This window comes from Bacillus sp. AK25, assembly GCF_048270685.1.
In the GTDB taxonomy this organism is placed as follows: Bacteria; Bacillota; Bacilli; order Bacillales; family Bacillaceae; genus Bacillus; species Bacillus altitudinis.
The window spans coordinates 1,713,737-1,771,407 of the sequence record NZ_JBLUWC010000001.1; the positions used below are offsets into that span (position 1 = coordinate 1,713,737).

Below are 57,671 nucleotides of genomic sequence, written 5' to 3' on the forward strand. Positions count from 1 at the left end.
AGCATGATGAATGACAAGTCATATCAATCCAATCCAGATGATCGTTCTGATAATGTTGAGAAGCTGCAGGATATGATCGAAAACACACTTGAAAATATTGATGAATCTGAAGCAGCAATGGGTCTTTCAACAGAGGAAGAAAAGCAGATGATCAAGCAAAAAAATGAAAACCGTAGAACAAGTATTGACGCAATGCGTTCTGAAATAAAGGACGAGGAAGCAGCAAGAAAGAGCGGTTACACTGAATAAACCAGGGATTCCTGGTTTATTTTATTGCCTCTTTTTAGAAGAACCATTTGGAATGTGGTAAAATGTCAGAGACGTTAGGTTTTGATAGGAGAGCGATGAAAACGTGTATGTATCTAAAAAAGAAATAGAAGTCCGTTATGCAGAAACAGATCAAATGGGTATTGTGTATCATGCCAACTATTTAATCTGGATGGAAGTCGGCAGAACAGCGTTAATTAAAGAATTAGGCTTTTCCTATGCCCAGTTAGAGGCAGACGGTGTCCTTGCACCTGTTGTCGATCTTCAGGTTCAATATAAGAAACCACTACTGTACGGTGAAACGGCTACAGTTCACACATGGATAGAAGAATATAACGGCGTGAAAACAGTGTATGGCTATGAAATACAAAAACCTGATGGACAAACGGCTATTACAGGGACCACCTCACATATTTGTGTGGACAAAGAAACCTTTAGACCGATTCAATTTAGAAAAGCTTTCCCTGCATGGCACAGCGTATACGAACAGTCCAAGAAGCAGGTTTGATTCATGGCATTTGGAATTAAAAGAAGAGATTTGAATGCTTGGAAATCAGCTGTTCGGCAAGGGAATGTGGCCTTTTTGACACACTATTGGCTTGATGACCGTTTTCCGCATGCAAATACTGTCACAAAGGCAGCCTGTCAGGATATGGAGCAATTAATCGCTTGGGGACAAAAGCATGGATTAAAGAAAGAATGGATCCATGTTCGCGAAGGTTTTCCTCATTTTGATCTCATCGGTGATTCGCAAAAACGGATTTTGCAAAAAGAGCGGTCGTTAGGAAACATTCAGGAGTATGGACTTTATATTGAGTGACAAACAAAAAAGATACCCGAGGGATGAGGTATCTTTTTTGTTTATTCATAATGAAATTCTGGTTCTTTCACGGACTCGTTATAATCAATATGCAGATCATGGTTGTCAAAATACCAAATATCACTTTCTTCCACAAAGAAAGTAATGCCTTCTACTTCAGCGGTTGCGCCGGCATTTTGAGGTTCATCTTTTGCGACGCCGAGAGAAAAGCCTTTTTGTACATTACTGCACCCGCCATATCTGACAAAAAAGCGAACATGATCACCTTTTTCTAAATCCAGTTCATTCTTGTACCAATTGAGTGCATCATCTTTTATCGTTAATTTCAATGTGATCGCCCCTTTTTGAAGTCATGCTGTTTTTAAATGCAGGATGCAAAAACAGCTTTTCTTTACTTTTACCACATATTTAAATTGATGAAACGGCTAAAGCCATTTGATTTTCGGTTCAGTTTTGTTGAGAATTCGTTTGAGGTTGGCGATGTGTCTGAAGATCACAAAGCCAGCAAGAACAGCAACAACAATAATTAAAAATAGATCTTGGGTGAATATGCTGTAAATGAATGTGTAGATCCCAGTCAGCATAGATGATAATGAAACATATTTACTAATGTATAAAAATAAGAAAAAAGCAGCGATCATCGTGATAAATAAGAACGGGGCATAAAATAACAGCACGCCGCCTGATGTAGCGACCGCTTTTCCCCCTTTAAATTTTGCAAAGACAGGAAAGCTGTGACCGATAACAGCAGCCACTCCTGCTAATAAGGGATGAATGTCCAGTTGCATGAAAAACGGTAAAGCCGAAGCAAGAGTCCCCTTTAAAATATCAGCGGTGATAACGATGGATCCTGCTTTCACACCTAGTGTACGGAATGCATTCGTCGCACCTAGGTTCCCGCTGCCATGTTCACGGATATCGATTCCCTTTGCAGCTTTCCCGACAATGAGACCTGATGGAATACTGCCGAGAAGATAAGCCAAAATAAACATCAAAGCAATTAACATCTGCATAACTCCTTTATATTCTCCCTCTTGTCTTACATTTTAACATGATCTTATGAAAAACATGGCGATCTTTTTTTGAAAAAAACGATGGCCGATGAATTCAGCTTTGTTTTTAACAAGAAATTCGCTAAAATAGAAGAAAAGGAGTGTCTGGATGAATCATCCTTCAAAACAAGAAATTGGGCGTATATTAAAAAGCAGTAAGCGAATTGCAGTTGTAGGTTTGTCAGATCAGCCGCACCGAACGTCCTATATGGTTTCAAAAGCCATGCAAGATGCCGGTTATGACATCATTCCTGTCAATCCAACGATTGATGAAGCACTTGGGGTAAAAGCGGTCGCCTCTTTAAAAGACATAGAAGGGCCTGTTGATATCGTCAATGTCTTTAGACGTTCCGAGTTTTTGCCTGAGGTGGCGAAAGAATTTCTTGAAATAGACGCACCTGTTTTTTGGGCGCAGCAAGGCATATATCACGAAGAAGCGAAAAGGCTGATTGAGGAAAATGGCAAGGTCGCCATCATGGACTTATGTATCAAAGTGGCTCATGCGATGACAAAAACTCATTAAATCGTCAAAAATCCTTGGTTTTTCAAGGATTTTTGCTTTTTTGTTGCAGAAATATATTTGCGATTCTAGAAGAAAGCGATAAAATAAGGCGACAGGGACCTATCGGTGACCTTGCATATCGAGAAAAAGAGCGATAAGATAAATATAGAACATTTGTTCTGTTTTGCTAAAACCATCATATGATTGCATTTGGCTTATGAAACAGTCTTGTTTATAATGGACTTCTAGTTCTGATTGCAGAATGTAGAACATTCTCATAACCGTGCAAAAGAGCATGTATCACTGAATCACACATGCATGGTGATGATGCAGCTTATTAAAGTGGACAGTAATGAGCAGCATGATCATCATTAAAATCTAGAGAGATCATTGATGATTAGCCGGTTATGTTTGTTAGTGAAAGGGGATTAAGCATTTGGTTAAAAAGCAGCAAGTAGATTATAACGATGATTCTATTCAGGTGCTAGAGGGGCTTGAAGCGGTCCGTAAACGTCCAGGGATGTATATTGGATCGACGGATTCACGCGGTCTTCATCACCTTGTCTATGAGATTGTAGACAACTCTGTCGATGAAGTGCTCGCTGGCCATGGAGATCATATCATTGTCAAAATACATAAAGATAACAGCATTTCCGTCCAAGATAAAGGACGCGGAATGCCTACTGGTATGCATAAGCTTGGAAAACCGACACCAGAGATCATTTTAACGGTCCTGCACGCAGGCGGAAAATTTGGTCAAGGTGGTTATAAAACAAGTGGTGGACTTCACGGGGTTGGGGCGTCCGTTGTGAACGCACTTTCAGAGTGGCTCACCGTGACGATAGAACGCGATGGATTTATTTATCACCAGCGCTTTGAACATGGCGGAAAGCCAGTCACATCACTTGAAAAAATCGGAAAAACGAAAAAGACCGGTACGCTGATTCATTTTAAGCCAGATCCAACGATGTTCAGTGTCACCACCTATAATTTTGATACATTATCAGAGCGTTTAAGAGAATCAGCCTTTTTATTAAAAGGGCTAAAAATAGAGCTGATTGATGAGCGCCATGATGTGCAGGAAACTTTTTATTATGAGACAGGTATTGAAGCGTTCGTTGCTTATTTAAACGAGGAAAAGGATGTACTTAGTGAAGTCGTTTCGTTTGAAGGGGAACATCAGTCCATTGAAGTCGATTTTGCCTTTCAATTTAACGACGGATATTCAGAAAATATTTTGTCGTTCGTCAATAACGTAAGAACCAAAGATGGCGGTACGCATGAGTCTGGTGCAAAAACGGCCATGACGAGAGCCTTTAATGAATATGCACGCAAAGTGACCCTTTTAAAAGAAAAAGACAAAAATTTAGAAGGTACGGATATTCGTGAAGGCCTGTCAGCTGTTATTTCTGTCAGAATTCCTGAAGAACTTCTTCAATTTGAAGGACAAACAAAAGGAAAGCTTGGAACGAGTGAGGCAAGGTCAGCTGTTGATGCCGTAATTTCTGAAAAATTGGCTTATTTCCTTGAAGAAAACCGCGAAACGGCAACACTGCTTGTGAAAAAAGCGATTAAAGCGCAGCAGGCAAGAGAAGCGGCTAGAAAAGCAAGAGAAGAAGCAAGGAGCGGCAAGAAACGGAAAAAATCTGAAGCAACACTCAGCGGAAAATTAACACCTGCTCAATCTAGAAACCCGGCAAGAAATGAACTGTATCTAGTAGAGGGCGACTCAGCTGGTGGATCAGCCAAGCAAGGACGTGATCGAAAATTCCAAGCGGTGCTACCGCTTCGAGGAAAGGTCATTAATACAGAGAAAGCAAAGCTTGCGGATATTTTCAAAAACGAAGAAATCAACACCATTATCCATGCCATTGGCGGCGGGGTTGGTGTCGATTTTAATGTAGAAGACATCAATTATGACAAAATTGTCATCATGACAGATGCTGATACAGATGGGGCGCATATTCAGGTTCTATTGCTTACATTCTTCTACCGCTATATGAAGCCGCTGATTGAGCATGGCAAAGTATTCATTGCCCTTCCTCCTTTATATAAAGTCAGCAAAGGCTCAGGGAAGAAAGAAGTCATTGAATATGCTTGGTCTGATGAAGAAATGGATGACGTACTAAAGAAAGTTGGAAAAGGATATACGATTCAGCGCTATAAAGGTTTAGGTGAAATGAATGCCGACCAGCTATGGGAAACGACAATGAATCCAGAGTCGAGAACGCTTGTCAGGGTGAAGATTGATGATGCTGCACGGGTGGAGCGCCGCGTCACGACACTGATGGGTGACAAAGTAGAACCACGCCGTAAATGGATTGAAAAGAATGTCGCCTTTGGACTTGATGAGGAAAGCAACATTCTTGAAAATGAAAACTTGTCGCTAGCTGAGGAGGTTTAAACATGGCACAACAAGAACGATTTCATGATTTACCGTTAGAAGAAGTGATTGGGGACCGTTTTGGTCGCTATAGTAAATATATTATCCAAGATCGTGCACTTCCAGATGCACGTGATGGATTAAAGCCTGTACAACGAAGAATTTTATATGCGATGTATGCAGAAGGAAATACACAAGATAAAAACTTCCGTAAAGCTGCCAAAACAGTCGGTAACGTCATTGGTAACTATCATCCGCATGGTGATTCATCTGTTTATGAAGCAATGGTGAGAATGAGCCAGGATTGGAAAGTGCGAAACGTGCTGATTGAGATGCATGGAAATAACGGGAGTATCGACGGAGATCCTCCTGCTGCCATGCGTTATACGGAAGCAAGGCTTTCTGCCATTGCATCAGAGCTTTTAAAGGACCTCGACAAGGAGACAGTCGAATTTGTCGCGAACTTTGATGATACAAGCAAAGAGCCTGTTGTCTTACCAGCGATGTTTCCCAACCTTCTTGTGAACGGATCAACAGGGATTTCAGCCGGTTATGCGACTGATATTCCGCCGCACCATCTAGGAGAAGTGATTGATGGCGTGATTAAGCGAATCGAACAGCCGCATTGTACGGTTGAGGATTTAATGACAGTCATCAAAGGGCCAGATTTCCCAACAGGCGGGATTATTCAAGGTGTGGATGGTATTAAGAAGGCATATGAAACAGGAAAAGGAAAGATTATGATTCGCGGAAAAGCGGAGATTGAAACCATCCGCGGTGGACGCCAGCAAATCGTGATCACAGAAATTCCTTATGAAGTGAATAAAGCCAATCTTGTCAAAAAGATGGACGAGTTCCGCATTGAAAGAAAAGTAGAAGGAATTTCTGAGGTTCGGGATGAGACGGATCGTACCGGCCTTCGGATTGTTGTAGAGCTGAAAAAAGAAGCGGATGCGAATGGTGTCTTGAATTTCTTATATAAAAATTCTGATCTGCAAATCCCATATAACTTTAATATGGTCGCGATACATAACAGAAGACCGACTTTAATGACGCTTACAACTGTACTAGACGCTTACATTGCTCATCAAAAAGAAGTGGTGACGAACCGCTCAGCATACGAGCTTCGAAAAGCAAAAGAACGTCATCATATTGTAGATGGATTAATTAAAGCTCTTTCCATTTTAGATGAAGTCATTGCGACGATTCGTTCGTCTAATGATAAGCGTGATGCGAAAAACAATTTGATGGAGAAATATGATTTTACAGAAGCTCAATCAGAAGCGATTGTTTCTCTCCAGTTATATCGTTTAACAAATACAGATATCACTCAACTAAGAGACGAAGCAAGAGAGCTTGACGTGCGAATTGCAGAGCTTGAAGACATTTTAGCAAATGAGAAGAAGCTGTTTAAAGTCATTACGAACAACTTGAAGAAGTTGAAAAAGACGTATGCTGATGAAAGACGATCTGTCATTGAGGAAAAAATTGAAGAAATTAAGATTAACCTTGAAGTGATGATCGCATCAGAGGACGTGTACGTCACAGTTACAAAAGATGGATACATCAAACGGACAAGCCAGCGTTCCTATGCTGCATCAAACGGTAAGGACTTCGGTATGAAGGATACAGACCGACTGATTCACCAGTTTGAAATGAATACAACAGATGTTCTTCTGCTATTTACGAATAAAGGGAGCTACATTTACTGTCCAGTTCATCAGTTGCCAGATATACGCTGGAAAGACATGGGGCAGCACATTACGAATATTATTTCGATTGATCGGGATGAATCCATTCAAAAAGCGATCCCAATTAAAGAATTCGATGAATCATCGTATCTCCTGTTCTTCACAAAAGGCGGTATGGTGAAGAAAACAGAGCTTCTCCAATATAAAGCGCAGCGTTATTCAAAACCGCTTGTCGCCTTGAATTTAAAAGGTGATGATGAACTTGTAGATGTTCATGTTACAACAGGTCAGCAAGAATTGTTTATTGCAACGAAAAATGGCTATGGATTATGGTTTGATGAAGAAGAAGTGAGTGTGGTCGGTCCGAGAGCGGCTGGTGTGAAAGGCATCAATTTGAAGGACGGAGACGAGGTGGTTTCTGGACAAATCATTGATCCGAAGAACAATGTGCTTGTTCTCACGACACAAAGAGGTGCTGTGAAGCGGATGAACCTCTCTGAATTTGATAAGACATCAAGAGCAAAACGTGGAGTGATCATGCTAAGAGAATTAAAGAAAAACCCTCACAGAATTGTTGCTGTGATTGCTGCTTCACTGCACGATACACTTGAGATTGATACGGAAAAGGGTGCCACGATCCCGCTCGATATTTCCACACTAAGGGCAAATGATCGTTATAGCAATGGATCGTTTATTTTAGATGAGGAAGAGCAGGGAGAAGTAACTCAAGTTCTTTTATCACCTGCTGCATCTGACCAAGATGACAATAAATAAGCAAAATGAAAACCCCCTGCGTAAGGCAGGGGGTTTTTTATGATGAGGTCAATTTAACTCTCGTGATTGCCAAACATGCTTGTGATGGCATGCACTACTTCAATTCCTTGGTAAACGAAAAGAGAAAGTGAAGTGACAGAGAATAGACCTAGAATGAATACTCTTAAGAAAAATAACATCGTGTAAAACCTCCCAATTTTTGTTTGATTTAAATGGTTGGGTTAACACGAGCTACTCGGAAATTCGAAGACTGGTAGAACACTGCAAGTAAATGCTTCTTTTTCCGGTCAAATCGATCAGTATAAGTGATGCGTGCAAATCCAGCTGCCATACTGCCAATGACTAGCAGTGCTGTAAATGCCGCAAATACTGCGTTCACATGTTTTTGTTTCTTTTCATCGCCTACTGTCTGAACGATTTTCATTTCATGTGATTCTTGATCAGCAACCACCTTTGCATGATGGTATACCTGAACGGAATGAGGCATTGAGAACAAATGAAAACTTGCAAGTGCTATGAATAAGACTGCTAATTTTAACAGCATATTTTTTTTCATTTTTCTCACCCCTTCCTGTTTATTTTCATGATCTTACCACGTTTTCAGTTATTTGAAAAGTCTTATTTTTTTACTTTCCCTCTTTAAAAAGCGCTAAACATCAAGACATCTATAGGACTGTTTCACTTCATGAAATGTTTCAATTTTATTTATTAAATTTAAAAAAAGTACCGAGATCAAAGATCTGGCACTTTTTAAAAAGAATGTATTGATGTCGGTTTTGCAACAGCTTTTGTGAAGATTCCCGCAATACAAATGGCAAACAGAACAAAAATAAACGCATGAAGCAGTCCGACTTGATTGGCGAGCAGTCCTAAAACAGGGGGCCCTGATAGAGAGGCTGTATACCCAGATAAAGTGACGATACTGACACGTTTGACACGTTTGACAGCATAGCGGCTATCATCACCAGCTGCTGAAATGGTCAGCGGGAAGCCTAAGGACGCGCCAAGTCCCCATAAAAAGATAGATATCATACACACGACGAGTGAAATCTTTAAAATCACCAAGAATAGTCCGGCGGCAGCAGATAAGATCGCGATTCTTAGCAATAGCACCCTGCCAAAGCGATCAATGAAACGTCCGCTCAATAGTCTGCCACTAATCATCCCGCACAAAAATAATGCATAGATGACCGTACTCATTGAATGAGAAACCTGATAGCCATCAACCATTGCTAGTGGAATCCAATCATTTGCAGAACCTTCTACAAATGCGAGACATAAGGCAATCATCGCTAATGAGATCGTTCGTTTGTTCAGCCATGATGTTTGAGAAGCCTCAACTGATTCTGTCTGCGTCTCATCCTGATCTTTTCCTGTCCCGTGCGGAATAAACCGTGTACAAATCAGGATACTGAGAAAGAAAAGGAGTGCAATGGTGAGAAGGTGAATGAGGACAGACACACCTAAATAAATAAAGAGTATTCCGGCACCTGCACCAATTAACGTTCCAATACTGAAAGAAGCATGCAAAATCGGCAGGATCGTTCTCTTGATCTGATACTCAATCTCCGTTCCTTCTAAGTTCATGGCTACATTGCACATGCCTGAGCCTGAACCAAAAAGAAAAAGACCAGCAGTGACAATTAGCGTAGAAGAGAGGGCGGCGCCGATTGCAAGGGTTGAGAATCCAATAAACATCAAAAAAGCGCTGACCACAATCGCCACACGGCCGCCTTTTTTTCGAACGAATACATTGGAAAGAATCAGCCCGACAATGGAACCTACAGATAAGCCGAGTAAAATGAGTCCCATTGTGCCAGTATCTGCTTGCAATAAATCTCTCACTTCTGGTGTTCTTGAAAACCAAGTGGAGATGGAGATCCCAGACATCGTAAAAATAACAATGATCGCTTTATACCACTTTAATTTCATCTAATCCCTCATATCTATGTAGTCTTACAGAACAAATCTACTCGATTATAAAGGAGACTTCTTGATTCGTAAATAACATGAGGGAGGATCATCATGAAGAAAATATTCCAACTTCATCATTCTTTGATAGAATAAAGACAAAAGGGGCGATACATATGTCATATCGAATAGGTATTTTAAAGGGAGATGGGATTGGACCGGAAATTATTGATTCTAGTATGCGTATTTTAAAGACAGCGTTGTCACAGTTCAATGAACCATTTTTGGAATTTGTAGAGTGTCCTATCGGTGCTGAAGCCATTCATTCTCATCAAGATCCAGTGCCAGCATCTACAATAGCCGTCTTGAAAAAATGCCATGGCTGGATATTAGGACCTCATGATTCAGCTTCATATCCTGATCTATTGAAAGAAAGAAGAAATCCAAGTGGAGAACTGCGTCATACATTTGATTTATTTGCAAATATTCGTCCATCGCAATCGCTACCAGGTGTGAAAAGCGTTGCCAGTGGCGTCGACCTTGTCATTTTTCGAGAAAATACAGAAGGCTTTTATCCAGACCGGAATATGTATCAGGGGACAGGAGAGTGGATGATTACACCAGATGTCGCCATATCTACAGGTGTGTTTACAAAAAAAGCAATTACCCGTATTGCCCACGCAGCCTTTCAACGTGCAGTGGAGAGGAGGGGGAAAGTCACCATTGTTCATAAAGCGAACGTGATCAAATTAGGATCTGGCTTGTTTTTACGAACATGTCAAGAGGTAGCGAAAGCATATCCACAAGTGGAGGTTGAGGATATTCATATTGATGCGATGGCTGCTCATTTAGTGAGACGTGCAGGTGATTTTGATGTGATTGTGACAGAAAATATGTTTGGCGACATATTATCTGATCTTGCAGGGGAACTAGTCGGCAGTTTAGGAATGGCACCCTCATTAAATTGTAACGAAAATCAAGCGATGGCACAGGCGGCACATGGTTCAGCACCGGATATTGCTGGTCAAAATATCGCCAATCCAATGGGCATGATTCTTTCTACAGTGATGCTTTGTAACTGGCTACATGTGAAATATCAAGATGAAAGATTAAAACAGACAGCCAGTCTGATCGAACATACTCTTGGTGAGACCTTAAAAAAGAACTTGAAAACGAAGGATTTAGGAGGAAATGAGACGACGACACAATTCACCGAGGCATTCATTCAAACGATGAATGAAGTTTCAATAAAAGGGAGATGAACATGAAAACAGAAAAAGAAAAGATGATCAAGGGAGAATACTATCACCCAAATGACCACACATTGATGGCAGATCGAGCAAAAGCGCGACAATTGACATTTGCCTATCAGCAAACAAATGAGCCATCACAGAGAATGGCCATTTTAAAGGAGCTTTTAGGCGCTTGCGGAGAAGATGTGGTGTTTGAAGGCAGAATACAATGTGATGATGGATACAATATCGAGGTTGGTGAGCATTTTTTTGCGAATTTTGATGCTGTGTTATTAGATGTTTGCAAGATTACAATTGGAGATCATTGTTTGTTAGGTCCGAATGTACATATATATACAGCTGGACATCCGTTAAATCCGGAAGAACGTCAAACAGGTATTGAATTCGGCAAACCAGTTACAATTGGACATCATGTATGGATTGGCGGCGGTGCCATTATCAATCCAGGTGTGACAATCGGAGATTATGCTGTCATTGCATCAGGATCCGTTGTGACAAAAGATGTTCCGTCAAATGTGATTGTTGGCGGGAATCCTGCAAAAATCTTAAAACATTTAGAGGAATGAAAATCTGACGAATCAACCGTTGGATTTTCATTTTTTATTTTATCTCAATAAGATAAGTATACTTAATAATGAGACAAAGAAAATTCAATTGTTGCTTAACTTCCTAGAATATATATTATGTAAACTAAAAAGAAAATATAAAGGTGAATTTAGATCAATTATTTTATACCCATCTTTCTATACATGTTTCCAATGATAATTACGTCTTTTACTTGCTTGAACAGCTCCCTTGTCTCTATGACAAAAATTCAATCATGTTCTTTCCTCCCATCAGTGGTCTTCATTATCAAAGTTTATTTACATGAAAATCTGTATCAATTTACCATGATAAAAAAACGTTCTAACCATAAAATAAGAACTCTCCTTACCATTATCCAAAAAGTTAAGAAAGGTTGTTGAGTGATTGAAGATGAAAAACAAATTGATCATTCCAAATATCGCCTCATCTACTAGAGAATTGGGGCTTAGATACAATGGTGATAATAAATAATGGAAACATTAATGGAAATCTTAAAGGTGTATGGAAGGATCATTACTATCATCCCCTGTCTTTTAATTATGACATTGTTTATGGGAAAACGGGCCATCGGAGAAGTGCCTGTATTTGATTTCTTGATCATTATTGTACTTGGTGCTGTGGCAGGGGCAGATATCGCTGATCCGGATATTCCTCATGTGTATACATTTTTAACAATAATAGCTATAGGGGTCTTACAAATTATTGTATCAAAATTGAAATTAAAACACCGAGCTTTTGAACGAATGATAACATTTGAACCAACTATTGTTATCCGAAATGGTGTTTTTATTGTAGGAAATTTAAAAAAAATCCGATATTCCTTAGATAATGTCTTACAAATGTTAAGAGAAAAAGATATTTTTGATGTAAATGATGTAGAGATAGCCTTAATCGAACCAAATGGGAAACTAACAGCTTTTAAAAAACCACATAAATTGACTATTACTGCAGAGGATTTAGGAATTAAAAAAGCATCTGATAATATTGCTTATCCTGTTATTATTGAAGGTAACATAGAAAATCAGATTCTCACTCAATTACATTTAAATGAACAGTGGCTTATTCAGGAGTTACAAAAGAAAGATCTGAAAATGGGTGATATTTTTTATGCATCTGTTAATGCGAACCATGAATTGCACGTATCATTAAATAGTCACCACAAATCCTTTAAGCCGGAGATAAATCATTAGTCTCACTTTTTTGTATATCCAGTACTGCTTGTAGAAATTCTCCAATAGCAATTAATCATCACTCCCCTTCACCCTGTAAACGTTTAAAAGAGCGATGTGCAATGTCGTATGCTACGACATCATAAGTCCTCCAAATAGGCTTTAGGCGAACTCCATCGCCCCGTTCACAGATGTATTGGACTTAGGGTGATCATTAACCTTGTAATTCATTTCTTTCAAAACGAGCGATATCTTTCATTGCTCCAATTACAATTAAGATATCGTTTTTCTGAATTTGTTCATGAGCAAGCGGGGAAATAATCACTTCTTTCCCTCGTTTGATAGCTACAATATTGATTTGATATCTTGCTCTAATATCAAGGTCAAGTAATGACTGATTTTCTAAATGGCCGTTTGCTTCAACCTCAATTAGTCCATATTCATCAGATAACTCCAAGTATTCGATGACATTATTTGTAATGATTTTATGCGCGATTCTTTTCCCCATATCTCTTTCTGGATGAACAACTCGATCGGCCCCAATTTTATTTAGTAACTTTTCATGGTAGTCGTTTTGTGCTTTTACCGTTACCAGCTTAACACCAAGTTCCTTTAATATAATGGTTGTTAAAATACTAGCCTGGATGTTTTCACCTATAGCCACTATGACATGATCAAAGTTTCGCATTCCTAAGTTTTTCAATACGGCTTCATCTGTTGAATCGCCAATGACTGCATGCGAAGCGATTTGCGCATATTCGTTTACACGATCTTCATTTAGATCTATAGCTAGCACTTCAAGTCCCTCTTCACTTAATGCTTTACATATACTTCCCCCGAAACGACCTAACCCGATAACAGCAAATTCTTTTTTTGGCATTTTAATGACTCCTTTTGTTGTCTATCAAATCTTTTCTCTATTTAAATAAAAACATCAGAGATAAACATTCCTATCCCTATTCGTTATATAATAACATTAAAATTTCAAGTGAGTGAAAGTAGGATAGGAAATGTTTAAATACGATCATTTTTTTAAAAAACCAGTAAAATTAACGCCTCCTCAAATTTTATTGTTTGGATTTTTGACGGTCATAGTGATAGGGGCATTTATTTTAACTCTACCAATCTCCACTGTTGAATCCATCTCAATCATTGATGCTTTCTTCACAGCTGTTTCCGCTACAACGGTTACAGGTTTAGCTGTGGTTGATACTGGAACAACCTTTACTTTATTCGGACAAATTATCATTATGCTGATGATACAAATTGGTGGGCTTGGTTTTCTAACTTTAGCTGTCATGGTCATTTTGTTATTTGGTAAAAAGGTAGGTTTACGAGAGAGATTATTGGTTCAAGAGGCTTTTAATCTGACAAATATAGGTGGTATTGTACGTCTTATAAAGGTTTTGTTTATCTTTTCAATAACATTCGAGTTAATGGCTACGTGTATATTATCATTTCGGTGGATACCGGAATATGGTTTTTTTAAAGGGATGTACATCAGTTTATTTCATGCCATTTCTGCTTTTAATAACGCTGGTTTTTCTCTTTTTTCAAATAGTTTGATGGACTATGTACATGATCCACTGATTAATTTGACCATCACCTTCCTGTTTATCATTGGTGGTCTTGGATTTACAGTGATATTTGACATTTGGAATAAGCGGAGATTTAAATTGTTATCAATCCATTCGAAACTGATGATCATAGGAACCCTCATAACAAATGGTGTTGCGCTTTTACTCATCTTTTTAATGGAATTTGGAAACCCCCATACTCTAGGTTCTATGAATCTTCTTGATAAATTTTGGGCCTCTTATTTTCAAGCTGTAACACCAAGAACTGCAGGTTTTAATTCGATTGATATAGCACATATGCATGAAAGCTCTTTAACTCTTATGATGCTTCTTATGTTTATTGGTGCGGGAAGTGCGTCCACAGGAAGCGGAATTAAGTTAACAACGATGATGATCATTTTGATCTCTGTCCTGCATTTTCTGAAAGGGAATAAAGAACCGGTTATCTATAGACGTACAATAAAACATGATGTAGTTATTAAGGCATTATCTATTAGTTTTATCAGTTTATGTTTTGTGTTTATCACTATTTTTTTATTGACTATGACTGAAAAAGCTCCTTTTATTGATATTGTCTTTGAAACTTTCTCAGCATTTGGTACGGTAGGTCTTTCAATGGGGTTGACTCCGGATTTAACGTTTTTAGGTAAGGTTATTCTGGCGATCCTTATGTTTATTGGTAGAGTAGGTTCTCTCACCATCGTATTTATCTTTATGAAACGAACGAGAAGCCCAATACGTTATCCTGAGGGAGAAGTATTTGTCGGTTAAAGTTAAAATAAACTTTAATGGATTCACCATGCTGAAGGTGAATCCATTTTTCATTACAAGAAGTTACTTTCCAGTCTCAGCAAACTGTTTCAATCGATCTCCAATTTCATCTCTTACCCTTTGGAAAAATGACCACTTCTCTTCTTCTGTTCCTTCTGCTTTTGCTGGATCATCAAAGCCCCAATGGACACGTTCGACATGAGGAGGAGTCATCGGGCATTTATCAGCTGCGTCACCGCATAATGTTACGACTAAGTCAGCGTGATGCAATATCTTCTGATCAATCAGGTCAGACGTTTGATGAGAAATATCAATCGCTATTTCTTTCATTGCTTTTACAGCATTCGGATTTAATCCATGAGCTTCGATACCAGCACTATAGATCTTCCACTCATCTCCAAGATATTTTTTAGCCCAACCTTCAGCCATTTGACTGCGGCAAGAATTACCGGTACATAAAAAGTATATTGTTTTCTTTGACATGTTGATCGTCTCCTTTAATGTATAATCATTAGCCAGAAATACAATGCTAAAAGTGTGATGAATAGCGTTGGTACAGTTAAAATGACCCCTATTTTGAAATATGTCCCCCAGGAAATCTTCACACCTTTTTGAGAAAGGACGTGGAGCCATAGTAGTGTTGCTAAGGAGCCAATGGGCGTAATTTTTGGTCCTAAATCAGAACCAATGACATTTGCGTATATTAACGCTTCTCTCATCATTCCTTGTGTATCGGTGCCGGAAATGGCTAATGCATCGATCATGACCGTCGGCATATTATTCATGACAGATGAAAGAATCGCTGCGATAAATCCCATACCAAGAGTACCTGCCAATAAACCTTGATTTGCTACAGCTTGAATCACGCTTGAAAGAGCATCAGTAAGCCCTGCATTTCGCATGCCATAGACAACAACGTACATACCTATGGAAAAGAAAACGATCGCCCAGGGAGCTTCTTTTAGAACGCTTTTTGTTTGAACAGCAGGGCTTTTTTGTGCAATGACCAAGAATAAAATAGCAATCACTCCAGCTATGACCGATACAGGTATAGATAAAAATTCGCTTGCAAAATAACCAATCAACAAAAAAGCTAATATATACCAAGATAATCTAAACATCTTTGAATCTTTTATTGCTTCCCTAGGTTGCTTTAACTCAGTCATATCATAGCGTTTTGGTATACTCTTTCTAAAGAAAAGGTACAGCACAGTGATACTCGCTAGCAATGAAAAAAGGTTTGGAACAACCATTCTGGATGCATATTCAATAAATGTAATGTTGAAATAGTCGGCTGTTACAATGTTCACCAAATTACTTACGACAAGTGGAAGCGACGTTGTATCTGCAATAAACCCACTCGCGATAATAAAAGGGAATACAATTTTTTCATTGAAGTGTAATGCTCTGACCATGGCTAAAACAATGGGTGTCAAAATAAGTGCTGCACCATCGTTTGCAAATAGAGCAGCGACGATTGCACCAAGGATGGTCACATACACAAACATACGTAGCCCACTGCCTTTTGCAGCCTTTGCCATATGCAATGCTGCCCATTCAAAAAAGCCGATTCGATCAAGGATGAGTGAAATGACGATAATGGCGACAAAAGCTAAAGTCGCATTCCAAACAATGCCTGTCACGGTGATCACATCGTCTACATTCACAACACCTACGATTAATGCTAAAATAGCTCCTCCACAAGCGGACCACCCTATGGATAAATTTTTTGGCTGCCAAATAACCAGTAGCAAAGTTAACAAAAATATGATTAATGATAAAACAGCAAAACTCAAACCCATCCCTCCTTACGAACAAGAAATGTTTGTTGCTTTATGTTGTATACTTTTTAAAAGGTCATCTTCTTTATCAATTTGATTTAAGATGATCCGAATCGTCTCAAATTCTGGAGACAGTGTATTGATTGAATAATAACGCCACTGCCCTTTTCTGTTCTCATGAACAAATCCAGCTTTTTTTAATTTTCGTAAATGCTGACTAATCGCTGGTTGACTCATTTCGAACATATCTACCAGTTCACACACACAATATTCTTTCTCCAAAAACAATTTCATCATGATCAGTCTTGTTTGATCACTGAGTGTTTTTAAACAATTCGACATATGTGTCACACCAATTGAAACATCTGTAGTCACAAAGATTCCTCCCTTTTCAAAAGTGACGGTCCTTGTTATCAACTCCTTCAACATTATATAACCGAAAACTTATATAATCAATTGATTATATGAATTTAAACAAAAATTTATTCTCATAAAAATTATCGATTGATTTTCTTTTTAATTTATTTTATGATTTATTCATCAAAAAAAATTGATTAATGAAAAAGGAGAATTCTATGTCCCTTTCCTTTCCCTTAGAAAATAAACAGCTAGTGGATACATTTGAGCATTACGAACTGAAGTTCAAAGCATTATCTGATAAAAAAAGGCTGCATTTATTAAACGTTCTTTGCGAAAACGGCCCTACTTGTGTTTGTGATCTAATTGAGCAATTTCAGATGACACAATCTAAATTGTCATATCATTTAAAAATCTTATTAGATGCAGATTTAATCATAAAAGAAACAAGAGGTACATGGAGCTATTATTCCTTAAATGAAAAAGAAGTGAATCATTTACTTTCACCAGAGCTATGTTGCTTATTTCGCCCTTCTTGCTAGGAAGGGATTATTTTTAACTAATTAATCAAAAAAAATTGATTTATAAGGAGTTACATAAAATGAAAAAAAACTTACCAGTAGTTATTATTGGCGGCGGCCCAGTTGGTATTGCCGCAGCTGCACATCTTATTAAAAGAAATGAATCATTCCTCTTATTTGAATCAGGCAAACAAATTGGGAATCATTTTTTAGATTATGGACATGTACGCCTGTTTTCACCATGGGAGTTTAATATTGATCAAGCTGCAAGGGAATTGTTAGAAAAACACCAGATCCCCCTTCCTTGTAAAGATGAACTCCCATTAGGAAAAGAAATTGTTACCCAATATCTAAAACCATTAACTGAACTACCAGAAATGAAACCACATATTTATTTGAATAGCCCAGTTCTCCATATTAGCAAAAAAGGTGTTGATAAAGTCAAAACAAAAGACAGAGATCTAGTGCCTTTTATCATTCGAGTGAAATTAAATAATCAAGAAGAAAAAACTTACGAGGCAAAGGCGGTTATTGATGCCACTGGTACGTGGCAAAACCCTAATCCAATAAATGCTGAAGGGATTATGACTGAAAATGAAAAAAGAGTTGCTGATCGGATTTATTATGGCATTCCTGATGTTTTAAATCGTGATCTGATTCGGTATCAGAATAAAACAGTTGCAGTGGTTGGTAGTGGTCATTCTGCTGTAAACACTTTGCTTGAGCTGGCAGAGCTAAAAATGACATCAAAAAACACAGAAATTATATGGATTTTAAGAAAGCATGATATTAGTGAGGTATTCGGAGGAGAAAGCAATGATCAATTGCCTGCAAGAGGTCAATTAGGCATTAGATTGAGACAAATTTTAGATAAAGGGTTAGTAAGAGTCTTCCCTTCAATGTTGATTCAAAATATTGAACAAACTTTTAATAGTAAGTTAATAATCATTGGCCTCCAGAAAAAAGAAGAAATAACAATTGATAATATAGACGAAGTGATTGCGAATACTGGGGCAAGACCTGACTTTAAGTTCCTAAGAGAAATTCGCCATACATTTGATTCAGCATTAGAGTGCGTGCCGGATCTAGCTGACCTTATTGATCCTAACATACACAGTTGTGGCACTGTACGACCACATGGTGAAAAAGAACTGAGACAACCAGAAACAAACTTTTATATCATTGGTTCCAAAAGTTATGGAAGAGCACCTACTTTTTTATTAGCCACCGGTTATGAGCAGGCTCGATCTGTTGTTGCTTATATGACTGGTGATAAAGAGTCTGCTGAACGTATAGAACTTAAGTTACCTGAAACGGGAGTTTGTAAAGTTGCTTTAAAACCTAAAGTTGAGAAAACGTCTTGTTGTATTGATGAATAAATAAAAAGCAGGCCTCTTTTGGGATCTGCTTAATTAGTTAGTATTTTTTCCATAGCCATTACATCAACATAATCATTATCGGATTTCCCGTGTTCTTTGAATATGCCTACTTCCCTATACCCCATTGATTTATATAAACCTTGTCCTAATTCATTAAAAGGGAAGGTGAATAAGACAATTTTATGTATTTGAGATTTAACTGCTTCTTTTTCTATATTAGATAAGAGTGCTTTACCAATACCTTTCCCTCTTTGATTACGACGGATATATATAGATAAATCAGCAACACCTTGATAAGCACGTCGATGAGAGTATGGGTTAAGTGCCACCCACCCTACTACCTGTGAATTTAATTCAGCAACAAGAATTTTATATTTTTCAGATCGATCAGTGAACCATTTTGTCATGTAAATGATATCTTTTTTTTCAACTTCTAAAGTGGCTATTTTATCAATAATCCCTTGGTTATAAATATCTAATATTTCAATCAGATCTGAATCGTTGGCTGCTCTAATTTTAAGCATACTTCCCATCTCCATCTTTGTAGTGTGAATTTAAAAATCTCGTATTCTTTTAATGATTGAAGTCTCAATAATAAATAAAGTAACCAACTAAATAGATTAAAGTCAATTTATTTTTACAAAGCTTTACTTAGAATGTATGAAAAAGACCAAAAGAGTTTAATCTTTTGGTCTTTTTCAACGCGTTCCCAACAAAAGCGAGAATTGCAGTTATAACAGTGAATCCTGAGCCGATAGGAGATACAATGGATAAAGTCCCCTTTACAAAGGCTCGATATAACAATAAAGTACCTATAAAATTGATGACACTTATACCTGCTATTCCAAACCATGCCATAATGGAGCTATTATCAATGTGTGGTGATTGTGTAAGTATAAATATTTCTAGCAAAAGTGAGGCAATAAACGGAATCCCTAACAAAGCAGGAATTCTGGCACGAAACAGTCGAGATATCATGACTGCTAGTTATGCTCCCCTTTCATTTCACCTTAAGGAAATTCTATTTTTGGATCATAATTGCTATCATTTTTGTGCCAGCATGCTGTTGGATTTATGCTATCATGAGTCATTAGGGGGTTTTAATTACCAGTACCAACATTTTTTTGCAAACCAATTTTCTGCTTATGCTTTGGTTATTGTGTAATGTCGAGCTGTTTGAATATGTTATAATATCGCTTTCGTACTTTATTGCAAGCAAAAAACCATGTCAATTAAGACATGGTTTTACGAACTTTATCCTTGACCTCTATTTTATTGAGGGAAAGAATCAATTGATCCCGTAAAAATTCCCTTTACATTATATAAATACTAATGGCTCATTTTGTTGATGTGCCAATTCCATTCCCACTGCCAGATAGAGATCGTTCATTTTATCCATATCATCACCTGGCCAATTTTGGATCAGTTGACGCAATCTAACTGCAACAGTTTGACAAACCTCTGGCATTAAGTAACTATCAGAATCCGGAAAGATCCAGCAAAGGAATGATGTCATCTGTAAAGTTTTCAAAGGGTATGTCCCCGCCAACTCCCTCCATTTCATCTAAATTCATACCGATACATGCTGCTAATTTGCATCTAAAATCATGGAAGTCGGTGCAAGACCAATGTGCTTCGCAATAAGTAAAATCCATTTCCACGAATCATTCTTCCGTTTTCAAATTGTGATGGTCAATGTATTCAACATTCGCAAATATTACTCCTGATTGATCCTATAATAGGACAACGAGGCACGCAACGGAGTCCTAAGGTTATTTTGATTTAATCCCTGCACCACAAAGAGGAATGATGATGGTTTCTTCTGATTCCTTTTGATATTTCATGTAGCCAGCAAAATTGATGGCAGATGTCACCTCTACATAAAATCCTTTCTCACTCAGTTTAGAGCGTGCATGTAGAATTTCTTCTTCTTCAATATCAATGAACGTACCAGTCGTCTTGTATACAGCTTCTAAAATTTGTTTGGAGCGAGCCGGGGCAGCAATAGCGATTCCTTCTGCTACAGTCCCTTTATTTGTCACAGGCGTTGCTGATTCCTCCGCATGTTGAAAAGCTTTCACAAGTGGTGCACAGTTCTTTGCTTGTACAGCAACAATTTTCGGTATTTTATGAATGAGACCATTTTCGAATAACTCTCTAAAGCCATAATACGCACCGAGCAGCAGAGTGCCGTTTCCAACCGGAATGATTAAAGCATCCGGTGCTCCTTTTAGTTGCTCATAGATTTCATAGGCGTATGTTTTTGTACCTTCGAAAAAATAAGGGTTATAGACATGGCTTGCATAAAAAACGTTTTCCTCGTCTACTGCCTTTTGGGCCGCAGCTGCAATGTCCTCTCGTGTACCATGAATTTCTTTAATCGTTGCTCCGTGGGCTTTTATTTGAGCAACTTTTTTAGGTGACGTTTGATCACTTAGATAGATGTCACAGGCAATACCACAACGCGCCGCATACGCAGCAATTGCCGTTCCTGCATTCCCGCTGCTATCAGCAATGACTTTTGTTACCCCTAATTCCTTAGCTTTTGTCATTAACACAGCTGCTCCACGGTCTTTAAATGATAGTGTAGGCATCATATAATCAACTTTTACATAAGTGTTTGGCTCATTAGGATCTAGAACGATTAAAGGAGATTGGCCCTCGCCCATTGTCACAGTTTCCCACGTCTTAGAACCTTTTGAAAATGGCATGGTTTCAACATAACGCCATAATGAATTTGGATAGTGCTCCCAAGCTGTGACGTCTATTTTCGGGGTATCTTTCACTAGATTGAATACTCCACCACAATCACATTTCCATAGAGTTGGTGTCATCTCATATTTTTTCCCGCAATCGTTACAACTTAATTGATTCATTCTTCATCTGCCCCTTTGAATATTTTTTTATACAAAATATAATTTTTTATATAGGGTGGTCAAAAAAATATTCTAAACATATGCAATGGCATCCATTTCAATTTTGAAACCAAAATGTAATTCATTCGTTGGTACAATCGTACGTGCTGGTTTATGTTCACCGAAAAATTCGGTATAAACCGCATCTACTTTGTCCCATAATTCAATATCTGAAATGTATAATGTCATGCGCAAAATCTTTTCTTTTTTACTTCCAGCAGTCTCTACAATCATCTCTACATTCTTAAGCGCTTGTAATGTCTCTTTTTCAATGGGGCCGAACTCTTTTTCTGTCGTTTCAGGATTGATGGCAAATTGTCCCGACACATAGACCGTGTTTTGATGAATGGTTGCGAATGCATAGTGTCCGTTTGATTTTAGATTTCCTACCTCGAGTACGCTTTCCATTTTGACACTCCTTACCTCGATTTATTTTTGATTTCATCCAAATAGCTATAGACGGTTACTTTGGAAATGCCTAACATAGATGCGACCTTCTCAACAGATCCTTTCATTAAAAAAATGCCCTTTTCATCCATGAATTTGATTAGTTCAATTTTTTCATGGCGTTTCATGACTGGATGAACACTGTTTTGAATGATTTGTTGAATCAATTGATCGACGATTTCTTCCACATTTTCAAGATCATCATTTGATGTTGTTTCTTTCTCTTGAGCTTCCACTTGTGTAGTAAGAAAAGTATCCATAAATTGCTGCATTTGATTCAGTGCTTCAACATCAAAATTGATACAGAAAGCTCCGATCACTTTTTGCTTTGAATCACGTATTAATGAAGTCGAAGAACGAATCGTACGCTTATCTTCTGTTACAAATGTATAACCAGCCAAATAATCTTCTTTAAAATCTTCTGATTGTAATACAGTCTTGACTAGATGATCAAATGATTGGCCGATTTCTCTTCCTGTCACATGGTTATTTACTGTAAACATGACAGATGCTTGAGGATTCGTTAAATCATGAATCACCACTTCACAATTTGGTCCAAACATTTTTGCAGTAGATTTTGCTAAAGGAATATAACTCTCTAATAACTTTTTAATATGTTCCATGCCTAAGCACCTCATTTTTTTATTCCACTAGATTATATAATTTTTTATATATAAAAACAATATATAGATTTATTTATATATTGTAATGCTCACAAGATCACAAATATGAAAATCACCACATAAAAAAAGCAGCCATTGACTGCTTTTTGCTTGTGCTCCTTTCTAATTGTCTTCCTGCTGGATGCCATACAAAATGACGTCAATTCCCCATCGGAACCGTTCCATTGATACGGTATCACCTGCAAACATTTCTTCTTTTACACGATGAATGAAAGGAAACTGCGTTTTGTCTGCTTGAAGAAATGCTTTTTTTGTGTCTGAAATCTGTGAAGAGCCTTGTTTCTTCCAAGAGACCTTTTCGTATGCTACAGAAGATACGTATAACAGCAATAGGTCTACTCCCCATGCTGCAGATGTAGATTTGATCCCGCCTTCATGCAATGCAGCGAGAATACGTTCGGTCAACTGAAGAAAGTTCGTTCCTTGTGGAATGGTGGAAAGAGAAATTTCAGCGAGACCAGGTTTTTCGAATAGCAGGAGGAAATAAGTATGCAATATGTCGAATAACTGTTCTTTCCATGTGCTATCCTTTGAATCTGGATAGACCATTTGTCCGAGACCATAATCCAATACGTAAGCACTGAGTTCTTGAACATTGTTCACGTAGACATACAAGGATGCAGGTCCCGTATCGAGTGCTTTAGCCACCTTACGCATACTCATGCCCTCTATCCCATGCTCCTTAAGAAGCTCATAGGCCGTTTTCACAATAAGCTCACGGCTTAAGGGTTCTTTAGCCGGCCGAGACCGGCGACTGATCATACGACGATTTGAATTGTTCATACTCTCTTTATAACATGTCAAAGTAAAATAGTAAATTGAGCATCAATCATCATCCTTTTGAAAAGAATTCATCATATCTGCAAGCTTGACCGCAGCGTCATTTGAAAAACACAGTTTTAAACTATTCTCCGATTCATTAGCTTTTTTCGATGAATATTCGTACATCATGTCTTCGTATTCTTCAATCGCCTTTTCAAAATGATGAGAATGTCGGACAATAGCAAGTGCTAGCTCCCTTGCATCAAACATCGCCATGTTCACACCCTCGCCTGCGAATGGCGACATGACGTGAGCTGCATCACCGATAAGCGTTACTCCTTTATGACGATTCCATTTAAAACTGGTAGGAAGCGTATAAATCCGTCTTGGAATGATGGCATCTTCTGCATAACGAATATAGTTTTTCAGCTGATCATCCCAATCACTAAATAACGCTAATAATTGTTCTTTTGCTTCTTTCGCTTGATGAAACGGTATACCACAAGTCTCGATCCAGTTGCGTTCTACCATAAGGCTTGCATACACTTTGATTCGGCCATCTCCGTTTAACTGCCCAATCAGTCCTTTGTGGTCTGCCAAAGCAAACATCTTACCTCGTTTATTAAATTCAGCTAAATCAGGATGGTTCTCCTCTACGCTTAAGACATTCAGTTCTAGCATCGTGAGCCCAGAGTATTCAATCTCAATATCTGTTAACAGAGGACGCACACGAGAAAAAGCACCATCTGCCCCAATTAAAAGATCAACTGTCTCGACAACCCCGTTTTCAAAATGAAGCTCTGTCATACCACTTTCTAATGAAACGCATCTTTCTAGTTTATATCCATATTTGATGGTTTCAGCATCAATTTGTTCTAACAGTAGTTCACATAACACACCACGATCAATTTCCGGGCGAGTACCTGTTTGATCTGATTCCGTTTCTTCATCTAAATAAATTCTTCCTGATTTATCAAGTAATCGGAAATCTTCCCCTTCATAGCGGGCGTTCTTTTGAAATTTCTCATAAACTCCTGCTTCTTTTAAGGCTTTTTGACCTGTTTCTTCGTGAATATCCAGTGAGCCGCCTCGTTCAAGGCTCTTGTCATGCATCTCTCGTTCATAAATGGTTGTTTGTATACCGTAATTTTGCAAAATTAAGGCAAGTGTTAGTCCCCCAGGTCCTCCTCCGATGATAGCGATTTGCTTTTGATTCTTAGATAATGACGTCATCTTCTGCATCTCCTCATCCCTTTGTGGAAATCGTTTTAAATTCCATTTCATTTATATTATAACGAACATCGTTCGTAAAGAACAGTGTTCGTTCAAAATCGTTTGTTGTACGATTGTGTTTTCATGAAAAGAAACCAATCGCCCAACATCATATGATACACTCCATTTAGGACGATTAAAGGTTGTCGAATCATAACAATGATACTTAGATCAGTAGGGCTCCATTGTTCTCACTCTAAGTGTAAGAGGTGTTTCTATGAATAAATTGTTTGCCATGTTGATATTAGGATTAGGCTTTAGTGGTGCCGCACTTATTCTTTCTATCCCTTTGTTATTCAAAGTCAAACCAGAGCAAACTGAGCTGGTGTTTGCTGCTGGATCAGCGGGTGCTTTCGCAGTATTTACTGTCTCATGCCTAGTTCTTCGTAAACGATTCAATCGCTAAAAAACCTAAACAAAATCCACCATTATAACAATGGAGATGTGTTTAGGTTTTTGTGATTTACCAGGGAATCTATTTATCCAAAACAAAGAGACTGCTGAAATATATCACGATATGCACTCTAAACGAATCACTAGCTTTGGCATAATAGACATCAATGCGAAAATCTTTGATTCCTCATATCACAAAAGGTCCATTAAACGCATATTGTTTTGTGATATAAACTTGAGTCAAAGACAAGAGCTGATGGAAAATGAACTTGCTGAATGAACATCATGATGGTGAAAAATTTCTGAAGAAATGATAGGGTGATAGCGATGAGAAGACTTGAGTCTGGTATATCAGTAGACAACGAAGCATTTTCTGATGTGACCAGGTATGAAAACGAAACAATCAGCAGAACGACAATCATCAACTCAAATGTTCGTTCTCCTATTTTTTGGAGCTGTCACTTGGATCATCTTGTATTTGATACGTGTGATCTGACGAATGCGAGATTTTTTGCCGGTAGTACGATTGATCATTGTACTTTTAGTCATTCAGACTTGCGCTCTGTGGGCATTGGCAAAAACGAAGCTGTCTTCACCAATTGCGAATTTTCTTCCTGCGATATGAGGGGAATGACATTGGAGAATGCTACGTTTATCGATTGTACTTTCTCTAATTGTAGATTCAATGACCGTGTTTTACAGGCAGCGAACATCGTCAATTGTACCTTTGCTGGTAAGCTAATAGATATAACGTTTGAGGGAAATGGCAAACAAAAGCTGATCGCCAATTTTGAAAACTGCACCCTTGATGGTGTTCGTTTTTTAGGCTGTGACCTAGCGGTATGTATTCCGCCAGCATCCAAAAACCATTTATATGTTGAACATGTATCTGCACGTGTGAAAAAGGCCTTAGAGAAGATAGATGATGATCCTACTCTGTCTGATCATGATCGGAAAATACTAGTGCGGAGTCTGTGGAAGCTTGAACAAATGGAACAGTATATTTTTAACACGAAATATATGGAGAACATACATGGGGCCGCTTTTGTTGAACGCTTTTTCAGTCATCTTGGATGTAGCAAGGATCACATGTAACGTTTGCTATATCCCTTTTCCTACTTTATCTTTATGTCGTACATCAGCTTCTAGTATATTTGAGCGGAATGAGTTCTTCGATTTTCACCTTGACCAGCTCCCCATCCATATCAAGGATGACAAAACATGTTGGTCCAAAGTCTGAAATGAGCTCTCGGCAGATGCCACAAGGGCTGACTACTCTAATTCTTCTATCTTTTTCATCTGAATAAGGGTGTCTCACTGCAACAATTGTATCAAAATCTTTGTATCCATTCGATAAAGCGCTGCCAATCGCAATGGCTTCTGCACAAACAGTTACCCGTCCGATATAGGCTTCTATATGGACAGCTGATATGATTTCTCCTGTTTTCATCCGGATAGCTGCTCCTACATGATGCTTGTCATCTTCATAAAGACTGATTATCTTCTTTTTTGCTTCGTCTATTAATTCGATATCTTCTTGTGATAGATCAAACGTTTTCATCGCGTTTCCCCTTTCGCCTCACTGCTCGTATGTATTATATCAAACATGAGGTGATGAACTGAACTTCACTCTCCTTTACTAACCAGCCAAAAGACCGTTTAATCTGTAGTGAATGGCCATTTTGAATTTATTTCATATTCAATTGAAAAAGGCTGCTTTTAAGTAAGCAGCCTTTTCGCCTATTTACATCAGAACATGTACCCTTTCTAGGTGTGAACTAAATCCCTAACGATTGATCACTTGAATGATTTTCTTCAGAGCATCTGCCGCTTCTGGAATTGGCATGACAACAAACACATGCAGCATTTCAGGATAAACAAAGGTTTTGATGTCTATTCCTTGTGCTGTTAATTTTTCATCAAGCTTGATGGCATCTGGATATAACATATCATGTGTTCCAATGAAATGAGTGATCTTTGCTAGTCCTTTGAAGTCGCCGTATATGGGACTGATCAATGGATCTGTGAGACTTTGATCAGCTGCCCACAATTTTGTGATGACTTCCATTCCTTCATGACCTAGAATCGGGTCCTTTTTTGCATATTCAAAAATGAGAGGGTTGCTCATGCTCATATCCACACACGCAGATAGTAACACGATATCCTTTGGCTGCGGCAGATCCTCTTTCTTTAAAAAGTGCGCAAGACCAAGTGAGATGTTTCCGCCAGCTGAATCTCCCATGATCGTCAATTGATTGGCACTTCCGGAAGTTTTCAGAAGGTCTTTATATAGGTTAAGCATTTTCGGATACGTATCCTGGTTGCTATAATGAGGTACTTTTGGGTAAATAGGAGCGACTACTTTCGCACCTAGTGATTGCGCCATTTTATCCATGAACCACCAATGGACATTCAAAGGCTGATTTGTCCACGCGCCACCATGTAGATAGAGAATGACTTTTTGATTTTGTGATGCTTGTTCATTCAATGTGAAAACTTGCATGCCTTCGAAAGTCTGCTCTTGTACCTCACTGATTAAATTCACATCATCCCCAATGGCATAAGGCTGCGTATTTTCAATTCCTTTTTGCTCAAGAAATTTTTTTGTCTGTTCGATACTAGAAAAACTCTCTTTATTACTTTGCGAAGCGAATAATGTTTCAAATTGAATACTTTCTTTAGAACGTTCACCATGATACATTTCTACACTCATTTTTTTCTCTCCTTCACCATAGGTTTATTGATCATCCTGCTTTGGAACACGAAATGATTCCAAGTAGACTTGTACTTTTTTTTCAGGGGTTTTTAATAAGTTAGATAAAAGGTCTTGAATGAGACGAAGGCTTTTAATTTTCTTTTCAATTTCTTCATGTTTAAGATGGACAATTTGTCTTAGGGTATCAAGGTCTATGTCTTGACTTAGCATGTCCATAATTTCAGCTATTTCTTTTAATGAATAACCGAGCGTTTTCGCATCTTTGATCAATTGAATTTTCACAACATAGTCGTCTGTATAGAGTCTGTAACCGTTTGAACGTCGTCTTGGAGCAGGTAATATGTTGTGCTCTTCATAGTAACGAATTGCGGCAGGACTTACTCCTGTTTTTTTGGCAAGTTCTCCTCTAGTCATCAACTCCATCGTTACTCCTTTTTTATTATTTTGTTTTACTATATGTACATTATAAAGGTTGAACTATACTTCAAGGTCAAGGTGAAACATTTTTTGGCCAACTTTTGTTATCAAATGATTGTAGCAAAGAGATCTCTAGCGCTTGCCATGACATAATTGAGGTTACTTTTCGGTAAACAAAAAAACACCATCGTACCCGACCAATTAAGGCGGATGCAATGGTGTCATCATCATTCCATCTGGATTATGATAAATCTTCCCCATTTGTTGCAATCACTTTTTTGTACCAGTAGAAGGAATCTTTTTTGTAACGATTTAATGTCCCATTCCCTCTGTCGTCTTGATCTACATAGATCAAGCCATAGCGTTTACTCATTTGAGATGTTCCGCAGCTAATTAAGTCAATACAACCCCATGGTGTATACCCCATTAAGTCGACACCTTCTTTGACTGCTTCTTTCATCTGTTCAATATGTTGTTTTAAATAATCAATTCGATAATCATCGTGAATTTCTCCGTCTGGTGTCAATGTATCTCTTGCGCCAAGTCCGTTTTCACAAACAAATAGAGGTTTTTGGTATCTGTCATACAGTTTAATTAATGAAATGCGCAGACCCATTGGATCAATTGGCCAATCCCATTGTGATAACTCCAAATGCTCATTTTTGATCGGACTATCAAATGTACCCGCTAGCTCGGCTGCATCTTCTCGTGCTTCTGCTACGTGGGACATATAGTAGCTGATCGCCACAAAATCAACGATGCCCTCTTTCAAAATTTGCTCATCCTGCTCTTCGATATCAAGTTTGATGTCGTTGTCAGCAAAATATTTCACCATGTATGTTGGATATTCACCTCTAGCTTGAACATCCGGATAGAACATATTCAATTGGTTCGATTTTACCGCTTGCAGTTGGTCCTCTGGTTTCGTTGTTTTTGCATAGGCTTCAATTTGGTTAATCATACAGCCAATTTGGACATTTGGAATGATTTCTTTTGCAGCCTTCACTGTGAGAGCGCTGGCGATAAATTGGTGATGTGATGCTTGATACGCAGCCTGTAATTTATGGTCTACTAGGTCCTCTAAAATTCCAGCACCGGTGTAAAGGCTGTTGAGGTTCATATTCATTTCATTGAATGTAATCCAATACTTCACTTTATTTTTATATCTTTCTAAAATGGCACGGGCATATTTTTCAAACAACGGGACAAGCTCTCTACTCATCCAGCCATTATATTTCTCTGTTAAAGTAATCGGCATTTCGTAATGAGACATCGTGACTAGCGGTTCAATTCCATATTTCGCACACTCATCAAATACGTTATCGTAAAAAGCCAATCCTTCTTCGTTCGGCTTGTCTTCTAAACCAGTTGGAAAGATTCTTGCCCATGAAATAGACAAGCGAAACACTTTAAAGCCCATCTCTGCAAATAGTGCAATATCCTCTTCATATCGATGGTAAAAATCGATTCCACGTCTTTTCGGGAAATCAAATTCATCGGGTTGTTCCTTGTATCTTGTTAATTCAGCTGAACTCACATCGAAAGTAAAGTTGTTCACTTTTCCTTTTTCATAAGGATCTTTATATGCAGCAAAGTCTGACGTCGACAGGCCCTTGCCACCTTCTAAGTATGCGCCTTCTATTTGATTGGCAGCAGTTGCGCCACCCCATAAAAAATCATCTGAAAATCCTTTTTTTAATTCTTTCATTTCAATCATCCCTTCTCTTTATATTAGTGAATAAGCATTAAGAGCTTATTTTGACCTGCGGTGACATGAGCGTCACCTGTATGAATCACATCAAGGTATTGCGTTGAATTTGTGACGATAATAGGTGTCACTACATCTAAATGGTTTGATTGAATGCCTTCTATATCAAACGATAATAAATGATCCCCCGTCTTTATCTTATCGCCCTCTTTTACCAGTACATCAAAGAATTGGCCATTTAGGCTGACCGTATCAATCCCCACGTGGATCAATAATTCAATCCCATCATCTGAAACGAGTCCGATGGCATGTTTAGTAGGTGTAACAGTCACTACTTTTCCTGAGAACGGTGCTTGTACCACCCCCTTATCAGGCAAAATTGCGACTCCCTTCCCCATCATTTCACTTGAGAACACGGAATCATTCACTTCAGATAAAGGAATGACCTTTCCACTCATAGGTGCTTGAACTTCATAAGGGTTTGTTTGCTTAGACATTTGTTGATTCTCTGTACTCTCAGTGTGATTTGGCTTTTCTGCTGCTTGCTCGTTAAAAGCCGTTACAGACTCCTGAAATCCAAGGAGAATGGTGATGAGAAGTGACACGATGAAGCTAAGGGCGATTCCAATCAGAGCCAGCTGAAAATTATTTGTCCCTTTCATAATGTAAGTTGGCAGTGAAGTAATGCCTGGGATCGAAAAGGCTGTCGTTTTAACTGAAAATAAACCGTAAAAACATCCACCGACTGCGCCGCCAATTAATGAAGCATAAAAAGGTTTTTTTAGTCTAAGTGTGACTCCATAAATGGCTGGTTCTGTGATCCCGAAGAAACTAGGAAGCAATGTTGAAAGTGCTAAAGACCTTGTTTCTACCCGCTTGGTGCGGATGATGACACCTAACACAGCGCCTGCTTGTGCCATATTCGCAATGAAATTCATCGGAAGCAGCATGATATCGTAACCCACTTTTTCAAAGCTGGCTAACGTGCTTGGGAAGAATGCGTAATGCATTCCAGTTAACACAATGAGTGGCATAAGGCCCCCCATTAATAAACCGGCAATCGGACCAGCGAAATTGAACAATGAAGTGAAAAAGATTTCTAAATATTGCCCAGAAACGTTCCCAATAGGAGCGATAAAAGCCAGTGTAAGAGGAGCCGTGATCATCAGGCTCAGTACCGGTGTAAATACGATACTTAAGGATTTTGGGATCGCTTTTGTTATCCACTTATCGACAAAACTTAGTAATAGCACACCTAAAATAATTGGTAATACAGAAGATGTGTAATTATTTAGTGGAATACTTAACCCTAATAAATTTAACGGATCTGCTCCTTTTGCTGCACCTTCGATCATCGTTGGATATAGTAAAATCCCTGCTAATGCGAGCGCAAGAGATTCTCGCGTTTTAAATTTCTTCGCTGCCGAATAAGCAATGAGGAAAGGTAAAAAGTAAAAGACAGCATTTGAAAAAATTTGAAGTACTTGATAGGTAGAACTTGTCTCCGTCAGCCAGCCTAAGCTAACGAACAGTGCCATGATTCCTTTGATCAATCCACTACCAACAATCGCTGGCAAAATAGGTGTGAAAATCCCGCTGATCACATCGAATACGACTTCAATTGGGTTCATCTTTGACGTGTTTTTAACAGGAGCAGAATCATTGCTACTATGACCGGCCAGATGATCGATTTCCTCATAAACCTCTGCTACCTTTGCTCCAATAATGACTTGGAACTGTCCACTTTGGAATTGAGCACCTAAAACACCATCTAATGTTTTCAGCTCATCTACTTTTACCTGACTTTCATCGTTGAGATTAAATCTTAGCCGTGTGATACAATGCCAACTTTGAGATATATTTTCGGTTCCACCAATTAATTTCACAATTTTTCCAGCCAATTCTTTGTTTTCCATGCTTTCACCCCTTCATTTTCACAAAAAAAACCTAAACAAAATCCACCATAGAAAAGATCATTCTTTCTCATGGAGATTTGTTTAGGTTAATGCTTTTTCATAACACGCCTAAAAGAAATCATTTATTTTTTTGGTGTTCCTTTGTGATTCGCTCAATATGGATGACTAAAAAAACAAGTTCGTCTTCTGTCACATTCCAATTGAATTCTCGTTTTAACATTTCTTTGATGATCAATCCGCAGGCATAACTCTTCATATAACGATCCTGTATTAATTCTTTTAACGAGTCATCCATCTGCTGCGGTGGTTGATTGGTTTCCTGCCTGACAATAAAATATCTCAAGTGGGTAATAAACCTCGAATAATTAATGGATGATTTATCCAATATCATCTCGAAAATATTTTGAATGATTTTGACGATTTCTTTCGTCAGGTGAGTCATCTTAATGGTGTCTCCCATAGACTGACCATCTATTTGAGCGTTTACAAAATGCAGGGCAATGAGTGAAGCTTCAGTATCTTCAAAAGAAATGCCCATCATCTTTTGAATAATTGTCAGTGCTTTTTTCCCGACTTGATATTCTTGAAAATAGAGATGTGGAATTTCCCACACAATGGGGTTTTCATACGCCATTTTTTCTTCGTGCCTTTGAATAGCGAAGGTGAGATGATCGGATAGCGAAAAGAGCGCGCTGGAACCTAACTTCTTATTCAACATCTCTTCGCCTACGCGAATGATTTTTTCAGTTAATAAAAGGATATCAGTTGGGATAGCGGCAAGTTGAGATTCTAATGGAGACGTCTGATCAGAATAAAATGTCTTACTGACAGCGCTCTCATCAAGTGTATCACCTTTCTTCTTTTTAAAACCTATTCCTGTTCCAAACACAACGACTTCATTTTGAGCCTCTGTTAGAGCTAATACGATATTATTATTTAAAACTTTAACGACGGTGAACATCCTCATCCCACCTTACCTAAAATGCTAAAAAAGCATAAAAAAACACCAAAATCTCAGCAAACAACGTACAAATGTACAATCTGTTTACCTGACTTGGTGGTGCCTGATCATATCAGTAACACTCCTGCATCGGTTACGACTTTATTTTAAATAGAGGGATGACCAAAGTCAACTATTTTTTTTCTGAAAAAATAGATTGAAATACCCAGAATCATTTTATCTTTCCTTGTCATTTTACAGTTTAACATATTTAAGGTTGCTGTAAGGTTCGGATTAATACGAGTTAAGGTTGAGGTTGTACAATGGGTTTGTAAGGAATTGAGGGATGAGTTAAATGGTCCTCTGTTCTAAATCAATCATAGAGGTGAAAAGCTTTGAGAGAAAATAAAATTTTGTCTTCATTATGTTACTTCAGCATCTTTTTTGCACCATTTCTATTTCCGATTATCGTTTATTTCTTAGGAAAAGACGAAGTGAAATACCATGCGAAAAAATCACTTTGGACACATATTATTCCTTATTTGATTTTCGGTCTTGGTATTGCCGGTTCAGGTTTACTTGGCATGAACGATATCAGTCATGCTGGTCCGTTCTTAATTGCAACGTATGCTGTGACATTCCTTGTGGCGATCTACTTCTTCATTTGGAACATTGTGAAAGGCATTAAAGTGTTTTCAGAATAAGAGTTAGAAAAAACGGTTCTGTGATTGAGCAGAACCGTTTTTTGTATGTCCGTTTAAGCGGGTAATTGGATATCAATCGTTGTTCCTTCTCCTATTATACTTTGTATTGTCATATCTCCCCCGTGTTTTTGGATGATATCTTTTGCAATCGCCATTCCAAGACCTGAGCCTACATGTGTCCCTCCTGTATTCGTCCCTCTATAGTAGCGGTCAAACACTTTTTCTAGCTCTGCCTCTTCAATTCCTTTGCCGTTGTCTTGAATGGTGATGTGGGTATGTTCTTTTTGTTCAAGCTGTACAATGATTTTCACATCAGCATCATTGTGAACAAGGGCATTTAAAATGAGATTGGTGACCGCTCTTCGTATGAGGATCGTATCAATATTCAGCATAAGCTTGTCTACATTCGTTTGCAGCTCAATGGTCTGATCTGCATATCTCGAATCGTTGAGGATATCAATTAACGTTTCACGCAGCAATGGCACAATGTTCACCAGCTCTTTATGCAGCATCACGTCGTTATTTTTCAGCCTTGTTGTTAAATTGAGATCCTCCATCACATCTTTGATGTACAGTGATTTATTCTCAATGATGTCAGCGTAATGTCTGATATCTTGTTCTGAAAGAGGATAATTTGGATCTTTCATGATTTCTGCATAGCCTTGAATAGAGGATAATGGTGTTTTAATATCATGAGAAATATGACTGATCCACTCTTCTCGCATTTGCTCTAATTTGTCTTTTTCTTTTTGACTTGAAGCGAGCTGCTCGGATAAGTGATTGACATTATAGAACACATCTTTATATATCCCCTTCGTTGGCAGCTTCGTCGTATAATCTCCGTTTGCGAGCCGCTGAATGCCGTAAATGGCACGGCCGAGCGGTTTGATGAGTTGCCGGCTGAATAAGTATCCAATGAATAAGGCAATGATGGCATCAATCGATAATAAAATCATCGTCCCGATATTGAATTGCGCTATTAATTCTTTCGTATCAAAAGAAAATAAATATTTTCCGATGGAAGGGTCCTTAAATCCGATGAAGTAGCTGTATTCCTTACCCTTTCCATTTTTCCCCCCAGCATAGATCGTCGACATCAATTGCTTATCTTTATATTTATGTAAGTTTACAATTTCTATAGGTGTGTATTTGCTCTTTAAGCCTTTAGGTGCTAATGCATGATAGACGTCTTGTCCATTTTCGTCTAATATTTGAATCCACGCATTTTGTTGTTTTAAGGCTTGCTGTCCTTCTTTACTCACAGTGATATTTTGATCAGACAAGGTGATGTATTGTTCAAATGTTCTTGTGAAGGTTTCCGGCGTATTTTCTTCGTTTTGCTGACTGCTTGCTTGTAGTACAAGCCATATCATGAATCCAAATAAGTTAATAAAGACCGTGATAATGGTCACGATAATGACAGAGACCATGTATCTGCCTGTTAATCGCCATTTCATCTTTACGCATCCTTTACAACAAATTTATAGCCAAGCCCTTTGACCGTCACGAGAAATTCTGGTGTAGATGGGGAATGTTCTATTTTTTCCCGCAGTCTTCGTATATGAACCATTACCGTATTATCAGAACCGAAGAAATCTTCTCCCCAAACCGTTTGATAAAGCGTTTCTTTACTGATGACGCGATTCGGATGCTGCAAGAAATAAGTCATCAACATAAGTTCTTTCGGAGTGAGTTCAATTGCCGCTCCGTTTTTCGTCAGTTCGGCTTGCTGCTCGTTTAACTCAAATGGGCCTTTTTTGATCACGGGCTCCGCTTGAGAAGGCTGTACGTATGATGACCGTCTTAGCTGGGCTTTTACCCGGTAGGCGACTTCTTTTGGACTGAACGGTTTTGTAATGTAATCATCGCCGCCAATGGCAAGGCCTACAATTTTGTCTGATTCCTCTCCCTTTGCTGATAAAAAGATAATCGGAACATGCGAGACATCTCTGATTTGTTTGCAAATATCGTAGCCTTCTCCGTCTGGCAACATAATATCCAGTATGATGAGATCTGGTTGTTCTTGATGAAATTGCGTGAGCCCATCAAGGGCAGTTGAAGCTGTTAACACCTGGTCAATGCCTTCTCTTGTTAATACGGTATGGATTAATTCTAAAATTTCTTTTTCGTCATCTATAATCAATACTTTGCTTTGAACCTTTGGCATGATAATCACTCTCCTGAAGTCATTGTTATTATTATACCCAAAGTGTTGACGTCGTGAAAAATCAACTTACTATTTACACAGAAAAAAGCCAATTTTCTTTTTTAATGAGAAAATTGGCTTTTCGTGTTTCTCTAGCGTTTGACCACAAATGTTGTCACACTTTGAGCAGGGAGATGAGCCCAAAATTGATTTCCTGATATGTTTAAGTCAGTTCCAGGTTGAAGGTTGCTGCTGCCGCTCGTCACCCATCTAGACGCCTGAGAAACAGAGCCATTTTGCACGACGAAGTGTTGATTGACCCCTGCATTGTTTTTATTAATCGCCACAATGACGACCTGATTGTTTCCTTTATAGGCTGAGACGAAAACATTCGGTTCAGGGCTTTTCGTTGCATCAATTCTGACGAAACCTGGTCGCACAAACTTGGAGAAATGCGCCATGTTGTATCCACGCTTGCTAATCATTCCATCTTCCTTCATAGGACCGTATGATCTCCTAATGTACCACCACACATACGCCTGAAAGTCCCCTTCCACCATTGAATGGTGAATATGCTCTGATACCCCTAATGCCTCAGGCCAGCGGTCCGCTGAATTGTTATCACTATTCGGGTAGTAGACCTCTGTCATCCATAGCTCTTTCCCTGCCCCTTTTTGTTTGAAAAGAGGGTACGGAAGCTGGCTAATTTGGGTTCCGTATAGATGAGCGCCGAGAATGTCCATATTCCTTAGCGCCTGCGGATCGTTTAAGATAGGATCTGAGATATTCTTAAGGTATTGAAACGATTCTGGTGCAATCACACGTGCATTAATGGAGCCGGCATTTTCTCTCATGAATCGCAGGATTTCCTGAGGTGTCCACCATGTCCATTCATGCGCATAATCAGGCTCGTTTTGTACAGAAATCGCATAAAGATTGACTCCGTTGTTTTTCATGTAAGTGACAAAATCATTCAGATGCTGAGCATATGCTGCGTATTGATTGTATTTAAGCCGCTTGGCAGGTGATCCATTCCGGTTAAATGTTTCAACCATACTGCTTGGAGGATTCCAAGGGGAAGCGATGACTAAAGCGCCATGCTCGATCGCTCGTTTGGCCGTCGCGACTTCTCTGCTCCAATTGTTTCTGTTTTCGTCTACATAAATTCTAAGAATGGAAAACCCTAACTGATTTTGTCCATTGCCAAAGGCAGTCTCCCTTTGTGGCGCTGTCAAATCACCAATCCAAGCTGGATGGTTCATTCCGCCAAAACCACGAATCACTTGTCTTTCTGCATTAAGGTTAATGTTTGCGTCAGCTGCTGATACTTCAGCTACTCCGGGGCCTATGAACATGACAGATAGCATGGTGAAACACACCAATAAAGCAAGCATTGGTTTTTTTATACATGACATCAAATTTCCCACTCCTCTATCAAACATTTAAGCACCTTTATTCGCTACCTTTGAGTAAACTGCCAAGAATCAAATTGGAATAGATTTCCCCCGCCTGTTCCGGTAAAGACAAAAAATACGTTGTGCACTCCGGATGCGCCGTTAATCGCTGTTTCTATTTCCCGCCAGTTTTGTGTTCCACCGGTGGAAGGGACATTCAGTGTACCGACCAGTCTGCCGTTTGCGCTGCCAAGGCGTACTTCTATTTTCCCGCCTACTGTCGATGCGACATTGGCTTTAAATGTTCTAGCGCCATTTGAACCAAAGTCTACATTCCCTAAAGCCACCCAATCGCCATTTTGAATATTGGTGACATGCTGGTTATTCACTGGTCCTCCTGGTGCTGACGAGGCTTCTGTCAAAATGCGTCCATTCCAAGCGAATGTTTCAGCTTCAACACGTTGATATGGATTCAGATTAGATAGCTGTTTCACCCCTTCATAATTGGCTGCTACTTCTCGAAGGGAGCCATCTGCATTATGCACAAGCTTGTTAATATGTGGAGAGCGATAGCCTTTGCCACTTCCGTATAAGGCAGAGCTAACGGTTTGCGTATGATACACCACATACCACTCATTTTTAAAATTGAACACCGCATGATGGTTGTTACCGCCGCCACCAAAAAAAGCACCCGGATTTTTCAGAAAGTGTCCTTTATACGTGAAGGGTCCCATCGGACTTGAGCTCGTCATATAGCCGATTTCACCAGGTGGTTTATCAGCAGGATGTGAGCCGCCAAAATTGATGCAATAGGAATAGTAATAGGTACCGTTATACTTATGCATCCCTGAATCTTCAAACATAAAAGGAGCATCAATGGTGGATGCGCTACTGGCCACACTTGTCATATCAGCGCCTAGCTTCAGGACTCTTGCTGTTTTAGGATTTGCCCATTGTCCCTGCGTTGGATTGGAACCGCCTGGAACGCCTCCGCCGGCATATAGATAACCAGTACCGTCATCATCTACAAATACGGCCGGATCAAAAAGCCATACAACTCCGGACATGCCAGGTGTACTTGGCGTAACGAGCGCTTTTCCAATTGGATCAGTCCATGGGCCAATCGGGCTGTCTGCTGTAAGGACTCCAATCCCTCCGCCGCTGTTAGCGAAATAAAGGAAAAATTTATCCTTTCCGTTGATCTTCTTTACCGCTGCTGATGGGGCCCATGATGCGCCTGCCCATTTGGCAATGCCTCTGCCGCCATTTGCCCCATTTGCTCCCGCTACTGGAATCGCTCCGTGATCGGTCCAGTTGACCATATCCGCCGAAGAGATGACGAATACTCTATTCAGATTTGCAAATGAATTGTCCTTAATCGTTCCGTTGCTTTGATATTCATAGTCATCACTCGACATATAAAGGTACACTCTTCCGTTATAGGTAAGCGCAAACGGGTCTGCTCCTAAGTGATGATCAATGAGCGGGTTTGCATTTCCTACTTGCTTGGCAATTGGTGTGCTTGCCGCATGCGCTTCATATACTGGCAAACAACTCAGTACCAAAGTGAAAATCAATAAACAAACGCTGCACTTCATCCTCGTCCTCATCGTGTCATTTCCTCCTGTTTTCTTCTTCCTGATATTGGGGTTTAGGCCCAATTTCAAATTATGTTGATGTTTCGTGATGAAGAATGAATACAAAGAATGATTTCTCCTTGCGAATCCCTGTAAAGAGTACAATGAAAACCCTTACTTTTTAACTAGAAGACAACAAAAAATGCAGTCTCCATGATGGAGCTGCATTCTTCCTCAATGTTCAATAAATGTAGGCTACATATAACGAGCGGTCACCATTTTCTTTCTCGTGTAAAACTCTACTCCGTCTGTTCCATTGGCGTGCAAGTCTCCGTAGAAGGAATCTTTCCAGCCGGAAAATGGGAAGAAAGCCATTGGAGCAGGAACACCAATGTTAATGCCTAACATGCCGGCTTCGATGTTTTCACGAAATTCTCTTATGCTTGAAGCGCTGTCTGTGTATAGGCAGGCACCGTTTGCGAATTTTGATTGATTGGACAGGTCGATTGCTTCTGCGAGTGATGAGACACGGACAATGGATAAGACTGGGGCAAAAATCTCGTCCTGCCAGATTTTCATTTGATTTGTGACATGATCAAAGATCGTTGGTCCGACAAAATACCCTTCTCCATTTGTTTCGTTATCTTGTCTGCCATCACGAATCAGGCTTGCGCCTTCTTCAATTCCTGATTGGATATATTGAAGAGTTCGTTCTTTATGCTCCTTCCGAATGACTGGTCCGAGAAAGACATCTTTATTTATTCCGTTTCCTATGACAAGCTGGTTGGATTCATCGACCAATTGTTGAATCAAGTCGTCTGCCACGTCTTCTTCCACTGCGACAACGGCTGCTGCCATGCAGCGTTCACCTGCTGATCCAAAAGCAGCGCCAATGATTTGTTTTGTGGCTGATTCTAAATCAGCATCTTTCAAGACGATAGAGTGATTTTTTGCACCGGCAAGTGCTTGTACACGTTTACCATGTGATGTCCCTTTTTTATAGACGTATTCTGCGACTGGCTGAGAGCCGACAAACGAAATGGCTTTTACCTTTTCATGTTCAAGTAGACCGTTTACTACATCGTGAGCGCCGTTGACAATGTTGAGCACACCTTTTGGAAGTCCTGCTTCTTCAAATAGTTCTGCTAACCGTGCAGCAAGGATTGGCGTCCGTTCTGAAGGTTTTAAAACAAATGTATTTCCGCAAGCGATGGCAAGCGGGAACATCCAGCATGGGACCATCATCGGAAAGTTAAAAGGGGTAATGCCGCCGATGACGCCAATTGGGTAGCGGTACATGCCAGACTCTAGACCAGTCGCAATATCAGGCAGTTGTTTCCCCATCATTAAGGTTGGTGCACCAGCGGCAAATTCCACACATTCAATTCCTCGCTGCACCTCTCCTTTTGCTTCTGTTACACTTTTTCCGTTTTCCAGCGTGACGAGTTCAGCCAACTCATCCCATTTCTCAACGAGTAACTGTTGGTATTTAAATAAAATACGTGCCCGCCGGGGAACAGCTGTTTTAGACCAAGTGGTGAACGCTTCCTGTGCTGCTTGGACTGCATGTTCTACATCCGTTTTTGTTGAAAGCGGTACTTCTGCGATGACTTCGCCAGTAGCTGGATTATAAACAGCTTCCGTTTGGTTCGTTTCGGCGTCCACCCATTGTCCGCCAATATAATTTTTCAACGTTTGTACATCTGTTTTGGTCATGTTCCCTCTCTCCTCTTTGTTTGGATTGTGATGCAATCGTGTGTTGATTTATCGTCATTGTCTCATCTAAGGGGCCTTCATCTGTATACACTCTTTGTCAAATGAAACCACAGTTTTGCTTTACGTTCTGATAAAACATGTGAAGTCTATCGCTTTCAGCTCTTTTGGTTCCGCAGATCTGTCCCCCCTTTTAGGTCGTTTTATCTGTGTGTCATGTGGCATGATCATGTTAACTAATTGATGATGTATTTTTGGTTAACTGTTGGTTAACTTTAGAAAAATCATAATATTAAAAACGCTTTCAGTCAATGATCAGTTTGTTGATCTAAAAAAACCTGATGCCAAGTGCATCAGGCTAAGACTGTTTATGTTAGTTATTTAGAAGAAATTGCGTATTGACTCGGCTCTGTATAAGCCGGGAGCATCTCCCCGTGTGCTTCAATTAATTCATTACATAGTTTGATGGTGTCATCAATTGATAATTCAGCACTTGTATGCGGGTCTAATAATGCCGCTTGGTAAATGTGTTCTTTTTTGCCGCTGATTGCAGCTTCAATCGTCATGAGCTGTGAGCTGATATTGGTCCGGTTGAGTCCAGCCAATTGTTCAGGTATCTCTCCGATATAACATGGCATGATACCGCTCCGGTCTGCAACACATGGCACTTCCACACAGGCTTTTTCAGGAAGGTTGTGAATGAGTCCTCCTGTGTTCAGTACATTTCCACCAAATTTAAAGGGAACGTTCGTTTCAATCGCTTCAATGATACGTGAACCATATTCTTTAGAGCGCGTATGCGTGATTTGTGTGTTTCCCACAAGGTCATGTTTCATCGTATTCCAATTGTTGATTTGTTCCTCGCAGCGTCTTGGGTATTCATCGAGCGGAATGTTAAACTGTCCAATCAGTTCTGGATAACGAGATTTGATAAAATACGGATGATATTCTGCATTGTGCTCTGAGGATTCGGTGACATAGTAGCCGAATTTATCCATTAGTTCAAAACGAACCATATCAGGATGCCGCATTTTTTGTTTTTCTTTTGCTCTTGCTTTGATTTCTGGATACAAGTCTTGACCGTCCCGTTTCACTTCTAATAACCATGCCATGTGATTAATGCCGGCAATTTTTTCTTCAATGCCTTCATGATCCATTTCAAGTGATTGAAATAAATCTTTCGTACACACCTGTACGCTATGGCAAAGACCAACCGTTTGAACCCGAGTATAACGCAGCATAGCGCCAGTCAGTGTGGCCATTGGATTCGTGTAATTTAATAATAAGGCGTGTGGACATACTTCTTCCATATCCTTTGCGAAGTCCAGCATCACAGGAATGGTTCGAAGGGAACGGAAAATGCCGCCGATGCCAACCGTATCTGCAATCGTTTGTCTTAATCCATATTTTTTTGGAATCTCAAAATCAATAACAGTGCTTGGCTGATAGCCTCCTACCTGGATGGCATTGATGACATATTTCGCATTCTTTAAGGCTTCTTTCCGGTTGTGATACGACTGAATGGACACATGTGCACCGTAGTTCTCTTTTAAGTGACGTAGCATCGTTTCTGATTCTTTCAGCCGGTTGTGATCGATATCATATAACGCAAATTCAAAGCCAGCAAGTGCGGGAACGAACAGACAATCTCCTAATATATTTTTAGCAAAAACGGTACTTCCTGCACCGATAAATGTAATTTTAGACATAGACGACACTCCTTTTTACATCAAGGTTGGATTACCCTTTAACAGAGCCTTGAGACAGCCCTGCGATAAAGTATTTTTGCAAAAGTAAAAACATCGTGACCATTGGCAGCATCGCAATAAGAGCAGCGGCGCCAACGAGCTGGAGCTGGTGTTGATTTTGACCAAAGAAATTGGATAAGGCGACTGTAAGTGTATGCATCTCTTTATCTTGCAAGAAGAAGATGGCAAATTGATAGTCGTTCCAAATATACACACAGGCAATGATTAAAACAGAAGCGGTAATCGGCTTCAGCAGCGGAAAAACGACGGTGAAAAAGACTCTGAGTGTTCCCGCGCCATCAATACGAGCGGCTTCTTCAAGCTCCTTTGGTATCGTCGACCGGATAAAACCGGCATATAGAAAAATCGTCAGTGGCAAAAAAGCAGCAACATTGTTTAAAATAGCGATTTGATAAGTATTCATCATGCCAATTTGTACAACCATTTTGTATAAAGGGACAAGGGCTGTGAGCGGCGGTATGACCATAATGGCAATGAATAAGAGATACACCGCTTGATTCAGCTTTGTTCCTCTTCTTGCGAGTGGATAGGCGGCAAGTGATCCAAAGATGATGAGTAGGGCAGCCGAGCTGAACGTAATGATCACTGTATTCAAAAAGGACTGGCCAAGCTGAGCATCTGTCCATGCCATCAGAAAGTTTTCAAAATGAAGCGTTGATGGGAACAACCATTTTGAGCTAAAATCTCCTATCCCCTTTAGAGAGGTCGTGACTAAAATATAAAATGGAATCAGGTGAAGCAATGTAATCGAAAGGGCGAGTAAGGAGTACCATCTTTTCTTTCGTTTATAGGCGTTATCCATCACACCTCGGTCTCCTTTCGTTTGAAATAAATGAGCGCTGCGACACTTACGACAAGGATGATGACAGCCATGAAGACACCTTGCGTCGCTGCATAGCCTGCATCCTGCCGTTTGAAATACAAATCGTACATAAAAGTCGACATCGATTGCGAGGAATCTCCGGGTCCTCCGCCAGTGAGCGCGACAATGACATCAAATAATTTAAGTCCACCGATCACATTGAGCACAACATTGATGGTGATAGATGGCATTAAAAGCGGTAATGTGATGCGCCAAAATTGCTGAAGACCTGAAGCTCCGTCGAGTTGTGCTGCTTCATAATAATCTTTAGGTATGCTTTGGAGTCCTGCTAAATAAATGATCATGGCAATCCCGACGAATTGATACGTATTCACAAACACAATGATCCAAGTGTTTAGCTGCGGATTACCAAGTGCGTTCATTGGATCAAATCCAAAAAAGGTAACAACGTCGTTTAAAGCACCACCTTGGTACGCAAAGACAAAATACCAAATATAGCCCATAGCAATCGGGCTGATCATGACGGGTAAATAGATCACCGTTCTTGTGATGGCTCTCATCTTTAAACTTTGATTTAATAAGAGTGCATATCCAAGACCAATCATATTTTGTAAGATGGTGCTCCCGATGCCGTAAAGAAGGGTATTTTTCACAACAAGCCATGTAGTTGGATCTTGCAGCAATCGTTTGTATTGATCCAGTCCGATCCACTCATACTGTTGTGAGAAACCGTTCCAATTTGTAAAAGAGAGCTGAATCCCGTTAAAAAAGGGATAAATGATAAAAGCACTGACAACGAGAACAGCAGGCAGATACATCCACCAAAGTGAAGAATTTTGGCTATTTTTCATCTTCTGTTTTGGAAAAGAGGTAAATGTCGCCGCCTGTTTTTCTTTTGTGATGTCACTCATTCGCTTCACTCCTGTTTCAGCATGAGCCTGCTATTGTTTTTTCAGACGCTTATATTCCTCTTCCATTTTCTTCGATAGTTGTTCTGGTGTGATGGAGCCTGCTAATAATTCTTGACCGGTCGTTGCCATGACAGCCCACATGCCGCTCGGTAAGTATTTTCGATCAAAATAGGGTTCAATCTTAATATCTTCATATTGCTCGTAAAATGTAGAGTAATAGTTTTTGGCTTTGACTTCTTTTAAGGCCGTTTCAGAGGAAGTGCCCTCTGCGATTTTTTTTGCGTTTTCAGGCTTTGCTAAAAAGTCAATGAATTGTTTTGCTTCTTTTAGATGCTTTGAGTCTTTCCATGCCGCAACAGTAAAGCGTTCCCCGCCAATCCAGCTTTGCTCATCTCCTTCATGAATAGCTGGTACGGGCATGGTGCCTACTTTGATCGATTGATTGAGTTCAGTCGCCTCAGGTCCTAAAGATCCTCCCACAAAGGTGAAAGCAATTTTGTTTTGTGCCATCAGCTCAGGTGCTTGGGATAGTTTCGCCGTTAGTACATCTTTGTTTAAAAGGTCTTGATCTTTCAGCTCCTTCATAAACTGTGCAAGCGGTGTATAGTGAGACCAATCAAATGATCCATTTTCAAGGTCTTTTCCGTATTGATGTTTTTGATCGGTAATGAGTAAAGGCGTTGCCAGCTCATCAAAGACTTGGGCAATATTTGAATTATCGCCTCCTGGGATCCAGAGCGGCACAACGTCTCCTTTACTTTTTTCTTTGACAGTTTGTAAAGCACTTTTCAGTTCATTCAGTGTTTTAGGAACTTTTATGCCATATTCTTTTAATAGATTGGCATTAAAACTAAGTCCGTCTTTTGCTTGATTCAGCGGATAGGCATAGACTTTGCCGTCTTTGTCTTTTAAAATTTGATCGAGTGAAGGATCGAGTTGTTTTACCCAGTCCATCTCCTTTAGATCAGCCACGTATTCGCTATATCGCAGCTTGGCCCAGCCGTGTGTATCAAATAGGTCTGGCATATCGTTTGCGCCCATTTTGACGCGTATCATATCTTCATAGCTGTTGCCAGGGAAGTTGGCATCAATTCGGATGTTTTGATGTTCTTTTTCAAAATCACGGATCACTTCTTCAAATGCCTTTCTCTCCCCGCTGTTACTCATTGTGGAGAATAGAGTCAAGGTCACTTTCCCGTTTGCTTCAGACGCACCGTTATTGCCGCAAGCAGACAAGATCATCGACAAAACTAGAGCTACACACAACATCAGAATTTTTTTACTCATCGTTTCCTCCTTTTGATTACTGAAAATTCAGACGATTATCGGTAGAATTCATGCGGTTGCGGAAACAAAAGAAGTCCATTATACTGGAATTCTATTCTTTTCAAAGAGATAAGAGAGCAATTGGGTGAACTGCGTTGTTTTCAGCATGATCTGGCCATCATGCTCAGCAGCTCCCTTCCTGCTTTTTTGTCTCTTTTTTGTTTGCTGAAATGCTCGTTCACCCCCTTTCATGAATTGGGCATGTGCTGCCTCTTTGCATGAGCTTTGTTGGCACGACGACTTTTAGGGGAAGCTTTCTTCCCTCTATCCGCTCAAGCAAAAGCTTTAGACCTACTTCCCCCATTTGTTCTGTATATACTTTAACCGTTGTGAGCGGCGGGCTTGAAAAGGAAGCGGCTTCGATATCATTAAACCCCACGATTGAGACATCTTGAGGTACACGAAGACCGGCTTCATGTAGCGCACGCATAGCGCCTATTGCCATAGAATCACTTCCGATAAAAAAGGCTTCTGGAAGATTTCCTTTCTGAATGGCTTTTTGCATAAGTGAGTAGCCTTCTTGCATCGAATATTCGCCTATGTGGATGTCATTCATATGAAGAGTTCCCGCTTCTTGCATTCTTTTGATAAACGTTGTTTGTCTTTCATCCTCAATCACAGCATTTCCTTCAAAATAATGCTCCCTCTCTTTCCCGCCAATATATCCTAGATGTGTATAGCCGAGAGATTGCAGATGACGAATGGCACGATCTGCCGCTCTGACAAAATCCACATGTACACAATCATACAAATCTTCATCCGCATAATGATTGATGAAAACGATATGTTCCATTCGGTTTGTCATCTTTTCAACCGTATCAGGGCTGATTCGTCCAATGACGATCAAACCGTCAATATCCTTTAGTATCGCCCCTTTATCCATGTTTCTTAGGCGAAAGGTATGGAGAGTGGACAGACCTTGTTTGGCATATTCTTTTTCAATTCCTTTTCGAATCGATGAAAAAAAAGGATCATTTAATTCTTCGTCAATGGATTGGGCGACAACGACACCGATGACTGGGGATGCGGGTGGGCTTTTTACTTCTGCTTGATCGGCTTTTCTTGCTCTGACTGGGGTATAGTTTAATTTCTTGGCTATGTCGAGGATGTTTTGTCTTGTTGCGTGTGAAACGGCAAGCGTTTGGTCGCCATTTAACACACGGGATACAGTAGAGACGGATACTTTTGCATCATGAGCAATATCTTTGAGTGTAGTCATAGGCAAACTCCTCATCATTTTTGACTAAATGTTTACTAAAGATATTTGAAGAATAACACATAAATAAAGCGCTTTCAATTATAAATTTGTGCTTTTTTGAAGTTTTTGAGTATGTTTTGATAAGGGGATAGCTCATTTAGTAAAATTGCGTAAAAAAGAGGATGGGTTTCATCCTCTTTTTTACTAAAGTGATTTCATTGTGGCTGTTTCTTTTGCGAACAATTGCTTCATTATTTCCCATGCTTTATCTAATTCTTCGTGAAGTCCAAATAAACCTGAGGTGCCGATGATGTAAATTTCATTTCCTGCCTCAGCAAGCAACCGGAACGTGCTTTCATTACAAGAGCCGTCTACCTCAATTGAAAATGAGTATCCCCCCTTCTCTTTGATTTCTTTCACCTCTTTCAATTTCGGAAGCATTTCTTTGATAAAAGGCTGACCCGCAAACCCTGGATCAATTGTCATGATCGTCACCCGGTCTATTAAATGAATAAAAGCATCTAATGCTGCAACTGGTGTGGCGGGATTGAGAACAAAGCCGACCTCACACTTTCTTTCTTGGATATGCCGAATGATTCGAAAAACGTCTTTTTGCACCACTTCTGGATGTAAACAAATCATCGTTGCGCCTGCATCAATACATGCATCAATTAAAAATTCCTGAGGCTGTTCGGCCATTAGATGAACATCAATCGGAACATCTGTCAGTTTCCGAAGTTGTTCAATGAAAAAGGGTGATAAGGTCAGATTTTTTACATAATGACCATCCATGACGTCGACATGATAACGGTCTGCCCTTGTGTTCAGAAGCTGAATTTGTTCACGGAAGTGTGTTAAATCCATGCACATCAATGAAGGTGAGAAAATAGCTGTCATCCTGAAATGCCTCCTTTTTAAAGATGAAATAAAAATTTGATCAATCCAATCAATATTCCGATGATACCGAAGTCTGTATCTCCAAATGTTGTCCCTTCAAAGCCAAGAGTGCCTAACACAGGAAGTAAACAAGCTGGTAAAAATGAAAGGAGTATTCCATTTACAAAGGAACCGGCGACTGCACCTCTCACTCCCCCCGTTGCATTGCCATATACGCCCGCTGTCGCACCGCAGAAAAAGTGTGGCACAAGTCCAGGAACAATGACAGTTAAACCAAACAAAGGAAGAAGGAAAATAGACACGATGCCTCCTGCAAAACTGCATAAAAAACCGATGATCACTGCATTTGGAGCAAATGGGAAAACAGTTGGCGCATCAAGTGCCGGCTTTGCCCCTTTGACGAAACGATCGGCAATCCCTTTGAAAGCAGGCACAATTTCCCCGATGGCCATCCGTACACCTGCTAAAATAATGTACACCCCAGCAGCAAAGGTAATGGCCTGAATGAGAATGAAGACAGCAAAGTTCGTACCACCACTAATGTTTTCTATGAATGAAATTCCCGCAAACGGTGCAATCGCAAAGAAAAGCAGAGCCATCGTAATGGAGATGGCCACCGATGTATCTCTTAGAAAACCGAGTGACTTAGGCACTTGAATGGTTTCCGTTGATTTCTCTGGGCGCCCGACCCATTTGCCGATCATTCCCGCTGTAAAATAGCCGAACGTACTGAAATGACCGAGCGCCAAATCATCACTTCCAGTGACTTTCCTTGTAAACGGCTGAAGGATTGCGGGAGCAATGACCATCGCTGCACCTAATACGATTGAACCAGTGGTGATCAGCAGTGTTCCTTGCATGCCGGCTGTTGACAGAACGACTGCAAGCATAGCCGCCATATATAGCGTATGATGCCCAGTTAAAAAGACGTATTTAAAGGGTGTGAATTTTGCCAAAAGCAAATTGACCAACATGCCAAAAATCATAATGAGCGCTGTCTGTGTACCGAATTCCTTTTGGGCAATGGCCGCCATGGCATCTGTATTTGGGACAACCCCTTGAATGTGAAAGGCTGCTTCAAACATCTTCCTGAAAACCCCAAGTGAATCAGATACGACTGTGGCGCCCGCTCCTAATATTAAAAAACCCATTGTTGTTTTTAAGGTGCCTGATACAGTATCGGCAGCTGACTTTTTCTGCAAAAGTAAACCAGCGAGTGCAAACAAACCGATGAGAATTGCGGGTGTGCCCAATATATCGTTCATGATCAGTTCTATCATGATGTGAATCCCCCTTTTTCCGTCGATTATATGTGTTTACGAAGGACGTCTTTAATGGCTTCCTGGTCTAACAAGTTATTTAATCCAGCGACCTTTCTTGTGCCGTCATCCAGCTGATCGATAATGTCTGTTGCGCCAATATAGAGGTCTGCTTGTTCATTTTTGCTTGTACTGAGATCGGTGTGGTCCACTTCCGCTAAAAGTCCTAATTCTTCTAATGCTTTTTTGACATTCATTTCAACAATAAAACTGCTTCCTAAACCGTTTCCGCATACAACTAGAATTTTTTTCATTTTCTTTTTCCTCCTTTATACTTGTGAAAATCGATTGATTAGTTGTTGAATGGCTGCTAATTCCTCTGCTTCAATCAATTGTCTCACCCGTTTTTCTTCACTTAACAGCATCGTCAGCTGTTTGAGTGCTTTCAGGTGGGTCATACTGTCAATGGCAGCTAATACAATGATGAGACGAACTTGCTTTTTTCCATCCTTTGAAAAGGAAACGGGCTGATGACATGACATAAGTGACATGCTTAATTTGTTAACGCCATCCTCTGGTCTGGCATGCGGAATCGCCACTTGTGGCGCAATCACAATATAAGGGCCATTTTGATGAACAGACTGGATCATCGCTTTCACATAACTTTCCTGAATCGCTTGTTGATCAAGCAAAGGCTGTGCTGCTTTTGTAATGGCCTCCTGCCATGTGTCTGCTGTTTGCTGGAGCTGAATGGTTTCTTCTGTTAATAAATCGTTTAACACTGGTTTCCACCCTTTCTGGTGTGATACATATGTCGGATGAAGCAGCTCCTTCAGGTCATGAAGCAATGCTTTTTCATTTTGAACGATGGTATGCTGCTGAATGATATTGAATAAAGCATTCACATGGTGCTCATCAAGCTTAGGTTCTGAGCCTTCTCCATATTGAAGCAATGTTTTTTTCTCATAAGCAGTGAGAATCGGGTGCACGAGATGAACAGGTTTTCCTTTAAACGATATAGGTGTCGTTGACACAACAAAGTCGGCATCAATGGATGTTAATTCTTCATATGAACGTTTTGATAACAGTCCGCGTATGTCGATGTAGCCGATTAATTCAAGAAGCTGCGTTTTCAGCATGTGACTGGTGCCAATTCCTTCTCCGCAGACAATGTAAACAGAACGTTTCGCAATCGATGAAATCCCTTCTCTTCTCATCCAGCCGCCAAAATGCATCGCCACATAGGCAATTTCATGATCGCTCATCTTTGAACAGGCTGCCTTCTCTAAATGGCAAGCAACCTTTTGCGTGATGTCAAACACCTCTGGCTGTGCATGTTTCATGGAATCTGTTAATTCATTGATGATATCAATGTGATAGATGAGCCTATAATAGGCCGGAATTAAATGCATAGTTAAGTTTTGTTCCAAGAATTCTATTTCCTGGAAGGAAATACACGCATAACGCTGAAAGTCAATGATCATTTGCCTCGCAATGGTTCGAATGAGATGTTCTTCTGGTTTTTGACTTGTTGGAAGTTTTTGTTTTTTGGCACTGAGCCATAGCGTACTAAGAAAATAGATTTCATCATCATGAACCAAAAGACTGGTTTCTTTTTGTATTTGCGCCATGAAACGAATAGCAGCCAAGCATTCATCTGTTTCCTGCAATGTCCGTTTTTCTTCTGTTGAAATGTGTACAGCACGTCCTAGCTTCATCCGTTTGAAGCAGAAAAAGAGATCCATAGACAGCTGATCCAGCATGTCATCTGCAAACTCAAGCTTCAGATCTTGTTCGGACTGTTGAAGGAGAGCATGTATTCTCTTATATGAGATAGGACCCTTTAACCAAACCGATGGAAATGTTTTTTCATTTTTTATCATGTTGCGAATGAAATGAATATGAGGTTTCAGTGCCAACCGAATTGTTCTTTCTTCTCCTGAAATTAAATAGCCACTGGCCGCCTGATAATGAAGTGTAAGCTGCTGTTTTGAAAGTGCTTCTTTTAGTTGTTTCATATCTTCAAGCAGTGTATTGCGGCTTACCTTCGTCATCTCCATAAAATCATCAATTTTTAGATGCTTCTCACTGCATGCAATGGATAGGAGCAAGATGGCACGTCTTTCTTTTACACATGGTTCATAGTCATGACCGACAAGAACAGTGTCAGCTTTTTCGATAATGACTTCTTTCTCGTGTGGATTTAAATAGTAGCCTCGTTGATCTTTTCGCTGGACGCCACTAAGCTGATGGGTTTCCAGCCAGCTATTCATTCGTTTGATTTCAGCGTAGACCGTTCGAGTAGAGACATTAAGTCGATTTTGTAAATCTTCAATTGATAGATAAGTGGTCGTGTGAAGCAGCATCGATAATAAAGTCGTGCCCCTCTTGGTTAAGTGCAGTTGGAATTCCTCCCTTCTTCCCTTTGGTTATAAGTCTAATCAACTCGCATGCGTCAAAGAAGTCCAAATGTTTTCAGTAAGTATTGTGCAGCTTTTGGGTGATTCTTTTGCCATAAGAAAAAGCACACCCGCATGAGTGTGCTTTGAGATTTGTATAAAAAGAACCCTTTTTCTGCTTTTAATTGCCTTGCTATGTGATCAGCTTCCGAATGCCCCATTGAGCAATTTCAACCGCCTCTTGACTCAACAGATTGTCGATAGCGGCTCTCTGGCATTTTTCAATTCAGTTAAGTTAGCAGCAGAAAACTTTCTACCTGCTTTTGCGACTTCTTCAGGTGGATCAGTTTGGATCACCGCTAAGTCATCAGTAAGCAAAATCTCCTGTGTAATTTCCACAAAATCTTGCAGTGCTGACCTCACCTTGTCAGGATCATTCTCCAAGTCTTCATCGGTGTAGGAATCCCATTTAAACAAAACGGAATTCAGCGCATCTTGTGCAGCCCAAAACTCACGACGCATGTGGCCTTTGTCATATCGGTTCTTTACTTCTCCTTTAGAAAAGAAGTTTTTAAGCAAAGAAAAAAGCCCCTTCTCATCAGAAGCTGGCTCACGTTCTTGCTTTCCTATGTCTGCTGTTCCGGCCATTGAGTATCCGGTGATCTCACCCTTTTGAATCTGTTCCCAGATTTCATCAGATGCTTTTGTCACAAGGACCCACGATCCTTTCTTGATAACTTCACCGCCCATTTCAAAATCGGAAGGAGCGATATAAGATTCAACGACTTCCCCGACACCGCCTTGGAAATCATGCTGCTTGTCGATCTCACGTGCATCCTTCAGGAACCCATGAGCGGCTTTTTCAATTTCTTCTGGTGTCATGTAATCCCTATGTGCATCAGCTACGTTTGGTTCGTACACAATACCGTATACTAGACGCTGCGCATCATCAGCCTTCGCAATGACCTTGATCTCTTTTTAAAAGTCATTTTCTTTTTCTGACTTAACGAAAAAAAACTGCTTTTGATTAGCAGCTTTGTCTACGTATGAAACATGTGTGATTTTTGCATTAATCAATTCCCGTGGCAATTCATTAACCTCCTTTCAAAAGAAAAAAGACCTTCTTTAGAAGAAGATCTTTAATCAAAATTTATGCTTTGGAGACCCTTAATTATTTTCTTTGTTAAATCGTTATATTTTTTTGATTCTATATAAGATATATTTTTTGCTTCTTGATAATTATGAACCGCTACATTTCTTAAGCGTGCCAAATCTCTAAAAGCATCAAAATAACTTCTTTCCAAATAATTGTTTTCCACAAGATAACCCATTTTAGCAATAGGGGGATGGCGCATTAGGTGGTCTACTTCTAATTTATTTAAAACAGAATTCAATTCATCTTCAACTAAAAGCCAGGACATAACTACTGCTAAATAAGGAGCTTCCTTAGCTATCTTATTGATTTTAGGATTTGAATTATTATCCCCCACAGTAATAGAAGCGCCAAGATCATCACTTGAATTTTTAGAAGGGGACTCCTTATTTGTTGGAAAATCCTCAGCATCAGAATTGCTAATTTCAGATTCTTCTAACTCTGACTCGACTTTTTGAAGGCCTTGACTAAATACCGCTTCAAAATCTTTATATTTAAGTGAAGCGAGCTTCCACTCAGCTATCTTCTCAATTAATTGAGTAACAGGCTTTCTCAAACAATAAACTGCTATTAAAACGATAATAGGCCAGGATAAAGATTTAATTATTGACGACCAAAACTCCAACCAATCCATAACTTCCCTCATTTCATAAAAGTAATGAGGATATTATACTATTTCGTTCCATGTTTTGTAAGTGCTTATCTCTTCTAAAAAACATTCTAAATTCCTTTACTAATCCCATCGCAGTAAAATATTATTTAACTTTACTCTCAGTGGTTTTATCATTGCTTATATTTAGAGCTAGGTTTGCCAATGTCTCTTGCCTTTTATGTTCATCAGTTATTTGAGATATTAGAAAGTTGCTAAAATAAAAATGATGTGTGTTAACAATCCTATTATGAAACTCAGTTAAAGAGTTTATAGAATTAGTATGCATTTTCAAGTAAATAGCTCCAATAAAATTTGAGAGAATTCCTGCCAGTGCACCGGTTGCAGCTACTATTATTTTGTTTTGTGGACCACCCAACATATTTCCTGATATCAGATACAGTGTTATCCCTATAAATACAAAACCTAGAGTAATGCAACTGATCCCAACCCAAAACACAAAAGAGTTTTGCCTTAGATTAAGGTCATAATATCTTTTCAATTGTAAATCGTGTTGTTTGAATAGAGTCTCACTTCTATTTTTTAAGGAATCATCACTTTGCAGCAAGTCAATTTCCCTTTCAATATCGTATATCATTGTGGTTAGTCGTTGGTTTGGAGTGATATATGGCATTAAAATTATGAGTACACCAAACAAAGAAGTCATTAAGATCATCATCCCACTATGTTCCATTCTAATTTGAAGGGAAATACCTAAACCAAATAACATATAAAATAATCCAATTACAATGCAAATAACTTTTCTTCTTTTTGCCCTAAGTTCTAATAATGTCTTTTCTCTCTCAAGGCGTTTAAGATCGGGTTTTGTATCACTACTCATTGTCTCTCCAGGATTTAATGAATTATCCATTTTAATAACCTCTTTACTTTTAATATAAAGTAAAGATATCACAAAACAGAATGATTATATAATAATTTTTAGCATTACATACATTAATTTCATGTTAGATAATTCTCTCTCTTCTAATCTCTTCTTTTTCCTCAGCTGACAATCCGAGAATAACAGGACCAACCGCACAATGACAGTTCACACGCTCTTTAGGAGAAAGCTTGGTATCTCTCGGAAACATGCACCGCTCTCCGCTTCCTGGTATCTCAAATTCTTCATCCAAAGGAATGATCGTGCCGTCCAGCTGCACATGACTTTCTCTGGACTGATTCTTTTTTCCACCGCTATGCTTCCACTTCTTCCCCGTTACTGCCGGGGATTGAACATAGGATTCATGTTGAGCGACAGAAGAAGCGGTCAGCACTTCAGTTACAGCTGTGACACGTGCACGCTTCCGGCTGAATTCAGGAAGGTCCTTCAGCTCCAGTTCAATTTCTTGGATAGAGCGGCCTTCTTTTATTCCTTCCTTCAGCGTTTGCTCAATGGCCGTATGAATATTCAGCTTCATCAGCTGCGCCAACTCCTGCGACCACGATTCAATCCACTGTTCAGTTTTCTCAGAAAGCACCTTGAATGGAATATCAGCATCGATGGAATGCATAATCTTCTCGGCCAGCTGCGTGACGGTCAATGTCAGAAATATGGCCGTTTCTTTTCCAAACAGCTCCGCAAATTCGTCAGCTGCAAACAAGTCATTTTGAAAGAATGCTAGAATTGATTCTAACGTCTCCGAATCGTCCTTGGATATAAAAACCATTTAGTTCATTCAAAAACGTCCTGCGTTGCAATCTGAGAAGTTTTGCGGTGGTTTTCTCGTACTCTTCCACCAAAGAGGGTATATCCGTCAGTTCAGGGAAATCAGCTACAGCTGCTTCTAGTTCTTCAACCTCATCCGATTCCACTTTTTGCACAAAGACATTAATGCTTCTGATTAGCTGATCGACCTTGCTCATTTGCGGATCTCCTCCATTACATCTCTAAGGTCCTTGAGGATCGATACCAATTCATTCTGAGAACCTGCTGACTTTTGAAGAACCGTATCAAGAAAGCTTGTTGATGCCTTTGGCTTAGTCTCAATCGGTCTGTGATATTGTTCTTCAGGCCATTCTTCTAAAGTTTTTCCTAGAATACGGCCAGCCAGATCACGCAGGTCATTCGGTGAAACCGCTCCTGCTTGAATAAACGGTGTAAGAACCTTAGCAATTTCGAGCAGAACAGATCGAGATCAGGAAGAAAGAGTGTGTTGAACTTGCCAGTGATGATCATTCTTTCCGGCTGAAATACCTGCTCTTCCGTTGTCTTTCGAGCGGTATCTGTTGTAGCCTTGTTATAATCCTTTGATTCGCCTGTGTAGATCGGCGGCAGACGGAAAGAAGAACGTATCTTGTTTCTCGTCTTCTCGTCGTATTCAAGAAACAGCGCATCCTCCTGAAGAATCTCGGCCAGTTATTTTATTTCAACTTTCACAGGTGCAGGGTCTTCGTCATTGCTTACTTCGTCCTTTTTCTTTTTAGGAATCCCTTCGACTTCAAGCAAAAGAAACTTATGTGCATTGTCTGAACCTTCAATGCCGTTCATGTACTCTTGCAGCTGCTGATAGGAAGACTCGGACAGCATTCCATTTTCCACTGTAATAACTGCCGGCACATGCCGACCTTGTTTAAAGTACAGATAGTTCAGTTCTTCTGTCTTGCGTGCTCCGTACATTTTGACGATGTTACCAATCCAGCGAGGAACACCATATGTACCGCTGCCGCTCTGCTTGAAGTCCAATAACACCAAAAACCTTGAAAGGTATTAAGCCATTCAAGGTTTTTTTGTATAATCTCATTAAAAATGAACTAATTTGAATTCATTTTTGAAAGGAAATCTTGAAGAACTAATTTTACTGGTGAATTCGCAGTAGTAGCCAACACATTATTTACACGTTCTAAAATTTGAGGATGCTCCAATATCAATTTTTTGCCTTCCTCAATTGGAAAACTTCTCAATGTATCAATACAGATCTCAAATAGTTCTTTATCATTAGTATTCAACAAATCCATTAAAATTTTCAACTCATATTCATTGCACTCATTATCCAGACAATACGCAATTTTCCGCTGCCACTCTATTGGCTTATTGCGCACCTGATTTGATAATTCTTCCCAATCGTTCAGGCTAAAATCCGAGAGAATCTCACTAGCAATCAAACACCCGTCGTCATACCACGAATCTACCGTTGTATCAGCAGATAAAAGATTATCTAATTCCTTAAACACATTTAATACCTCCATTTAAATTAAAATCCTGATGGGCGTAAAGCATTTTCTGTACCTGTCGGATACCCGCTAGTTACATCTTTCCCCACTTTAATCACATCAATTTCTACACCATCAATACGTGCTCTATGCCAAGTTGCTCTATCTCTTAATCTTGATGAAATAGCTGCTGTATCTCCAACATCGGTAATACTTTTGAGAATTTTCTCATCCTTCCAAGAATCAGGAAAGAGCGTGCTTTTTTTAATCTTAGAGATATTTCCATCAGAAAACTGTTTTGTAAATACAACATTTTTTGTACCATCCGCATTTGTTGATAATACTTCAACTGCAAATTTTTCATTATCATTATTAATTCTAGGCGAATGTCCACCTATTAACTGATTTTTGGGGACCTTCCGTTGTCCTTCTAGAATCTTAGCTTCAATTTCTGGACTAATTACAGTTCTTCTAGCAGAATGTCCACCTGCACCCTGAATTCCCACCTTTCCATGAAACCCTTTCGCCCCAAACGGCAAAAGCATTCCAAGCGCCGCATTCATACTCGCCTCCTGCTGTTCTTTCGAGATCTTATTCCCAAACATATCTCTACCAATAATCGCTTCGCTGAAGCCGTTGGTGGCGGTGAGGCCATATAAGCCTTTTTGAGATATTTTTAAGGCATCAAAGGACTTTTGGGACGTCTTGTAGATGTCGACTGCCCTAACTGCGGCGGACGTGGCTTGAGTCGTTTTATAGACAGCTTTCCCGCCTTTGAAAATGCGTCCTGCCCAACCGACAATCGGGATGTAGCCTGCTGCTGCCATGCCACCTGCGGCGACTCGCTGTCTGGTTAGTGCTTTTGCATCAAGTATCTTACCCAGAAGAAGTCACTCCCTCCTATTCATTGACAAGGTCAATTTTACCAACACGAAGTTTGTCATTAAATAGGAATAAAGATACAAAAACAGTACTTAATATGTAAATGATCAGAAGCATATCCTCGCTATTTTATTTTTCAAAGAAAAGCACCCCCTTAACATTGTGCTCTCTTAAGATTTAGACTTAAGCAATTGTAGCTCTTGGTCCATAATATCTGCTGCTTCGTTAATAAATTGAATGATCAAGTCTAAATCTTCTCGTTTGTATTCGTTTGTGAGCTGTTTAGTTGATGCCGATAAAGATTGAAAGAGTTCCTTCACTTGTGATTTCCCCGCTGTTAATGGAACAATGATGACCCTTCGCTTGTCTTTTGGGTCCTTCTCCCTTTTGACGTAGCCTGCTTTTTCTAACCGGTCAATGAGAGCGGTGACCGCACCTGAGCTAAGACCGGTTTTTTCACTTAATTCACCTGCTGTGAGTGGTCCAAGTTCGTTTAACAAATCTGCTGATTTGAGATCTGTTGGGAAAAGGCCGAGCGATTGAGCGGCTGCTTGGTGGAATAGGACTGTTCGTGTAGCAAGGCGTCTCATCGTATGAATGATCAGGTCCGCTTGATCTTCTGCCTCGTTCTTTATTGACAACTTGTTCTCCTCCCTTTAAAATCAATTTATCTTGATCATCAAGATAAATGTTCTCTTACTTTATAATTAACTTGATCATAGCAAAAAAGTGAAGAGAACGTAAGCAGGAGGTAATGAA

General features: G+C 39.6%; 56 protein-coding genes and 4 pseudogenes. 16 read left to right on the forward strand and 44 right to left on the reverse strand.

Annotated elements, in window-relative coordinates:
* The first annotated feature begins 6 nt into the window (after positions 1-6).
* The 3 genes from tlp (at position 7) to ACNO7B_RS08825 (ending at position 1,087) form a co-directional block, all read left to right on the forward strand.
* Positions 7-249 carry a small acid-soluble spore protein Tlp gene (tlp, locus tag ACNO7B_RS08815; protein ID WP_017359579.1) on the forward strand — a complete coding sequence of 81 codons (243 nt, stop codon included), beginning with the start codon at positions 7-9 and terminating at the stop codon, positions 247-249.
* A 103-nt stretch (positions 250-352) separates the two neighbouring features.
* The gene (locus ACNO7B_RS08820) at positions 353-775 is read left to right on the forward strand and encodes an acyl-CoA thioesterase (protein ID WP_008343800.1); all 423 of its coding nucleotides are present in this window, start codon (positions 353-355) and stop codon (positions 773-775) included.
* Positions 776-778: 3 nt separating this feature from the next.
* Positions 779-1,087 carry a hypothetical protein gene (locus ACNO7B_RS08825; protein ID WP_019744130.1) on the forward strand — a complete coding sequence of 103 codons (309 nt, stop codon included), beginning with the start codon at positions 779-781 and terminating at the stop codon, positions 1,085-1,087.
* Positions 1,088-1,128: 41 nt separating this feature from the next.
* On the opposite strand, the gene ACNO7B_RS08830 is transcribed toward ACNO7B_RS08825, so the two are convergent.
* Positions 1,129-1,416, reverse strand: coding sequence for a HesB/YadR/YfhF family protein (locus tag ACNO7B_RS08830; protein ID WP_008343795.1), 288 nt, complete (start codon positions 1,414-1,416; stop codon positions 1,129-1,131).
* Between the two features lie 96 nt (positions 1,417-1,512).
* A complete protein-coding gene (gene plsY / locus ACNO7B_RS08835; RefSeq protein WP_008343794.1) occupies positions 1,513-2,094 on the reverse strand; it encodes a glycerol-3-phosphate 1-O-acyltransferase PlsY in 582 nt (193 codons plus the stop codon).
* Positions 2,095-2,248: 154 nt separating this feature from the next.
* Between plsY and ACNO7B_RS08840 the strand changes: the two genes are divergently transcribed.
* The 3 genes from ACNO7B_RS08840 (at position 2,249) to parC (ending at position 7,489) form a co-directional block, all read left to right on the forward strand.
* Positions 2,249-2,662 (forward strand): CoA-binding protein, encoded by a 414-nt coding sequence (locus ACNO7B_RS08840; protein ID WP_417901418.1) that lies wholly within the window; start codon positions 2,249-2,251, stop codon positions 2,660-2,662.
* A gap of 415 nt (positions 2,663-3,077) precedes the next feature.
* A complete protein-coding gene (gene parE / locus ACNO7B_RS08845; RefSeq protein ID WP_007499323.1) occupies positions 3,078-5,045 on the forward strand; it encodes a DNA topoisomerase IV subunit B in 1,968 nt (655 codons plus the stop codon).
* Positions 5,046-5,047: 2 nt separating this feature from the next.
* The gene (gene parC, locus ACNO7B_RS08850) at positions 5,048-7,489 is read left to right on the forward strand and encodes a DNA topoisomerase IV subunit A (RefSeq protein ID WP_048001482.1); all 2,442 of its coding nucleotides are present in this window, start codon (positions 5,048-5,050) and stop codon (positions 7,487-7,489) included.
* Between the two features lie 53 nt (positions 7,490-7,542).
* On the opposite strand, the gene ACNO7B_RS08855 is transcribed toward parC, so the two are convergent.
* The 3 genes from ACNO7B_RS08855 to ACNO7B_RS08865 all read right to left on the reverse strand — a co-directional run bounded on the left by ACNO7B_RS08855 (position 7,543) and on the right by ACNO7B_RS08865 (position 9,421).
* Positions 7,543-7,668 carry a hypothetical protein gene (locus ACNO7B_RS08855; RefSeq protein WP_008343787.1) on the reverse strand — a complete coding sequence of 42 codons (126 nt, stop codon included), beginning with the start codon at positions 7,666-7,668 and terminating at the stop codon, positions 7,543-7,545.
* 29 nt (positions 7,669-7,697) lie between these two features.
* Positions 7,698-8,045 carry a hypothetical protein gene (locus ACNO7B_RS08860; protein WP_366963174.1) on the reverse strand — a complete coding sequence of 116 codons (348 nt, stop codon included), beginning with the start codon at positions 8,043-8,045 and terminating at the stop codon, positions 7,698-7,700.
* A 194-nt stretch (positions 8,046-8,239) separates the two neighbouring features.
* A complete protein-coding gene (locus ACNO7B_RS08865) occupies positions 8,240-9,421 on the reverse strand; it encodes an MFS transporter (protein WP_417901419.1) in 1,182 nt (393 codons plus the stop codon).
* Between the two features lie 77 nt (positions 9,422-9,498).
* On the opposite strand from ACNO7B_RS08865, the gene ACNO7B_RS08870 reads away from it, so the two are divergent.
* The 3 genes from ACNO7B_RS08870 (at position 9,499) to ACNO7B_RS08880 (ending at position 12,428) form a co-directional block, all read left to right on the forward strand.
* Positions 9,499-10,662, forward strand: a complete 1,164-nt coding sequence (locus tag ACNO7B_RS08870) for an isocitrate/isopropylmalate dehydrogenase family protein (RefSeq protein WP_417901420.1) — start codon at positions 9,499-9,501, stop codon at positions 10,660-10,662.
* Between the two features lie 2 nt (positions 10,663-10,664).
* Positions 10,665-11,219: a sugar O-acetyltransferase gene (locus ACNO7B_RS08875; RefSeq protein WP_417901421.1), complete on the forward strand. Its 555-nt coding sequence runs from the start codon at positions 10,665-10,667 to the stop codon at positions 11,217-11,219.
* A 489-nt stretch (positions 11,220-11,708) separates the two neighbouring features.
* Entirely contained in the window at positions 11,709-12,428 is a 720-nt protein-coding gene (locus tag ACNO7B_RS08880; protein ID WP_411237907.1) for a DUF421 domain-containing protein, read from the forward strand.
* Between the two features lie 193 nt (positions 12,429-12,621).
* On the opposite strand, the gene ACNO7B_RS08885 is transcribed toward ACNO7B_RS08880, so the two are convergent.
* Positions 12,622-13,287 carry a potassium channel family protein gene (locus ACNO7B_RS08885; RefSeq protein ID WP_035700953.1) on the reverse strand — a complete coding sequence of 222 codons (666 nt, stop codon included), beginning with the start codon at positions 13,285-13,287 and terminating at the stop codon, positions 12,622-12,624.
* Positions 13,288-13,417: 130 nt separating this feature from the next.
* Here ACNO7B_RS08885 and ACNO7B_RS08890 point away from each other — a divergent pair, with 130 nt between their 5' ends.
* Positions 13,418-14,755 carry a TrkH family potassium uptake protein gene (locus tag ACNO7B_RS08890; protein WP_035700955.1) on the forward strand — a complete coding sequence of 446 codons (1,338 nt, stop codon included), beginning with the start codon at positions 13,418-13,420 and terminating at the stop codon, positions 14,753-14,755.
* A 63-nt stretch (positions 14,756-14,818) separates the two neighbouring features.
* On the opposite strand, the gene arsC is transcribed toward ACNO7B_RS08890, so the two are convergent.
* Genes arsC through ACNO7B_RS08905 form a run of 3 tightly spaced genes read right to left on the reverse strand, consistent with a single transcriptional unit; the run spans position 14,819 to position 16,911 of the window.
* Positions 14,819-15,238: an arsenate reductase (thioredoxin) gene (arsC, locus tag ACNO7B_RS08895; protein ID WP_417901422.1), complete on the reverse strand. Its 420-nt coding sequence runs from the start codon at positions 15,236-15,238 to the stop codon at positions 14,819-14,821.
* Positions 15,239-15,252: 14 nt separating this feature from the next.
* Positions 15,253-16,551, reverse strand: coding sequence for an arsenic transporter (locus ACNO7B_RS08900; protein ID WP_417901423.1), 1,299 nt, complete (start codon positions 16,549-16,551; stop codon positions 15,253-15,255).
* 12 nt (positions 16,552-16,563) lie between these two features.
* Positions 16,564-16,911: an ArsR/SmtB family transcription factor gene (locus ACNO7B_RS08905; protein WP_025207408.1), complete on the reverse strand. Its 348-nt coding sequence runs from the start codon at positions 16,909-16,911 to the stop codon at positions 16,564-16,566.
* A 200-nt stretch (positions 16,912-17,111) separates the two neighbouring features.
* Here ACNO7B_RS08905 and ACNO7B_RS08910 point away from each other — a divergent pair, with 200 nt between their 5' ends.
* Positions 17,112-17,435, forward strand: coding sequence for an ArsR/SmtB family transcription factor (locus ACNO7B_RS08910; protein WP_165378873.1), 324 nt, complete (start codon positions 17,112-17,114; stop codon positions 17,433-17,435).
* A 59-nt stretch (positions 17,436-17,494) separates the two neighbouring features.
* Positions 17,495-18,793: an NAD(P)-binding domain-containing protein gene (locus ACNO7B_RS08915; protein ID WP_417901424.1), complete on the forward strand. Its 1,299-nt coding sequence runs from the start codon at positions 17,495-17,497 to the stop codon at positions 18,791-18,793.
* Between the two features lie 29 nt (positions 18,794-18,822).
* Here the strand turns inward: ACNO7B_RS08915 and ACNO7B_RS08920 are convergent, their stop codons facing one another.
* Positions 18,823-19,326 carry an arsinothricin resistance N-acetyltransferase ArsN1 family A gene (locus ACNO7B_RS08920; protein ID WP_417901425.1) on the reverse strand — a complete coding sequence of 168 codons (504 nt, stop codon included), beginning with the start codon at positions 19,324-19,326 and terminating at the stop codon, positions 18,823-18,825.
* Positions 19,327-19,559: 233 nt separating this feature from the next.
* On the opposite strand from ACNO7B_RS08920, the gene ACNO7B_RS08925 reads away from it, so the two are divergent.
* Positions 19,560-19,958: a hypothetical protein gene (locus tag ACNO7B_RS08925; protein WP_417901426.1), complete on the forward strand. Its 399-nt coding sequence runs from the start codon at positions 19,560-19,562 to the stop codon at positions 19,956-19,958.
* Between the two features lie 153 nt (positions 19,959-20,111).
* Here the strand turns inward: ACNO7B_RS08925 and ACNO7B_RS08930 are convergent, their stop codons facing one another.
* The 6 genes from ACNO7B_RS08930 to ACNO7B_RS08955 form a co-directional block, all read right to left on the reverse strand.
* Entirely contained in the window at positions 20,112-20,324 is a 213-nt protein-coding gene (locus ACNO7B_RS08930; RefSeq protein ID WP_417901427.1) for a hypothetical protein, read from the reverse strand.
* 241 nt (positions 20,325-20,565) lie between these two features.
* Positions 20,566-21,669: a threonine synthase gene (locus tag ACNO7B_RS08935; protein WP_417901428.1), complete on the reverse strand. Its 1,104-nt coding sequence runs from the start codon at positions 21,667-21,669 to the stop codon at positions 20,566-20,568.
* A gap of 72 nt (positions 21,670-21,741) precedes the next feature.
* Entirely contained in the window at positions 21,742-22,116 is a 375-nt protein-coding gene (locus tag ACNO7B_RS08940) for a RidA family protein (RefSeq protein WP_417901429.1), read from the reverse strand.
* Positions 22,117-22,127: 11 nt separating this feature from the next.
* Positions 22,128-22,778 (reverse strand): helix-turn-helix transcriptional regulator, encoded by a 651-nt coding sequence (locus ACNO7B_RS08945; protein WP_046343659.1) that lies wholly within the window; start codon positions 22,776-22,778, stop codon positions 22,128-22,130.
* A gap of 162 nt (positions 22,779-22,940) precedes the next feature.
* Positions 22,941-23,600, reverse strand: a complete 660-nt coding sequence (locus ACNO7B_RS08950) for a TetR/AcrR family transcriptional regulator (RefSeq protein ID WP_268382097.1) — start codon at positions 23,598-23,600, stop codon at positions 22,941-22,943.
* Positions 23,601-23,663: 63 nt separating this feature from the next.
* Positions 23,664-24,833: an FAD-dependent oxidoreductase gene (locus tag ACNO7B_RS08955; RefSeq protein WP_417901430.1), complete on the reverse strand. Its 1,170-nt coding sequence runs from the start codon at positions 24,831-24,833 to the stop codon at positions 23,664-23,666.
* Positions 24,834-25,089: 256 nt separating this feature from the next.
* Here ACNO7B_RS08955 and ACNO7B_RS08960 point away from each other — a divergent pair, with 256 nt between their 5' ends.
* Positions 25,090-25,278 carry a hypothetical protein gene (locus ACNO7B_RS08960; protein WP_282833675.1) on the forward strand — a complete coding sequence of 63 codons (189 nt, stop codon included), beginning with the start codon at positions 25,090-25,092 and terminating at the stop codon, positions 25,276-25,278.
* Positions 25,279-25,592: 314 nt separating this feature from the next.
* Positions 25,593-26,360: a pentapeptide repeat-containing protein gene (locus ACNO7B_RS08965; RefSeq protein WP_417901431.1), complete on the forward strand. Its 768-nt coding sequence runs from the start codon at positions 25,593-25,595 to the stop codon at positions 26,358-26,360.
* 43 nt (positions 26,361-26,403) lie between these two features.
* Here ACNO7B_RS08965 and ACNO7B_RS08970 read toward each other — a convergent pair whose 3' ends face one another.
* The 6 genes from ACNO7B_RS08970 to ACNO7B_RS08995 all read right to left on the reverse strand — a co-directional run bounded on the left by ACNO7B_RS08970 (position 26,404) and on the right by ACNO7B_RS08995 (position 32,983).
* Complete coding sequence (locus ACNO7B_RS08970) at positions 26,404-26,826, reverse strand: cytidine deaminase (protein WP_017367347.1); 423 nt, start codon at positions 26,824-26,826, stop codon at positions 26,404-26,406.
* Positions 26,827-27,051: 225 nt separating this feature from the next.
* Entirely contained in the window at positions 27,052-27,978 is a 927-nt protein-coding gene (locus ACNO7B_RS08975; RefSeq protein WP_366968795.1) for an alpha/beta hydrolase, read from the reverse strand.
* 24 nt (positions 27,979-28,002) lie between these two features.
* Complete coding sequence (locus ACNO7B_RS08980) at positions 28,003-28,404, reverse strand: MerR family transcriptional regulator (RefSeq protein WP_081114679.1); 402 nt, start codon at positions 28,402-28,404, stop codon at positions 28,003-28,005.
* A gap of 235 nt (positions 28,405-28,639) precedes the next feature.
* Positions 28,640-30,115, reverse strand: a complete 1,476-nt coding sequence (locus ACNO7B_RS08985) for a glycoside hydrolase family 1 protein (RefSeq protein WP_417901432.1) — start codon at positions 30,113-30,115, stop codon at positions 28,640-28,642.
* A 14-nt stretch (positions 30,116-30,129) separates the two neighbouring features.
* Positions 30,130-32,022 carry a beta-glucoside-specific PTS transporter subunit IIABC gene (locus ACNO7B_RS08990; RefSeq protein ID WP_144684258.1) on the reverse strand — a complete coding sequence of 631 codons (1,893 nt, stop codon included), beginning with the start codon at positions 32,020-32,022 and terminating at the stop codon, positions 30,130-30,132.
* 118 nt (positions 32,023-32,140) lie between these two features.
* Entirely contained in the window at positions 32,141-32,983 is an 843-nt protein-coding gene (locus ACNO7B_RS08995; RefSeq protein WP_008343748.1) for a PRD domain-containing protein, read from the reverse strand.
* Positions 32,984-33,357: 374 nt separating this feature from the next.
* On the opposite strand from ACNO7B_RS08995, the gene ACNO7B_RS09000 reads away from it, so the two are divergent.
* Entirely contained in the window at positions 33,358-33,666 is a 309-nt protein-coding gene (locus ACNO7B_RS09000) for a DUF4870 domain-containing protein (RefSeq protein ID WP_007499277.1), read from the forward strand.
* 53 nt (positions 33,667-33,719) lie between these two features.
* Here ACNO7B_RS09000 and ACNO7B_RS09005 read toward each other — a convergent pair whose 3' ends face one another.
* The 22 genes and pseudogenes from ACNO7B_RS09005 to ACNO7B_RS09110 all read right to left on the reverse strand — a co-directional run bounded on the left by ACNO7B_RS09005 (position 33,720) and on the right by ACNO7B_RS09110 (position 57,502).
* A complete protein-coding gene (locus ACNO7B_RS09005; protein ID WP_417901433.1) occupies positions 33,720-35,123 on the reverse strand; it encodes an ATP-binding protein in 1,404 nt (467 codons plus the stop codon).
* Between the two features lie 2 nt (positions 35,124-35,125).
* The gene (locus ACNO7B_RS09010; protein ID WP_007499274.1) at positions 35,126-35,833 is read right to left on the reverse strand and encodes a response regulator transcription factor; all 708 of its coding nucleotides are present in this window, start codon (positions 35,831-35,833) and stop codon (positions 35,126-35,128) included.
* A 131-nt stretch (positions 35,834-35,964) separates the two neighbouring features.
* Positions 35,965-37,230 carry a glycoside hydrolase family 30 beta sandwich domain-containing protein gene (locus ACNO7B_RS09015; protein ID WP_144625750.1) on the reverse strand — a complete coding sequence of 422 codons (1,266 nt, stop codon included), beginning with the start codon at positions 37,228-37,230 and terminating at the stop codon, positions 35,965-35,967.
* 41 nt (positions 37,231-37,271) lie between these two features.
* On the reverse strand, positions 37,272-38,816 hold the full coding sequence (locus ACNO7B_RS09020; RefSeq protein WP_046527322.1) for a glycoside hydrolase family 43 protein: 1,545 nt from the start codon (positions 38,814-38,816) through the stop codon (positions 37,272-37,274).
* Positions 38,817-39,038: 222 nt separating this feature from the next.
* On the reverse strand, positions 39,039-40,499 hold the full coding sequence (locus ACNO7B_RS09025; protein WP_025207429.1) for a CoA-acylating methylmalonate-semialdehyde dehydrogenase: 1,461 nt from the start codon (positions 40,497-40,499) through the stop codon (positions 39,039-39,041).
* A gap of 374 nt (positions 40,500-40,873) precedes the next feature.
* On the reverse strand, positions 40,874-42,205 hold the full coding sequence (locus tag ACNO7B_RS09030; RefSeq protein WP_417901434.1) for an alpha-glucosidase/alpha-galactosidase: 1,332 nt from the start codon (positions 42,203-42,205) through the stop codon (positions 40,874-40,876).
* Positions 42,206-42,236: 31 nt separating this feature from the next.
* Complete coding sequence (locus tag ACNO7B_RS09035; protein WP_025207431.1) at positions 42,237-43,067, reverse strand: carbohydrate ABC transporter permease; 831 nt, start codon at positions 43,065-43,067, stop codon at positions 42,237-42,239.
* The gene (locus tag ACNO7B_RS09040) at positions 43,067-43,999 is read right to left on the reverse strand and encodes a carbohydrate ABC transporter permease (protein WP_025207432.1); all 933 of its coding nucleotides are present in this window, start codon (positions 43,997-43,999) and stop codon (positions 43,067-43,069) included. The genes ACNO7B_RS09035 and ACNO7B_RS09040 overlap by 1 nt, the downstream gene beginning before the upstream one ends.
* A 30-nt stretch (positions 44,000-44,029) precedes the next feature.
* A complete protein-coding gene (locus ACNO7B_RS09045; protein ID WP_025207433.1) occupies positions 44,030-45,286 on the reverse strand; it encodes an ABC transporter substrate-binding protein in 1,257 nt (418 codons plus the stop codon).
* Between the two features lie 217 nt (positions 45,287-45,503).
* A complete protein-coding gene (locus ACNO7B_RS09050; RefSeq protein ID WP_041507192.1) occupies positions 45,504-46,544 on the reverse strand; it encodes a LacI family DNA-binding transcriptional regulator in 1,041 nt (346 codons plus the stop codon).
* A 183-nt stretch (positions 46,545-46,727) separates the two neighbouring features.
* Positions 46,728-47,420, reverse strand: a complete 693-nt coding sequence (gene alsE / locus ACNO7B_RS09055) for a D-allulose 6-phosphate 3-epimerase (RefSeq protein ID WP_417901435.1) — start codon at positions 47,418-47,420, stop codon at positions 46,728-46,730.
* A 17-nt stretch (positions 47,421-47,437) separates the two neighbouring features.
* A complete protein-coding gene (locus ACNO7B_RS09060; protein ID WP_065460460.1) occupies positions 47,438-48,700 on the reverse strand; it encodes a PTS ascorbate transporter subunit IIC in 1,263 nt (420 codons plus the stop codon).
* Positions 48,701-48,726: 26 nt separating this feature from the next.
* Complete coding sequence (locus ACNO7B_RS09065; protein ID WP_017359544.1) at positions 48,727-48,993, reverse strand: PTS sugar transporter subunit IIB; 267 nt, start codon at positions 48,991-48,993, stop codon at positions 48,727-48,729.
* A 15-nt stretch (positions 48,994-49,008) separates the two neighbouring features.
* Positions 49,009-51,081 (reverse strand): BglG family transcription antiterminator, encoded by a 2,073-nt coding sequence (locus ACNO7B_RS09070; RefSeq protein WP_417901854.1) that lies wholly within the window; start codon positions 51,079-51,081, stop codon positions 49,009-49,011.
* Between the two features lie 190 nt (positions 51,082-51,271).
* A pseudogene (locus tag ACNO7B_RS09075) lies at positions 51,272-52,167 on the reverse strand (XkdF-like putative serine protease domain-containing protein).
* Between the two features lie 50 nt (positions 52,168-52,217).
* Positions 52,218-52,865: a hypothetical protein gene (locus ACNO7B_RS09080; RefSeq protein WP_017367366.1), complete on the reverse strand. Its 648-nt coding sequence runs from the start codon at positions 52,863-52,865 to the stop codon at positions 52,218-52,220.
* A gap of 121 nt (positions 52,866-52,986) precedes the next feature.
* Entirely contained in the window at positions 52,987-53,751 is a 765-nt protein-coding gene (locus ACNO7B_RS09085; RefSeq protein WP_017367367.1) for a TRADD-N-associated membrane domain-containing protein, read from the reverse strand.
* Between the two features lie 94 nt (positions 53,752-53,845).
* Positions 53,846-54,743: pseudogene (locus tag ACNO7B_RS09090) on the reverse strand (phage minor head protein).
* A pseudogene (locus tag ACNO7B_RS09095) lies at positions 54,740-55,545 on the reverse strand (phage portal protein); the annotation flags it as partial. The pseudogenes ACNO7B_RS09090 and ACNO7B_RS09095, both read right to left, overlap by 4 nt.
* 86 nt (positions 55,546-55,631) lie before the next feature.
* On the reverse strand, positions 55,632-56,051 hold the full coding sequence (locus ACNO7B_RS09100; RefSeq protein ID WP_017367369.1) for a hypothetical protein: 420 nt from the start codon (positions 56,049-56,051) through the stop codon (positions 55,632-55,634).
* Between the two features lie 20 nt (positions 56,052-56,071).
* A pseudogene (locus ACNO7B_RS09105) lies at positions 56,072-56,878 on the reverse strand (EndoU domain-containing protein); the annotation flags it as partial.
* Between the two features lie 204 nt (positions 56,879-57,082).
* Positions 57,083-57,502, reverse strand: a complete 420-nt coding sequence (locus ACNO7B_RS09110; protein ID WP_046527668.1) for a MarR family winged helix-turn-helix transcriptional regulator — start codon at positions 57,500-57,502, stop codon at positions 57,083-57,085.
* Positions 57,503-57,671: the final 169 nt, after the last annotated feature.

Excerpts from the sequence above, each read along its gene's own strand:
- tlp (WP_017359579.1), top strand. The coding sequence starts at position 7 with ATGAATGACAAGTCATATCAATCCAATCCAGATGATCGTTCTGATAAT.
- ACNO7B_RS08825 (WP_019744130.1), top strand. The coding sequence starts at position 779 with ATGGCATTTGGAATTAAAAGAAGAGATTTGAATGCTTGGAAATCAGCT.
- plsY (WP_008343794.1), bottom strand. The coding sequence starts at position 2,094 with ATGTTAATTGCTTTGATGTTTATTTTGGCTTATCTTCTCGGCAGTATT.
- ACNO7B_RS08840 (WP_417901418.1), top strand. The coding sequence starts at position 2,249 with ATGAATCATCCTTCAAAACAAGAAATTGGGCGTATATTAAAAAGCAGT.
- parC (WP_048001482.1), top strand. The coding sequence starts at position 5,048 with ATGGCACAACAAGAACGATTTCATGATTTACCGTTAGAAGAAGTGATT.
- ACNO7B_RS08855 (WP_008343787.1), bottom strand. The coding sequence starts at position 7,668 with ATGTTATTTTTCTTAAGAGTATTCATTCTAGGTCTATTCTCTGTCACT.
- ACNO7B_RS08860 (WP_366963174.1), bottom strand. The coding sequence starts at position 8,045 with ATGAAAAAAAATATGCTGTTAAAATTAGCAGTCTTATTCATAGCACTT.
- ACNO7B_RS08865 (WP_417901419.1), bottom strand. The coding sequence starts at position 9,421 with ATGAAATTAAAGTGGTATAAAGCGATCATTGTTATTTTTACGATGTCT.
- ACNO7B_RS08870 (WP_417901420.1), top strand. The coding sequence starts at position 9,499 with ATGAGGGAGGATCATCATGAAGAAAATATTCCAACTTCATCATTCTTT.
- ACNO7B_RS08875 (WP_417901421.1), top strand. The coding sequence starts at position 10,665 with ATGAAAACAGAAAAAGAAAAGATGATCAAGGGAGAATACTATCACCCA.
- ACNO7B_RS08880 (WP_411237907.1), top strand. The coding sequence starts at position 11,709 with ATGGAAACATTAATGGAAATCTTAAAGGTGTATGGAAGGATCATTACT.
- ACNO7B_RS08885 (WP_035700953.1), bottom strand. The coding sequence starts at position 13,287 with ATGCCAAAAAAAGAATTTGCTGTTATCGGGTTAGGTCGTTTCGGGGGA.
- ACNO7B_RS08890 (WP_035700955.1), top strand. The coding sequence starts at position 13,418 with ATGTTTAAATACGATCATTTTTTTAAAAAACCAGTAAAATTAACGCCT.
- arsC (WP_417901422.1), bottom strand. The coding sequence starts at position 15,238 with ATGTCAAAGAAAACAATATACTTTTTATGTACCGGTAATTCTTGCCGC.
- ACNO7B_RS08910 (WP_165378873.1), top strand. The coding sequence starts at position 17,112 with ATGTCCCTTTCCTTTCCCTTAGAAAATAAACAGCTAGTGGATACATTT.
- ACNO7B_RS08915 (WP_417901424.1), top strand. The coding sequence starts at position 17,495 with ATGAAAAAAAACTTACCAGTAGTTATTATTGGCGGCGGCCCAGTTGGT.
- ACNO7B_RS08920 (WP_417901425.1), bottom strand. The coding sequence starts at position 19,326 with ATGGGAAGTATGCTTAAAATTAGAGCAGCCAACGATTCAGATCTGATT.
- ACNO7B_RS08925 (WP_417901426.1), top strand. The coding sequence starts at position 19,560 with ATGGATAAAGTCCCCTTTACAAAGGCTCGATATAACAATAAAGTACCT.
- ACNO7B_RS08935 (WP_417901428.1), bottom strand. The coding sequence starts at position 21,669 with ATGAATCAATTAAGTTGTAACGATTGCGGGAAAAAATATGAGATGACA.
- ACNO7B_RS08940 (WP_417901429.1), bottom strand. The coding sequence starts at position 22,116 with ATGGAAAGCGTACTCGAGGTAGGAAATCTAAAATCAAACGGACACTAT.
- ACNO7B_RS08945 (WP_046343659.1), bottom strand. The coding sequence starts at position 22,778 with ATGGAACATATTAAAAAGTTATTAGAGAGTTATATTCCTTTAGCAAAA.
- ACNO7B_RS08950 (WP_268382097.1), bottom strand. The coding sequence starts at position 23,600 with ATGATCAGTCGCCGGTCTCGGCCGGCTAAAGAACCCTTAAGCCGTGAG.
- ACNO7B_RS08955 (WP_417901430.1), bottom strand. The coding sequence starts at position 24,833 with ATGACGTCATTATCTAAGAATCAAAAGCAAATCGCTATCATCGGAGGA.
- ACNO7B_RS08960 (WP_282833675.1), top strand. The coding sequence starts at position 25,090 with ATGAATAAATTGTTTGCCATGTTGATATTAGGATTAGGCTTTAGTGGT.
- ACNO7B_RS08965 (WP_417901431.1), top strand. The coding sequence starts at position 25,593 with ATGAGAAGACTTGAGTCTGGTATATCAGTAGACAACGAAGCATTTTCT.
- ACNO7B_RS08970 (WP_017367347.1), bottom strand. The coding sequence starts at position 26,826 with ATGAAAACGTTTGATCTATCACAAGAAGATATCGAATTAATAGACGAA.
- ACNO7B_RS08975 (WP_366968795.1), bottom strand. The coding sequence starts at position 27,978 with ATGAGTGTAGAAATGTATCATGGTGAACGTTCTAAAGAAAGTATTCAA.
- ACNO7B_RS08980 (WP_081114679.1), bottom strand. The coding sequence starts at position 28,404 with ATGGAGTTGATGACTAGAGGAGAACTTGCCAAAAAAACAGGAGTAAGT.
- ACNO7B_RS08985 (WP_417901432.1), bottom strand. The coding sequence starts at position 30,115 with ATGATTGAAATGAAAGAATTAAAAAAAGGATTTTCAGATGATTTTTTA.
- ACNO7B_RS08990 (WP_144684258.1), bottom strand. The coding sequence starts at position 32,022 with ATGGAAAACAAAGAATTGGCTGGAAAAATTGTGAAATTAATTGGTGGA.
- ACNO7B_RS08995 (WP_008343748.1), bottom strand. The coding sequence starts at position 32,983 with ATGTTCACCGTCGTTAAAGTTTTAAATAATAATATCGTATTAGCTCTA.
- ACNO7B_RS09005 (WP_417901433.1), bottom strand. The coding sequence starts at position 35,123 with ATGAAATGGCGATTAACAGGCAGATACATGGTCTCTGTCATTATCGTG.
- ACNO7B_RS09010 (WP_007499274.1), bottom strand. The coding sequence starts at position 35,833 with ATGCCAAAGGTTCAAAGCAAAGTATTGATTATAGATGACGAAAAAGAA.
- ACNO7B_RS09020 (WP_046527322.1), bottom strand. The coding sequence starts at position 38,816 with ATGAGGACGAGGATGAAGTGCAGCGTTTGTTTATTGATTTTCACTTTG.
- ACNO7B_RS09025 (WP_025207429.1), bottom strand. The coding sequence starts at position 40,499 with ATGACCAAAACAGATGTACAAACGTTGAAAAATTATATTGGCGGACAA.
- ACNO7B_RS09030 (WP_417901434.1), bottom strand. The coding sequence starts at position 42,205 with ATGTCTAAAATTACATTTATCGGTGCAGGAAGTACCGTTTTTGCTAAA.
- ACNO7B_RS09035 (WP_025207431.1), bottom strand. The coding sequence starts at position 43,067 with ATGGATAACGCCTATAAACGAAAGAAAAGATGGTACTCCTTACTCGCC.
- ACNO7B_RS09040 (WP_025207432.1), bottom strand. The coding sequence starts at position 43,999 with ATGAGTGACATCACAAAAGAAAAACAGGCGGCGACATTTACCTCTTTT.
- ACNO7B_RS09045 (WP_025207433.1), bottom strand. The coding sequence starts at position 45,286 with ATGAGTAAAAAAATTCTGATGTTGTGTGTAGCTCTAGTTTTGTCGATG.
- ACNO7B_RS09050 (WP_041507192.1), bottom strand. The coding sequence starts at position 46,544 with ATGACTACACTCAAAGATATTGCTCATGATGCAAAAGTATCCGTCTCT.
- alsE (WP_417901435.1), bottom strand. The coding sequence starts at position 47,420 with ATGACAGCTATTTTCTCACCTTCATTGATGTGCATGGATTTAACACAC.
- ACNO7B_RS09060 (WP_065460460.1), bottom strand. The coding sequence starts at position 48,700 with ATGATAGAACTGATCATGAACGATATATTGGGCACACCCGCAATTCTC.
- ACNO7B_RS09065 (WP_017359544.1), bottom strand. The coding sequence starts at position 48,993 with ATGAAAAAAATTCTAGTTGTATGCGGAAACGGTTTAGGAAGCAGTTTT.
- ACNO7B_RS09080 (WP_017367366.1), bottom strand. The coding sequence starts at position 52,865 with ATGGATTGGTTGGAGTTTTGGTCGTCAATAATTAAATCTTTATCCTGG.
- ACNO7B_RS09085 (WP_017367367.1), bottom strand. The coding sequence starts at position 53,751 with ATGGATAATTCATTAAATCCTGGAGAGACAATGAGTAGTGATACAAAA.
- ACNO7B_RS09110 (WP_046527668.1), bottom strand. The coding sequence starts at position 57,502 with ATGAGACGCCTTGCTACACGAACAGTCCTATTCCACCAAGCAGCCGCT.